General features: G+C 65.3%; 60 protein-coding genes (1 of these 60 only partly in view). 26 read left to right on the top strand and 34 right to left on the bottom strand.

The features are described 5' to 3' along the window. The 8 genes from cpaB to BLS91_RS06470 all read right to left on the bottom strand — a co-directional run. A protein-coding gene (gene cpaB / locus BLS91_RS06505) for a Flp pilus assembly protein CpaB (RefSeq protein ID WP_092339940.1) crosses the window boundary here: on the bottom strand, positions 1–349 show its 5' portion. The gene continues 377 nt to the left of window position 1, outside the view; 349 of the gene's 726 nt are visible here — the first part of the coding sequence; it begins with the start codon at positions 347–349; its stop codon lies off the left edge, out of view. Between the two features lie 8 nt (positions 350–357). Then, positions 358–1,377, bottom strand: coding sequence for a pilus assembly protein TadG-related protein (locus BLS91_RS06500; protein ID WP_092339939.1), 1,020 nt, complete (start codon positions 1,375–1,377; stop codon positions 358–360). Beyond that, positions 1,365–1,817, bottom strand: a complete 453-nt coding sequence (locus tag BLS91_RS06495) for a TadE/TadG family type IV pilus assembly protein (RefSeq protein WP_244288008.1) — start codon at positions 1,815–1,817, stop codon at positions 1,365–1,367. The genes BLS91_RS06500 and BLS91_RS06495 overlap by 13 nt, the downstream gene beginning before the upstream one ends. Before the next feature lie 61 nt (positions 1,818–1,878). Continuing rightward, positions 1,879–2,070, bottom strand: coding sequence for a Flp family type IVb pilin (locus tag BLS91_RS06490; protein WP_092339937.1), 192 nt, complete (start codon positions 2,068–2,070; stop codon positions 1,879–1,881). A 153-nt stretch (positions 2,071–2,223) separates the two neighbouring features. After that, positions 2,224–3,816, bottom strand: coding sequence for a multicopper oxidase family protein (locus tag BLS91_RS06485; RefSeq protein ID WP_092339936.1), 1,593 nt, complete (start codon positions 3,814–3,816; stop codon positions 2,224–2,226). Positions 3,817–3,863: 47 nt separating this feature from the next. Further along, entirely contained in the window at positions 3,864–4,847 is a 984-nt protein-coding gene (locus tag BLS91_RS06480) for an Fpg/Nei family DNA glycosylase (RefSeq protein WP_092339935.1), read from the bottom strand. 6 nt (positions 4,848–4,853) lie between these two features. Further along, complete coding sequence (locus tag BLS91_RS06475) at positions 4,854–5,345, bottom strand: ribose-5-phosphate isomerase (protein WP_092339934.1); 492 nt, start codon at positions 5,343–5,345, stop codon at positions 4,854–4,856. A gap of 9 nt (positions 5,346–5,354) precedes the next feature. Next, positions 5,355–5,975, bottom strand: a complete 621-nt coding sequence (locus BLS91_RS06470) for a mycothiol-dependent nitroreductase Rv2466c family protein (protein WP_092339933.1) — start codon at positions 5,973–5,975, stop codon at positions 5,355–5,357. 161 nt (positions 5,976–6,136) lie between these two features. Here BLS91_RS06470 and BLS91_RS06465 point away from each other — a divergent pair, with 161 nt between their 5' ends. Next, a complete protein-coding gene (locus BLS91_RS06465) occupies positions 6,137–7,711 on the top strand; it encodes an MFS transporter (RefSeq protein ID WP_092339932.1) in 1,575 nt (524 codons plus the stop codon). A gap of 81 nt (positions 7,712–7,792) precedes the next feature. Next, on the top strand, positions 7,793–9,340 hold the full coding sequence (locus BLS91_RS06460) for an SDR family NAD(P)-dependent oxidoreductase (protein ID WP_092339931.1): 1,548 nt from the start codon (positions 7,793–7,795) through the stop codon (positions 9,338–9,340). Positions 9,341–9,343: 3 nt separating this feature from the next. Here BLS91_RS06460 and BLS91_RS06455 read toward each other — a convergent pair whose 3' ends face one another. Continuing rightward, on the bottom strand, positions 9,344–9,643 hold the full coding sequence (locus tag BLS91_RS06455) for a type II toxin-antitoxin system PemK/MazF family toxin (protein WP_092339930.1): 300 nt from the start codon (positions 9,641–9,643) through the stop codon (positions 9,344–9,346). A 2-nt stretch (positions 9,644–9,645) separates the two neighbouring features. Then, complete coding sequence (locus BLS91_RS06450) at positions 9,646–9,882, bottom strand: YlcI/YnfO family protein (protein ID WP_092339929.1); 237 nt, start codon at positions 9,880–9,882, stop codon at positions 9,646–9,648. A gap of 131 nt (positions 9,883–10,013) precedes the next feature. Here BLS91_RS06450 and BLS91_RS06445 point away from each other — a divergent pair, with 131 nt between their 5' ends. Beyond that, positions 10,014–11,126 (top strand): hypothetical protein, encoded by a 1,113-nt coding sequence (locus tag BLS91_RS06445; RefSeq protein ID WP_092339928.1) that lies wholly within the window; start codon positions 10,014–10,016, stop codon positions 11,124–11,126. 33 nt (positions 11,127–11,159) lie between these two features. After that, positions 11,160–12,719 (top strand): AAA family ATPase, encoded by a 1,560-nt coding sequence (locus BLS91_RS06440; protein WP_092339927.1) that lies wholly within the window; start codon positions 11,160–11,162, stop codon positions 12,717–12,719. Between the two features lie 89 nt (positions 12,720–12,808). On the opposite strand, the gene BLS91_RS21145 is transcribed toward BLS91_RS06440, so the two are convergent. From BLS91_RS21145 to BLS91_RS06420, 4 genes are all read right to left on the bottom strand, one after another. Further along, complete coding sequence (locus BLS91_RS21145; protein ID WP_369831297.1) at positions 12,809–14,152, bottom strand: multicopper oxidase domain-containing protein; 1,344 nt, start codon at positions 14,150–14,152, stop codon at positions 12,809–12,811. Positions 14,153–15,436: 1,284 nt separating this feature from the next. Then, complete coding sequence (locus tag BLS91_RS06430; RefSeq protein ID WP_092339925.1) at positions 15,437–15,784, bottom strand: DUF2249 domain-containing protein; 348 nt, start codon at positions 15,782–15,784, stop codon at positions 15,437–15,439. Positions 15,785–15,855: 71 nt separating this feature from the next. Next, positions 15,856–16,533, bottom strand: coding sequence for a helix-turn-helix transcriptional regulator (locus BLS91_RS06425; protein ID WP_092339924.1), 678 nt, complete (start codon positions 16,531–16,533; stop codon positions 15,856–15,858). A 4-nt stretch (positions 16,534–16,537) separates the two neighbouring features. Further along, positions 16,538–17,596 (bottom strand): DUF2332 domain-containing protein, encoded by a 1,059-nt coding sequence (locus BLS91_RS06420; protein ID WP_092339923.1) that lies wholly within the window; start codon positions 17,594–17,596, stop codon positions 16,538–16,540. A gap of 90 nt (positions 17,597–17,686) precedes the next feature. Between BLS91_RS06420 and pepN the strand changes: the two genes are divergently transcribed. From pepN to BLS91_RS06395, 5 genes are all read left to right on the top strand, one after another. Then, on the top strand, positions 17,687–20,230 hold the full coding sequence (gene pepN, locus BLS91_RS06415) for an aminopeptidase N (protein WP_092339922.1): 2,544 nt from the start codon (positions 17,687–17,689) through the stop codon (positions 20,228–20,230). Between the two features lie 223 nt (positions 20,231–20,453). Beyond that, complete coding sequence (locus tag BLS91_RS06410) at positions 20,454–21,590, top strand: mechanosensitive ion channel family protein (RefSeq protein WP_092339921.1); 1,137 nt, start codon at positions 20,454–20,456, stop codon at positions 21,588–21,590. Positions 21,591–21,683: 93 nt separating this feature from the next. After that, the gene (locus BLS91_RS06405) at positions 21,684–22,091 is read left to right on the top strand and encodes a globin (protein ID WP_369827350.1); all 408 of its coding nucleotides are present in this window, start codon (positions 21,684–21,686) and stop codon (positions 22,089–22,091) included. Positions 22,092–22,267: 176 nt separating this feature from the next. Continuing rightward, positions 22,268–22,690 (top strand): GNAT family acetyltransferase, encoded by a 423-nt coding sequence (locus tag BLS91_RS06400; protein WP_092339920.1) that lies wholly within the window; start codon positions 22,268–22,270, stop codon positions 22,688–22,690. A 50-nt stretch (positions 22,691–22,740) separates the two neighbouring features. Beyond that, positions 22,741–23,718 carry an epimerase gene (locus BLS91_RS06395; protein WP_092339919.1) on the top strand — a complete coding sequence of 326 codons (978 nt, stop codon included), beginning with the start codon at positions 22,741–22,743 and terminating at the stop codon, positions 23,716–23,718. Here BLS91_RS06395 and BLS91_RS06390 read toward each other — a convergent pair. Then, positions 23,696–24,226, bottom strand: a complete 531-nt coding sequence (locus BLS91_RS06390; protein ID WP_092339918.1) for a MarR family winged helix-turn-helix transcriptional regulator — start codon at positions 24,224–24,226, stop codon at positions 23,696–23,698. The two genes, BLS91_RS06395 and BLS91_RS06390, sit on opposite strands and share 23 nt — an antisense overlap. 109 nt (positions 24,227–24,335) lie before the next feature. Between BLS91_RS06390 and BLS91_RS06385 the strand changes: the two genes are divergently transcribed. The 5 genes from BLS91_RS06385 (at position 24,336) to BLS91_RS06365 (ending at position 27,503) form a co-directional block, all read left to right on the top strand. Then, on the top strand, positions 24,336–24,998 hold the full coding sequence (locus tag BLS91_RS06385; RefSeq protein ID WP_241983124.1) for an NADPH-dependent F420 reductase: 663 nt from the start codon (positions 24,336–24,338) through the stop codon (positions 24,996–24,998). 17 nt (positions 24,999–25,015) lie between these two features. Next, positions 25,016–26,059, top strand: coding sequence for an LLM class flavin-dependent oxidoreductase (locus BLS91_RS06380; protein ID WP_092340193.1), 1,044 nt, complete (start codon positions 25,016–25,018; stop codon positions 26,057–26,059). Positions 26,060–26,132: 73 nt separating this feature from the next. Beyond that, entirely contained in the window at positions 26,133–26,324 is a 192-nt protein-coding gene (locus tag BLS91_RS06375; protein ID WP_092339916.1) for a hypothetical protein, read from the top strand. 81 nt (positions 26,325–26,405) lie between these two features. Next, positions 26,406–26,876 (top strand): anthrone oxygenase family protein, encoded by a 471-nt coding sequence (locus BLS91_RS06370; RefSeq protein ID WP_092339915.1) that lies wholly within the window; start codon positions 26,406–26,408, stop codon positions 26,874–26,876. Between the two features lie 48 nt (positions 26,877–26,924). After that, entirely contained in the window at positions 26,925–27,503 is a 579-nt protein-coding gene (locus tag BLS91_RS06365) for a DUF488 domain-containing protein (RefSeq protein WP_338061548.1), read from the top strand. Between the two features lie 12 nt (positions 27,504–27,515). Here the strand turns inward: BLS91_RS06365 and BLS91_RS06360 are convergent, their stop codons facing one another. After that, the gene (locus tag BLS91_RS06360; RefSeq protein WP_092339914.1) at positions 27,516–28,157 is read right to left on the bottom strand and encodes a DNA-3-methyladenine glycosylase; all 642 of its coding nucleotides are present in this window, start codon (positions 28,155–28,157) and stop codon (positions 27,516–27,518) included. A 195-nt stretch (positions 28,158–28,352) separates the two neighbouring features. Between BLS91_RS06360 and BLS91_RS06355 the strand changes: the two genes are divergently transcribed. The 5 genes from BLS91_RS06355 to BLS91_RS19905 all read left to right on the top strand — a co-directional run bounded on the left by BLS91_RS06355 (position 28,353) and on the right by BLS91_RS19905 (position 32,209). Next, the gene (locus BLS91_RS06355) at positions 28,353–29,033 is read left to right on the top strand and encodes a hypothetical protein (RefSeq protein WP_092339913.1); all 681 of its coding nucleotides are present in this window, start codon (positions 28,353–28,355) and stop codon (positions 29,031–29,033) included. 229 nt (positions 29,034–29,262) lie between these two features. Beyond that, positions 29,263–29,664: a PIN domain-containing protein gene (locus BLS91_RS06350; protein WP_092339912.1), complete on the top strand. Its 402-nt coding sequence runs from the start codon at positions 29,263–29,265 to the stop codon at positions 29,662–29,664. Positions 29,665–29,758: 94 nt separating this feature from the next. After that, positions 29,759–30,127 (top strand): VOC family protein, encoded by a 369-nt coding sequence (locus BLS91_RS06345; RefSeq protein WP_092339911.1) that lies wholly within the window; start codon positions 29,759–29,761, stop codon positions 30,125–30,127. Between the two features lie 662 nt (positions 30,128–30,789). Further along, positions 30,790–31,047 (top strand): ribbon-helix-helix domain-containing protein, encoded by a 258-nt coding sequence (locus BLS91_RS21140; protein ID WP_134505316.1) that lies wholly within the window; start codon positions 30,790–30,792, stop codon positions 31,045–31,047. A gap of 541 nt (positions 31,048–31,588) precedes the next feature. Next, positions 31,589–32,209: an META domain-containing protein gene (locus BLS91_RS19905; protein WP_158252795.1), complete on the top strand. Its 621-nt coding sequence runs from the start codon at positions 31,589–31,591 to the stop codon at positions 32,207–32,209. A 361-nt stretch (positions 32,210–32,570) separates the two neighbouring features. On the opposite strand, the gene BLS91_RS06330 is transcribed toward BLS91_RS19905, so the two are convergent. Together BLS91_RS06330 and BLS91_RS06325 are read right to left on the bottom strand one after the other, a co-directional pair. Continuing rightward, positions 32,571–33,560 carry an NAD-dependent epimerase/dehydratase family protein gene (locus BLS91_RS06330; RefSeq protein WP_092339909.1) on the bottom strand — a complete coding sequence of 330 codons (990 nt, stop codon included), beginning with the start codon at positions 33,558–33,560 and terminating at the stop codon, positions 32,571–32,573. A gap of 136 nt (positions 33,561–33,696) precedes the next feature. After that, the gene (locus BLS91_RS06325) at positions 33,697–34,227 is read right to left on the bottom strand and encodes a hypothetical protein (protein WP_092339908.1); all 531 of its coding nucleotides are present in this window, start codon (positions 34,225–34,227) and stop codon (positions 33,697–33,699) included. Between the two features lie 3 nt (positions 34,228–34,230). On the opposite strand from BLS91_RS06325, the gene BLS91_RS19900 reads away from it, so the two are divergent. Beyond that, on the top strand, positions 34,231–34,380 hold the full coding sequence (locus BLS91_RS19900; protein WP_159433831.1) for a hypothetical protein: 150 nt from the start codon (positions 34,231–34,233) through the stop codon (positions 34,378–34,380). Between the two features lie 175 nt (positions 34,381–34,555). On the opposite strand, the gene BLS91_RS06315 is transcribed toward BLS91_RS19900, so the two are convergent. The 7 genes from BLS91_RS06315 to gabT form a co-directional block, all read right to left on the bottom strand. Continuing rightward, positions 34,556–35,341, bottom strand: coding sequence for a hypothetical protein (locus BLS91_RS06315; protein ID WP_134505304.1), 786 nt, complete (start codon positions 35,339–35,341; stop codon positions 34,556–34,558). A gap of 384 nt (positions 35,342–35,725) precedes the next feature. Beyond that, positions 35,726–36,373: an FMN-dependent NADH-azoreductase gene (locus tag BLS91_RS06310; RefSeq protein ID WP_092339905.1), complete on the bottom strand. Its 648-nt coding sequence runs from the start codon at positions 36,371–36,373 to the stop codon at positions 35,726–35,728. Between the two features lie 163 nt (positions 36,374–36,536). Next, positions 36,537–38,087, bottom strand: coding sequence for an APC family permease (locus tag BLS91_RS06305; protein WP_092339904.1), 1,551 nt, complete (start codon positions 38,085–38,087; stop codon positions 36,537–36,539). A 7-nt stretch (positions 38,088–38,094) separates the two neighbouring features. Then, positions 38,095–38,967 carry a universal stress protein gene (locus tag BLS91_RS06300; RefSeq protein ID WP_092339903.1) on the bottom strand — a complete coding sequence of 291 codons (873 nt, stop codon included), beginning with the start codon at positions 38,965–38,967 and terminating at the stop codon, positions 38,095–38,097. Then, positions 38,964–40,331, bottom strand: a complete 1,368-nt coding sequence (locus BLS91_RS06295) for a flavin monoamine oxidase family protein (protein WP_092339902.1) — start codon at positions 40,329–40,331, stop codon at positions 38,964–38,966. Before BLS91_RS06295 ends, BLS91_RS06300 begins: the two co-directional genes overlap by 4 nt. A gap of 23 nt (positions 40,332–40,354) precedes the next feature. Further along, positions 40,355–41,842: an NAD-dependent succinate-semialdehyde dehydrogenase gene (locus BLS91_RS06290; protein WP_092339901.1), complete on the bottom strand. Its 1,488-nt coding sequence runs from the start codon at positions 41,840–41,842 to the stop codon at positions 40,355–40,357. Further along, positions 41,839–43,218: a 4-aminobutyrate--2-oxoglutarate transaminase gene (gabT, locus tag BLS91_RS06285; RefSeq protein WP_092339900.1), complete on the bottom strand. Its 1,380-nt coding sequence runs from the start codon at positions 43,216–43,218 to the stop codon at positions 41,839–41,841. Before gabT ends, BLS91_RS06290 begins: the two co-directional genes overlap by 4 nt. 138 nt (positions 43,219–43,356) lie before the next feature. Between gabT and BLS91_RS06280 the strand changes: the two genes are divergently transcribed. Beyond that, on the top strand, positions 43,357–44,940 hold the full coding sequence (locus tag BLS91_RS06280) for a PucR family transcriptional regulator (RefSeq protein ID WP_092339899.1): 1,584 nt from the start codon (positions 43,357–43,359) through the stop codon (positions 44,938–44,940). Here the strand turns inward: BLS91_RS06280 and BLS91_RS06275 are convergent. Then, a complete protein-coding gene (locus BLS91_RS06275) occupies positions 44,930–45,607 on the bottom strand; it encodes a DUF8185 domain-containing protein (protein WP_092340190.1) in 678 nt (225 codons plus the stop codon). The genes BLS91_RS06280 and BLS91_RS06275 overlap by 11 nt on opposite strands. Before the next feature lie 68 nt (positions 45,608–45,675). On the opposite strand from BLS91_RS06275, the gene BLS91_RS06270 reads away from it, so the two are divergent. Continuing rightward, positions 45,676–46,551 (top strand): acyl-CoA thioesterase, encoded by an 876-nt coding sequence (locus tag BLS91_RS06270; RefSeq protein WP_174774980.1) that lies wholly within the window; start codon positions 45,676–45,678, stop codon positions 46,549–46,551. Between the two features lie 5 nt (positions 46,552–46,556). Here the strand turns inward: BLS91_RS06270 and BLS91_RS06265 are convergent, their stop codons facing one another. From BLS91_RS06265 to msrA, 7 genes are all read right to left on the bottom strand, one after another. After that, positions 46,557–47,261: a zf-HC2 domain-containing protein gene (locus tag BLS91_RS06265; protein ID WP_092339897.1), complete on the bottom strand. Its 705-nt coding sequence runs from the start codon at positions 47,259–47,261 to the stop codon at positions 46,557–46,559. Beyond that, entirely contained in the window at positions 47,258–47,767 is a 510-nt protein-coding gene (locus BLS91_RS06260) for a sigma-70 family RNA polymerase sigma factor (RefSeq protein WP_092339896.1), read from the bottom strand. Before BLS91_RS06260 ends, BLS91_RS06265 begins: the two co-directional genes overlap by 4 nt. Before the next feature lie 92 nt (positions 47,768–47,859). Next, positions 47,860–48,330: an acyl-CoA thioesterase gene (locus BLS91_RS06255; protein ID WP_092339895.1), complete on the bottom strand. Its 471-nt coding sequence runs from the start codon at positions 48,328–48,330 to the stop codon at positions 47,860–47,862. A 20-nt stretch (positions 48,331–48,350) separates the two neighbouring features. Further along, entirely contained in the window at positions 48,351–50,033 is a 1,683-nt protein-coding gene (ettA, locus tag BLS91_RS06250; protein ID WP_092339894.1) for an energy-dependent translational throttle protein EttA, read from the bottom strand. Between the two features lie 5 nt (positions 50,034–50,038). Continuing rightward, positions 50,039–50,551 (bottom strand): DUF6993 domain-containing protein, encoded by a 513-nt coding sequence (locus tag BLS91_RS06245; RefSeq protein ID WP_241983123.1) that lies wholly within the window; start codon positions 50,549–50,551, stop codon positions 50,039–50,041. Between the two features lie 71 nt (positions 50,552–50,622). Beyond that, entirely contained in the window at positions 50,623–51,153 is a 531-nt protein-coding gene (locus tag BLS91_RS06240; RefSeq protein WP_134505303.1) for a single-stranded DNA-binding protein, read from the bottom strand. Positions 51,154–51,360: 207 nt separating this feature from the next. Then, complete coding sequence (gene msrA / locus BLS91_RS06235) at positions 51,361–51,885, bottom strand: peptide-methionine (S)-S-oxide reductase MsrA (RefSeq protein ID WP_092339891.1); 525 nt, start codon at positions 51,883–51,885, stop codon at positions 51,361–51,363. Positions 51,886–52,041: 156 nt separating this feature from the next. Between msrA and BLS91_RS06230 the strand changes: the two genes are divergently transcribed. Continuing rightward, positions 52,042–52,317 carry a hypothetical protein gene (locus BLS91_RS06230; protein WP_092339890.1) on the top strand — a complete coding sequence of 92 codons (276 nt, stop codon included), beginning with the start codon at positions 52,042–52,044 and terminating at the stop codon, positions 52,315–52,317. Positions 52,318–52,403: 86 nt separating this feature from the next. Beyond that, positions 52,404–53,153 (top strand): hypothetical protein, encoded by a 750-nt coding sequence (locus tag BLS91_RS06225; protein ID WP_092339889.1) that lies wholly within the window; start codon positions 52,404–52,406, stop codon positions 53,151–53,153. Positions 53,154–53,219: 66 nt separating this feature from the next. Here the strand turns inward: BLS91_RS06225 and nadE are convergent, their stop codons facing one another. Then, the gene (gene nadE, locus BLS91_RS06220) at positions 53,220–54,041 is read right to left on the bottom strand and encodes an ammonia-dependent NAD(+) synthetase (RefSeq protein WP_092339888.1); all 822 of its coding nucleotides are present in this window, start codon (positions 54,039–54,041) and stop codon (positions 53,220–53,222) included. Positions 54,042–54,195: 154 nt separating this feature from the next. Here nadE and BLS91_RS06215 point away from each other — a divergent pair, with 154 nt between their 5' ends. Further along, positions 54,196–55,047 (top strand): hypothetical protein, encoded by an 852-nt coding sequence (locus BLS91_RS06215; RefSeq protein WP_092339887.1) that lies wholly within the window; start codon positions 54,196–54,198, stop codon positions 55,045–55,047. Positions 55,048–55,433: 386 nt separating this feature from the next. Beyond that, positions 55,434–55,716: hypothetical protein (locus BLS91_RS06210; protein WP_139165812.1), on the top strand; the 283-nt coding region annotated here is incomplete at its 3' end.

The following is a 55,716-nucleotide window of genomic DNA, read 5'->3' as shown; positions in this document are numbered from 1 at the left end:
CCTTGACGTCACCGCGGGCGGCGAGGTCGGCCGCTTCGACCCAACGAGAACTGATCAGCTGCTCGCCGGGTACGAGCGCAGCATCCGCTACCGTGCCAGCAAGCGCGCTCAGTTTGGTCACCCGACCCGGAACGGCGGCTACCGCAGGAATCTGCTTCTGTTCAATGAACGTGGTGATGTCTTCAGCCTTGGTGCCCTGCGGAATCTGAGTCGTCACGACGAACACGGAGACCAAGGCTGCGCCGTCTGCCGCTCGGGCATCGGCACCGCGCACGTAGCCGGTGAGCGCGAAGGTGCCCACGAGGGCCAAGATAATCGCGACGATCGCACCGATAAGTCGGGTTTTCATGGGATCTCCTATTTGATGAGTCTGACAAACTCTGCGCCGAGATTCGGTCCGCCGAGCTCTTGTACTTCTGCCGAGTCAACCGACACCCAGTGGTCGAAATATCCCTGAATGCCCCTGCAATTTCCGGTGCATTTCGTCGCCGGCGAGGCTTGCGCAACTGGATCGAGGCTGGTCATCGGAAGATTATTGTTTCCGCTGAACTTCCACCCGGTGATGCGAAAGGCGGCAAAGGCATAGATGTGGTAGCTGCCCACGGCTCCCGTCACGGCGTCGTTGCCGTTGCTGGCGTAGGCGCGATCGAAGATGGGCACCAAGATCGTGGTGTTCAGCATGGCGTTGAAGTACGTGTCGCAGTCACTCGTCGGCGGGTCGTTTCCCGGGTCGCTGGGTACGGTCTCGCTGGTAAGGTTGACGGCAGCTTCGCAGGTGTCGGCGATCGGGTCAATCCAGCCGAAACCTCCCGGAATAGGGTGCCCGTCGCGGCCAGCGCACTCCAGATTCCGATCGTAGCGAATGAGCTGTAGTTTGCCGTCGAGAGCCGGCCGAAATTCGCAGTAAGAAATAGCGAGTGGCAACACGTTGGCGGCTTCGGGCGAACCCCACTCCGCCTGCGCTACCACGCTCATTGTCGTTGGAGCAGCTCCGATGGCGAAGAACGGCCTAATCGCGGACGCTCCAGATGCCTCCAAAGTCGTCGCTACAACCTGAACGCTGTTGGGAGGCGCGGGTGACGGCGCGGGCACGACCGCTGAGGCATTGGATTTCGCGTCGTTTGAATTGACATTCGCAAAGTCTTGAGCCTGGTTCGCGACCGTGGTCGGGGAGTTGCACAGGCCGTCGACGGCGCAGTTGCGGGCGATGGCAATGGCTGCTGCATCCGCCCCGTTCTGCAGTTGCGCTTTTTCGGCGTAGAGGGCGCCGACGTCGATCGCGATCGCCAGGAATCCCAGCAGGGGAATCATGAGGATGCCGACCATGACGGCGCTGGCGCCGCGCTCGGCGCGGAGCAGATGATTTAGCCACCGCACAGCATGACTCCCTTTCCGGTGAGCACCATTGATGTGTATGGAAGGTAGCCCGAGATGAGATCGACCGTGTGTTTGACCGTAACCGTAATGGTCGAATCGGTCGCACAGGTGGTCGGGCTGACTGTGACTTCCCCAGCTGTCAGTGGAACTGACGGGGCGGCATTAAGGGTGGCCGTCTTCGCGTCGTCCACGACGTTGTGAATCGCCATCGACCGGGCACCCTCGCGGGCGGCTCCGGTGATGGAGATCTGGATGTTGTACAGCCGACCGAACTCGATGATGAAGAAGATAAGAATGATGAGAATTGGCAGTACCAGCGCGAACTCCACCGCTGCCGCGCCACGTTCACCAGAGTGCAGGCGCATCAGTCGTCGACGTAACCCCAACATCGGAGGTCCCTTCAGCTTGAGCGGCAGCGGCTTCCCTGCGGAAGCCGCCACCTTTTACCGCTGTCACTGTGCCGTTCGGTCGACCGACCGGCCGACCGAGTTCTATCGCTGGCTACTTAATGACGGGCAGTTTGCCGGCGACGCTGGTGAAGAGCGTGCCAAGGTTGGTCCCGAGCAGGGTGACGCTGACGATGATGGCGACGGCGATCAGCGCGACCATGAGGCCGTACTCCACCGCGGTAGCACCCTTTTCTTCTGAACGCAGGCTGTTGACGAATGCGGAAATCTGGGTGAAGAACTTCATGTCGGGTAGTCCATTCTGTGAGAAATCAGCCTGAGTGCCGATCGGTAGCTGAAATATATTCGACACGAGTTTTGCTCACAAATACCAAAACTGGGGCTGGTCAGGCGCTGGGCCGTAGACCATACTCATGGGTCCGAAAGAGAGTGCGTTACGTCAATGCCCGTGGTCTGGCGTCAGTACGCGCGGGCCATTTCCGACGGCCAGGTTCTCCCGCGAAATGATCGCGTCGTGAGCGGTCGGTGGCGTTCCGGCCTGCTCGCCCGGCCCGACGACCACGAACTGGCCCATCATTCCGGCATCTTCGTGCGCGAGCATGTGGCAGTGGAACATATACGGAAAGTTCGGATCGGTATATTCCGCAAACTGCATGATCAATTCGTAGCGAACGCCGGGTTCGAGATAGATCGTGTCCTTCCACCCGGAGAGTTCGGCTGGCGGCGACTCGGTCCCCACCCGCAACACCTGAAACTGCACGGCGTGCACGTGAAAGTTGTGCGGAAGCGGCATGGCGTTGTCGACGGTCCACACCTCGGTGGCGCCGGCCTCGACGGTCTCGTCGATGCGGGTCATGTCCATCAGCCGGTTGTTGATCGTGTAGCCGTTGAGGGTGAAGGAACGGTCGGTGGTGGCATCCGCTTTGTCCAGCGGCACGATGTTGGCCAGGGTGGTCGGCGTGGCGCCGATGCTGCTGAGCGCGTCGGCCGCGCGCAGTTCCATGACGTCGAGGGTGTCGTCGCCGGCGTTGCGCGTCGCTGCGCTGGCCGACGTGCCGAGATCGGGCGGGGTGGATTGCAGTTTCACGGTCTCACCCGGGGTCATTTTCACGAGAATTTCAGCACGTTCCCCCGGTGACAAGCGGATGCCGTCCATCGGTGCCGCCTCGCGGAGCAGTCCCCCGTCGGTTGCGATCAGGTCGAACGAGCGCCCATCGCTGAACCCGAAGTCGTACAGGCGCGCGGTGGACCCGTTGACCAGTCGCAGCCGCACGACATCGCTGGTCACGTCGAGATAGGGCGCGAGGGTGCCGTTGACCAGCAGCTGGTCGCCGATCGGCCCGATGTAGCCACGCACGTCAGTGACAAACTGGCCGTTGTCGTCGAAGCGGCGGTCCTGCACGACGACGGGAATGTCATCGACCCCGTAGCTGCGCGGCAGGTTGAGCGCCGACTCCTCGTCGTCCTGCAGCAGGAACAGGCCGGCCAACCCCATCTCAACCTGGTGTTCGGTCTTTTCGGTGGGGTGCGGGTGATACCAGAGGGTCGCTGCGGGCTGGTCGATCGTGAAGTTCGGGCTCCAGCTGGCGCCGGGTTCGACCGTCTGGTGCGGGCCGCCATCCATTTCGGCGGGCAGGTTCATGCCGTGCCAGTGCACGGTCGTGGCCTCATCGAGGTCATTGCCGACATTGATGCGCACGTCGTCGCCGCGCTTCGCGACGAGGGTCGGGCCGAGATAGCTGCCGTTGTAACCCCAGGTGTCAGTGGCGACGCCGGGAGTGAACTCGGTCGTGCCCTCCTCGGCCGTAAGGTCGAAGACTCGCTCCCCGGCAGCATTCACGGTCGCTTCCGCCAATGGCGGGATGGCGAGCGGGTTCACGAAATCGATGGTACCGACGGTATCGATCACGCCGGCACCGGTGTCGCTGGTGCAGGCGGTCAGGCCCACGGCGAGTGTCACGGCGGCGACCACCGTGCCGCTGATGATGGTTGCCACACGACGGCGCGGCCGGGCAAGTCGACTCTGGATCATTACCCTATTTTCGCAGTGTGCCGGGCGCCCTCACACCACGGCGGTGCTCAGGCCTGACAGCGCGGGCACCAGTACAGTTTGCGAGCCGCCATCTCTTCGAGCACGATGTGGGTGCCGCAGACCCGGCAGGGCAGGCCTTCGCGCTTGTAGACCCAGTGCCGGTCGGCGCGCCTCTTCATGGCGAGGCGATACTCGTCGCCCTCGAGCTTGTCCATGGTCATCATCTGACCGGTCGCGACGCCGATGTGCAACAGGTGCGCCCAGTCCTGCCAGAGCGCGCGCACGGTGTCATCGCTGAGCGACTTGCCGGGGGCGTGCGGGTTGAGGCCGGCACGAAAGAGCATCTCGGCGCGGTAGACGTTGCCGATGCCGCTGACCACGCTCTGGTCCATTAGCAGCCGGCCGATCGGCGTGGGCTTCTTGCGCACGACGCTCACGAAACGTTCCTCGGCCTCGGGCGTGTTGCCCTGTTCCGGATCGGGGCCGAGCTTACCGATCACGGCGTCGACCTGGGCCGGGTCGAGAACCTCACAAGCGGTCGGGCCGCGCAGGTCGGCGCACACCGTGTCGCTCAAGAGGCGCACCCGCACCTGTCCGACCGGCTCAGGCGGAAAGGCATCGGCCAGGTCGATCTCCTTCTCCTGCTCGGACATCCGCACCCGGGTACTGCGGGGCGCTCCGATGCTGAAGATCGAGTTTTCCCCGGCCGAGTCATACGTAGCGAGGTCGGTGCCGTGCTGGTTGGTCTGACCCATCCTCCCGTTGGCCGAGGCCATCGTGGCATCCATCAGAATCTCGCCGCTGAAGTCCCAGGCGCCGTACATTCCTAAGTGGATGCGCAACCACAGTCCGTGGTCGAACTCCAGAAACATCTGCTTACCGACGGCGCGGGCATCCGTTATGGTGTGGCCACTGAGCTGGGCGGCGCCGACCACAAAACGGCCCTGCGGCGACGAGACGGTGACGCGGTGCCCGACGAAGTTGCGCTGGAATTGTCGGGTAATGCGATGAACGGAATGACCTTCGGGCACCTCAGCTCACTTGCCGTCGACGTTCTTGCCGGCAATGGTTCCGGTGATCTCGTATTCACCCAGCTGACGGATGCGACGCACGTGGCGCTCCTCGTCGCTGAACGGTTCGGCGATGAACGCGTCGATAAAGCCGGTGGCCTCCTCGATCGTGTGCTCGCGGGCACCGATCGAGATGACGTTGGCGTCGTTGTGTTCTCGGGCGAGCCTGGCTGTAGAGAGGTTCCAGACCAGGGCGGCGCGGGCGCCGGTCACCTTGTTGGCGGCCATCTGCTCGCCGTTGCCGGAGCCGCCGAACACGACACCGAGCGCTTCAATGCCTCCTTCAAGGTCGTCGACGGTGGCCTGCGCGGCATTGATGCAGAACGCGGGGTAGTCGTCGAGGGCGTCGTAGGTCTGGGGCCCGTGGTCGATGACCTCGTGGCCCGCCGCACGCAGGTGCGTGATCAGGTGGTGGCTGAGGTCGAGACCGGCATGGTCCGTGGCGATGTGGATGCGCATGTCACCATCCTATTTAGTGCCGACGACCTCGGCGAAAATTGGGTCGCGGGTACGGCTGCGCTTGAGCTCGAAGAACCCGTCGTAGCTCGCGAGCGCGACCACGCCGTCCCAGAGCGTGAGAGCGTCGTCGCCCATGGGTGCCGGGGAGATGACGGGTCCGAAGAAGGCCACGCCGTTGACCGCGATGACCGGGGTGCCGACATCCTGGCCGACCCGGTTGATGCCGTCGAAGTGGCTGGCACGCATCTGAGCGTCGTACTCGTCGCTGTCCGCAAAGGCGGCGAAGCTCGCGGGAAGGCCCACCTCGGCGAGCGCGGCGGGGATGACCTCGTCGGGATTGCGGTTGCCGCCAAGGTGAATCTGGGTGCCGAGCGCGTCGTAGAGCGCCTTGACTATCTTCTGGCCGTGCAATTCGTTGGCCGCGGCCACGAGTCGGGTGTACTTGAGTGCCCGCGGGAAGAAGGCGGCGTATTCCTCGCTGACGTCCTGGTCTTCGTTGAGAACGGCGAGGCTCATCACGTGCCAGGTCACGTCAAATTCGCGCAGGTGTGCCACTTCGTCAACCCAGCGCGACGTCATCCAGGCCCAGGGGCACGAGGGGTCAAACCAGAAATCTACAGAATCAGTCATGCCCCCAGCCTAAGCAGCACTCCTGAGTCATCCCCGAAAGTTAGACCCAACATTTGGGCGATGCCCCCCGTGAGGGGGTATTGTGGGTGGGTTGAAAAAAATCTGCACCACGCAGTACAGCTGTGTCTTCGCAGCACAATATCTCCACGGGAGAAATTCTTATGCTCACTGACCGAAGCACATCCAACCCGACGTCCAGCGCCCGGAGCGCCTCGGCAGCCCGGGCAAAGCCCCTGAAGTCTCTTCGCCGCCGCCGTATCGCCGTGTCCGACGTCAACGTCGTCGACAAGCCCATCATGAAGCGCGCCCTCGGCGGCACGATCGTGGGAAACACCATGGAGTGGTACGACGTGGGAATCTTCGGCTACCTCATCACCACCATGGGTCCGGTCTTTTTGCCGGAGGCGGACGCATCCGTTCAAACCCTGTTTTTGCTCGGCACCTTCGCGGCCACCTTCTTCGCCCGCCCGCTCGGCGGCGTGTTCTTTGGCTGGCTCGGTGACCGCATCGGTCGGCAGAAGGTGCTCGCGACCACGCTGATTCTGATGGCCGCGTCGACCTTCGCCGTCGGGCTGCTGCCCGGCTACGCGCAGATCGGGGTCTGGGCGGCGGTGCTGCTGGTGTTCGTCAAGCTCGTGCAGGGTTTCTCGACCGGTGGCGAGTACGCCGGGGCGACGACCTTCGTCAGCGAGCACGCGCCCGACAAGCAGCGCGGCTACTTCGCGAGCTTTCTCGACATGGGCAGCTACCTCGGTTTCGCCATCGGCGCGTCACTCGTCTCTGTGTTGCAGCTCACCCTCGGCCAGGACGTGATGGAGGCGTGGGGCTGGCGTGTGCCGTTCCTCATCGCCGGGCCGCTCGGCCTGATCGCCATCTACTTCCGCATGAAGATCGACGAGTCCCCCGCCTTCCAGGCCACGCTCGACGCGCAGGAGGAAGCCCAGAAGAACCCCATCGGTGCCACGGCCGACACTCCCAAGGGCCCGATCGCCATCTTCAAGGCGTACTGGCGCAACATCATCATCGCGATGATTCTGGTCGCCGCCGCGAACACCGTCGGCTACGCGCTGACCTCGTATATGCCCACCTACCTCACGGAGAATAAGGGGTACGACGAATTGCACGGTACGGCGCTGACCATTCCGATTCTTGTAGTCATGGCGTTGTGCATCCCGCTGGCCGGCCGGCTCTCCGACCGCATCGGGCGTCGCCCGGTGCTCTGGATCGGAGCCGTCAGCACGGTCGTGCTGTCGTCCCCGGCGTTCCTGCTGATCGGTATCGGCGACATCTGGTCGACCCTGCTCGGCCTGGCGCTCATCGCATTCCCGGTCACGTTCTACGTCTCGAACCTCGCCTCGGCCCTGCCGGCCCTGTTCCCGACGGCGAGCCGGTATGGCGCCATGGGCATCTCGTACAACTTCGCGGTGGCCATCTTCGGCGGTACCACGCCGTTCATCATCGCGGCCCTCATCGTGGGCACCGGCAACGACATGATGCCGGCGTTCTACCTCATGGGTACCTCGTTCATCGGGGCGATCGCCATCTTCTTCCTGCGCGAATCGGCCAACCGTCCGCTGCCCGGCTCCATGCCGAGTGTGAACACCCACGAAGAGGCGCACGAACTGGTCAAGACCCAGGACGACAACCCGCTGCTCGACACCGACGAAATGCCGTTCGACCATACCTTCGAGCCGCCGACCTACGCCATCCCCATTCAGGAGCCGGCGAAGATCTAACGTCTCGCGTGAGTGCGTGGCCGGCTTTCGGTCACGCACCCACAAACGGATGCTCACAGTCACCCCGCGTAGAATCCTCGAATGACCACCGCGCCCTCCACCACTGCGCCCACCGGCTCGGCACCAGAAGAATCGGGCGTGTCGACCGCTGACTTCGAATCATCCGATCCGGAATTCATCGACATCGACCCGCACGACCTCGCGGTGACCCTGCGGGTTCTCGCTTCCCTCAGCGACGTCGACCCGGACAGCGCCGACTTTGTCACCGTGCGCCAGGCCACCGCCAAGATGTTCAAGTCGGTCAAAATGGCGCGCCGCCTGGAGAAGCGTGCGGTCATCGCCGACGCCGATCGCAGCGTCATCGCCGCCACCGCCACCGGCGCGCCCACCCGCATCGACGACGAGACCCGCGGCGCGCAGCTGTCACTCGGCACCAGCGCGGCCACCGCCGGAGAACTACTCGTCCCCCGCGCCTGCTACATCTGCAAACAGAAGTACACCGTGGTCGACGCGTTCTACCACCAGCTTTGCCCGAGCTGCGCACTGTCGAGCCACGCCAAGCGCGACGCCCGCACCGACCTGACCGGCAAGCGTGCCCTGCTCACCGGCGGCCGGGCCAAGATCGGCATGTATATCGCGTTGCGTCTGCTGCGCGACGGAGCCCACACCACCGTCACCACCCGCTTTCCGCGCGATGCCGTACGCCGCTTCGCCGCCATGCCCGACTCCACGGACTGGCTGCACCGCCTGCGCATCGTCGGCATCGACCTGCGTGACCCGGCCCAGGTGATCGCCCTGGCCGATTCCGTCGCCGCCCAGGGCCCGCTCGACATTCTCATCAACAACGCCGCGCAGACCGTGCGTCGATCACGCGGCTCGTACTCCCCCCTGGTCGAGGCCGAGGATTCGCCGCTGCCCGATGGCCCGCTGCCGGAGATCGTGTCGTTCGGGCACACCAACGACGCGCATCCGCTGGCCCTGGCGGCGTCGGTGTCGGGGCATCCGCTACTCGCGGCCGCCTCCGGCGCGGGTGCGCTCACAGCGGATGACCTCACCCGGCTGGCCCTCGCCGCCGGGTCCTCTTCGCTCGAAAAGCTCGCCGCCGGCACCGCGATCGACGCCGGCGGCCTCGTTCCCGACCTGCACGACGTGAATAGCTGGACGGCCAATGTCGAGGACGTCGATCCGCTCGAGATGCTCGAAGTACAGCTGTGCAATACGACCGCACCATTCTTATTGGTGAGCCGTCTGCGGGCGTCGCTCACGGCATCCGCTGCCCGGCGCACCTACATCGTGAACGTGTCGGCGATGGAGGGGGTGTTCGGTCGCGGCTACAAGGGGCCAGGCCACCCGCACACCAACATGGCCAAGGCCGCGCTGAACATGCTCACCCGCACGAGCGCGAAGGAGATGCTCGAAGACGGAATTCTCATGACGAGCGTTGACACCGGCTGGATCACCGACGAACGCCCGCACCCCACGAAGGTTCGCCTGGCCGAGGAAGGCTTTCACGCTCCGCTCGACCTGGTCGACGGCGCGGCCCGGGTCTACGACCCGATCGTGCGCGGCGAGGCCGGCGAAGACCTCTACGGCGTCTTCCTCAAGGACTACCAGCCCGGCGCCTGGTAGTCGTCAGTCGAGCTCGAACGCCGTCTGGATGGCGGCGCTGAGTTGTGACTCCTGGCTGGGCAGCAGAAAACCAATATGGCGGCCGAGGCTCGCTACCGGGATGGTCACGATGTTGTCGCAACTCACGACGCAGTCCTGGTCGAGGCCGTTCGACGGGCCGACCGGCACTTCGGTGGACAGCCCCCGCACCGAACTGGTGATCGGTGCGACCGTGACCCGCGTGAGATACGGGCGCACGAGCTCGCGGGTGAGCACAAGAACCGGCCGTGCCTTGTCGAGGTGCGCAATATGAATCGCGCGCATCGTCACGGGACGTCAGTCGGGAGGGTCGCGCCGTAGCGTGCGAGTTCGTCCAGGTCATCGACGTCTGTCGACTTCTCGGAGAGAATACGAACGTCACGCAGTGCAACCTCGCGACGACGTTCTCGTTCGAGGGCCCGCGTGATCACTGCGGCGCGGCTGCTGTCGCGGCCCTCCGTTACGGCGAGGTCAAGATAATCAACGATGTCGTCGGGGAGGCGCACCGCAATTTGTCGACTCATACCTGCAGCATACCGTTCTAGAACCCGATTTGGTATGCGATTCTCGGGCTGTGCGACGTCGAGCAGCAGCAGCGCGATAGCAAGGAAAGCACAGGTCACGGGCCAAAACTCTCCCCTGCTAGGCTGACCGGATGCTGCGCCGCACCCTGATCCTGCCGATCGTTTCTCTCGCTCTCGTCGCCCTCAGCGGATGCGCAGCCGAACCCGTGCCGGAACCGTCGGCCACGTCAACGACTTCGCCAACCGCAACGCCTGCCGCAGCCACCAGCCCGCTCAGCTGCGACGATATCGCGGCCCCGGGCGACATTGCCAACGTCTTCGCGGATCCCGCCGGCACCGTGCCAACCCCGGTTGCCGCGATGCAGCCGTCGACATTCCTGGTCGAGTACTCCGTTCCAGCCCTCGGCGGGCTGTCCTGCTCCTGGCGAGTCGGCGCGGCAGCGGGCAATCCGATGGATCACCAATCCGACTCCGACTGGGCCTACCTGAGCGTCAAGGTACTGCCCGGCGCGGCCGACACCTGGGCGCCAAACGATTCCGGCGCCGGTCCGGCCGACCCGCTCACCAGCATCGGCGGCATCGAAGCGGCCACCGGATGCGGCGACCCCGGGTGTTTCATCTCAGCACCCGTCGGTGACGCCTGGGTCGAAATCACGCTGAGCACGAACTCATTCGGTACCCGCGATGTGCGCTTTGACGGCATGACGAGCGACGCGATCGTAGCGCAGATGACGCCGCTCGCGGCATCCGTTTATACCACTCTGACGGATGCCGAACCCAGCCAGGTAGCCTGGCCGGCGGTCGCCCTGACCCCGCGTGAACCGGCCTGCACCGGCGCGCTCAAGCCGCAGGGCATCGCCATGGCCCTCGGCGTCGACTCGCTCGAGTACGAAATCTTCGACTCGTCAAACATGAACCCGGTCTACTTCGACGGCTTCGTGTCGCAGGCCGCCGGGTTGTTTCGGTGCGACGTGCGTGCCGACGGCGTTTTGGGCACCTCGATCCATGTCGGCTATGGTCTCGCCGGGATCGTTGACACGATGATCACGGAGCCGGACAGTCAGGCCGCATTGTCGCCGATCGTGCTCGAGGGAGCCGTCGAAGGTGAGCACGCCGTGCAGGTCTGCGCCGACCCCTCCGGTTACTGCACCGTGATTTTCTCGCTCGGCGAATCGGCCTACTCGGTCGAATCTGTCTCCCAGGCTGTGGCTGTCGCCGAGGCGATCATCGCCCAGGCCCGCTAACCTCCTACTGCGCTACAACGACAGGAGCACGAGATGACCGAGGATACTTTCGACCGCGACGTCATGCGCTCGTTCAAGAAATTCATGGAACGCGTCGTGGCAACGGCGGATGCCCAAAACCCGTCGGGCCAGTCGCCGCTCGGCGACGCGATCACCGAGTTTCTCGGCGCGAACGCATCGACCCTGCCGGTCGTATCCGAGACTCTCGCCGATCATCGCCTGGTCGACGCGGACATTGCCCTGACTGCCCTGGCCGGAACCGATCCGGCCGCGCTTCTCGGCGTCTCTGGCGGGCAGCAGCGTTTTCACTCAAGCCTGTCCGAACTGGTGGCCAGCCCGTTCCAGGGTTTCGCTCCCGGGCCGGTGGACTACTCGGCCCGGGCGACCGGACCGACATCGACCCGTCAGGTGGTCTCATTCGGCCTGCGGCTCATCCGCTTTGAGGGTGAGCCGATTGCGGTGCTGCAACGCGCCGCGAACCCGCAATTCGGGCGCAACACGGCCGAACTCGAGATCATGGCCACATCACCGCAGGCGGTCACCGGCTTTCTCGAGCACCTGCGCGCGCTCATGATCGAGCACAGCGTGCTGCGCGGGCAGGTGCTCTCGTTCGTGCAGACCGAATACGGGGCCGGTGCCGGAATCAGTTTTCTGGAACGACCCGTCGTTCCGGCGGCCGCCATCGTGCTACCGGACGGCATCCTCAGCACGATCACCGACCACGTCATCGGAATCGGCGAGCAGCGCCAGGCACTGCTCGCCGCCGGTCAACACTTGAAGCGCGGCGTATTGCTTTACGGTCCTCCCGGTACCGGCAAAACCCTCACCGTACGCCACCTGCTGAGCGTTACCCCGGGCATCACCGCCGTGCTCCTGACCGGCACCAGCATCGTGCACATCGCTGCCGCCGCCGAAATCGCGCGCACATTCGCGCCGTCCATCGTCGTGCTCGAAGACATCGACCTGGTCGCGATGCAACGCAACACGACTCCGCAGCCACTCTTATTCGAGGTGCTCGACGCCCTCGATGGGCTCGACGGCGACGCCGATGTGGCCTTCGTCATGACCACCAACCGGGTCGAGGTACTCGAAAGTGCCCTCGCCGAACGGCCAGGCCGGGTCGATCTCGCCGTGGAAGTGCCCCTGCCCGCGCTGGCTGAACGCGAGCGGTTGTTCCGGCGTTATGCGGGCGGGCTGCCGTTCAGCCCGGCCGCCCTCGATGCCGCCGCCGGCCGAGCGGAGGGCGTGACCGGATCCTTCGCCAAGGAGCTCATTCGTCGGGGCGTGCTCCGCGCTGCCCTCCGTGCCGGCACCGTCAACGACACCGACCTGCAGGCGTCCCTCGACGATCTGCTGTCGGCGGGCGCATCCCTCACCCGACGGCTCCTCGGCACGAGCAGTGGTGAAATCCCGCGCTGGCAACCCGATGAGGAGCCGGGCCATGGGCCGAATGGCGGCAGCTACGTTCCGATGCAGGAGACGGCGCCCGTGGTGACGCGCCAATTCTCCTTCGGGTGGGGCGGCCCGACAGGGCCGGTCACAGCAGTGGACGCCGCTGAAGGCGACCCCGAGCAAACCGACGAGCCCCAATGACCGGTCAGCGCTCGTAGACGTCACGACGATGGCCGCCCGGGCAGCGCCCTACCGTCCAGCGCCGGATTAAAGCGGATTCCCGGTGGCGATTACGGCAGCACCTCGAAGATACCGCGGGCACCCTTCTCGGCATCCGACATGATGTGGCTGACGAAGGGATAGTCGCCCGGCTGGGTGAAGCTGAGCTCGACGAACCCGCCCTGCGCAACGGCGAGATCGAGCACCTGGGAGCCGCCGCTACCGGTGCTGCCGCCGTGCTTCAACAGGTAGTCGCCCTCCTTATACACGGTGGAGAACTGACCGCCCACGACATGGAAGGCACTGCCCACATTGGGCCCGGCCGCCAGCACCCAGACGCGCACGGTCTCGCCCGCCGTCGCCTCTAGCGGCCGGGCAGCGTATTGGTTCGCGTAGCCGTTGAAGACCACGATGTCGGGGATCTGCGTCGCCACCTTCACGGCGTCCACTTCACCGCCCTGAGCGCCGAGGTACAGCTCGGACTGTACGAGGAGGTACTCGCGGTCCACCTCCGCCCGGCCCGGCGGGTCGATGATCACCGCGCCGAACATGCCGTTGGCGATGTGCACGGACATGGGCATGGTGGAGCAGTGATAGAGCCAGATGCCCGACCGTGTGGCGGTGAAGGTGTAGAACAAGGATTCTCCGGGTGCGATGGTGCGCATCACGGCGTCTGGCGCGATATCGCCGGCGTGGAAGTCGATCGAGTGCCCGACCGTGCCCTCGTTCACCAGCGTGATCTCGAATACGTCGCCCACGGTGCCGCGCAGGGTGGGCCCTGGCGCGGTGCCGTTGAACGTCCAGAGCATCTGGGTGACGCCGGGTGTCACCTCGGTCTCGATGTTCTGCACGGTCAAGGTCTGCCGGTGGACTTTGGCGGACGAGGCGGGCGGCAGCACGGCGTCCCTCGCCTCGAAACCGGCGTCGGGTTCAGCCATCGGGTCGAGATCCTCAGCAGCGGATGCCCCGGCTGCGGCCGCACCGTGGTCAGAGTGGGTTCCGCTCGCGGCGCCCCCGGCGACGATGCTGATCTCCATACCTTGCAGCCGGTGTCCGGCAATGGAGCACCAGCCCGCCACGCTCGCGCCGATCACGCCAACGTTCACGGTCTCGGAGGCGCCCGGCTCGAGGGAGCCCGACACCAGACCGGATTGCAGGACCAAGTTGTGCACCATCTCGTCGCTATTCGTGAGGGTGATGACCAGTTCATCACCGACCGGCACCTCGATGCGGTCGGGCACGAAGCGGGTGTCGACCATGTCGACCGCCACCGTGGTGGTGTGTCCGGTCGCGGCGGCGCCGGCCGCGGAGGAGCCGGCCGCCTGGGTCGACACCGTCCAGAGGCCAGCCGAGGCCGGATCGAGCACGATGCCGACGGTAACCGTGAGCAGCAGCACACTCGCCGCCGCGAGCATCCGCCCGGCGGCACGCGGTCGATCGACGGCCGTTCGTTCTCCCGGCACCACGCGCACGAGCGGCAGGACGCGCACCCGCCGGTTGACCCGCAGGGCCCTGGTGAACAGCACCAGAAAACCGGCCAGGGTGGCCACGATCAGCACCGACAATGCCACCGTGAGAGTGCTGGAGATGGGCAGCAACGACAGGGCGAGGGCGCCATTGACGACCACGACCCGAAAGAGGCCGCCACGGTCGAGCTCGGCCGCGGTTGCCTTGAGGGCGGCCGGGCCTCCACCGAGCACGACGGGCACCAGATAGCTGAGGGCCCCGAGTAGAATCTGGGCCGCAAAGCCGATCGCGAAGTACGGCACGAGGGTTTCGACGCCGGCGGCCGCGGCCGCCCAGCTGGGGGCGAGAGCCACCAGCAACCCGAAACCGGCGGTACAGAGGGCAAACCAGATCTGGGCGGCACCGAGGCTCCAGGCGGCGAAGGTCACGGCGGGCGCCCGGCGCAGGTGCCCGATACCCTCCCAGAGCACTCGACCCAGGGCAACGAGGTAGATCAGAACGCCGAGCGCCACGAGCATCCGCTGGTCGGCCAGGCAACCGACGAGGAGCAGCCCGAGGCCGCCCGCCAATACCGGAAGGGTGCTTCCGGCCGCCACTGTGGCGCCCTCGACACGGGTATGCAGCACCGTGGGCCAGAGCAACGCAACGGTACCGATGACGGTGAGGCCCACCCACCCGAGCAGGTTGAGGCCGAGATGGCCGATGAACAGGCGTTCGTAGGCCTCGCCTCCGCCGTCGAGCCTGGCCATCAGAATGCCGAGGGTAACGCCGCCGGAGAGCATCACTGCGCTGACAATGTAGTAGCGCACCAGCGGGGCGAACCGACCCGGCATCGCTCCACGGGTCTGGCTCACGATCACCACGGCGTGGACCAGCGCGTTCAGTCCGACCAGGCTGCCTCCGACCAGCACGAGCGGGTACCACTCGGCGACCATGCCGGTCATAACCGCCATCGCGCCCCCGGTGTGCACGCTCAGACGCAGGCCGAGTGAGCGGCGGTCCCCGAGGGCCTTGTGGCGAAGCAGGGTGTCGGCGAAGTGCTGACTCCAGATCAGAATTGCCGTGCTCACCGCGCCGAGCAGCAGCAGGTGCACGAGCAGCCAGCCCGACGACGGCACCTGGCGGTGCAGCAGAGTGAGAATCACCGCGGCGGCCAGCCAGGCAGGCACCAAACTGCCGGAGACGATGTGCCAGAGCTTGTCTTTCATAGGGTGGTCATCAGCGGCGTTGGGTCAGATCAACCCGGCTGTCGGACGAGTGAGTGCGGGTGAGGCGCACGGTCCAGTTTCGGGTCCGCTCTCGAGGTAGGAAACGGCAAAGTCGCCGAGGCGGCTGGCTTCGAGCTGTCCGAGCAGCGGCAGCGGGTTGTGCGAGGCCACCAGGTCGAGGGCGAAGCCGGGCTGAATAACACCGAGTGCGCCAAAGATCGTGGCGTGGCGAATGGCGTGTGGGATGGGGCGAGTGTCGAGAACGATGGTCTCGGTGTCGTCGTGACCGCAGGCGCACGCGTGCGCGGCGGGAGCGTCGACATCTGCGGCACCGGGCCGGCTGGCAGACAGGTTGATCGGTTCGGCAGTCATAAAAAATCCCCTTTCACCGGGTCGAATGACCCTCGTGACCAGTTTAGAGGACTTTATTCCTTTCAATCAGCTCACGAGTGCTGTGGGGACAGGTGCACGAGGCAGAGCGTCGGCTGCACGAAGGGCTCCAGGCTGATGTCCTCGGCGTCGTGGCCAAGTGAGCGGGCGAGGCCTTTCATCAGGCCCAGGTGCACCGAGCAGACCACATCGGGATTCGATCGCGCCTCGGCCCGGAACGGGCAGGCCTTCAGCGCGATTACGGCTTCATCAGCTCGAAGTTCGGGCTCGAAACCGATCTCGGTGAGCACACTCAACAGCGGAGGCACCACGTCGGCAGCGGGCCCATCGGTCGCCACCCCAGCGGCCGCGGCCGCGTACTGCGCCGACCAGCGATCGCCGGCCCGTATCGCACGGGCGCGGCCGCCGTCGGCATCCTCGCCAATGACCCCGGCGAGAGTCTCGATCAGCTGCTGCTGGGCGTTCTCTGCCGCCAGCGGCGCCGCGACCGCGCTGAACAACACGTGTGGGCGGCCGCGCTGCCCGGCCCGGGCGACCTGGCGCTCGATGAGCCCGGCCGCCTCGAGGTGCTCAAGGTGAAACCGTGCCGTCGTGATGTGAAGTCCGAGGGCGTCGGCCACGGCGGCAACGCCCAGCGGCACAGCGGATTCGGTGAGCAGCGCCAGGGCACGACGGCGCGGCTCACTGGCCAGGGCAGCGTGCCTGGCTTCATTCTGCGTGGGCGGAACCATGATTTTAGAGTAGCAGCGTGCGGTTAAACCTGCGGTTGTGGCACTCGTCCTCCGGCGCGAGCCAGTGCAGTGACCGGCCGTGCGGCTGGGTCAGGGCGATCGGCTCGCCGTCCAGCGCAAGAATGAAGGCGGATGCCGGCATGTGATCTAACAGTGCCGGCACCTCCGCAAGTCGCTCCAGCACCCCGGGCACCACGCTCTGTCCCTCGTTCGACAGCCAGCGCACCGGCAGCCGGGTCATCTGCTCGGCGAACCGGTTACGATCAGCCTCGTTGAGGTAGGCGAGCACCGCGGTGTGGAACACCACGACGGTCGCCCCGGCTGGAGCCCGGGCAACGAGTGCTTCGATCTGTTCGCCCAGGTCACCCGACACGATCGGGGCCGGCTCCCGGCGGGCCACGGCAACCGCGGCGCCCAGTCGGGCCCGCCGGTCATCGTGCTCCGGCCAGATGAGCGCGTCGAGCCAGGCCACATCCGTCTCGCTCGACACGTCAAGCGGGTGCAGGTCGATGCCGGCGCGCCAGACGATCTCGGGCATCCGCTCGGGCAACGGAACCGGGCCGGTGACGTCACAGTCCAGAACGACCGGGCTCGGACCGTCGAATGGGTGCAGCATCCGCTCACTGCCATCAGCCAACCGATACCGGTAGCTGTACCGGTCTGGGTGCAGGCACAGACCAGCGGATGCCCCCACCTCGATCAGCGCGAGCGGCCCGGCGAGCGCCGCCAGGGCCGGCAACAGCACGGCGCAACGACCGGGCTCGTTGGTCTGGGTGGCGTGGGTCAGGCAGGTCGCGGCCACGTCGGTCCAGTGCTCACGCAGCCAGGCCGCGAACTCGGGGTACTTCCCCACCGACGCACCGTGCAGCCGTGCCGCGCTGAACACCAGGTTCGGTTGGCGCTTGACCGCGGGCAGTTGGTCGATCAGGGCAACGGTAGCGGGATCGGCCGCGACACCGGCCGCCCAGGCCTCGTAGCAGGCGCTCATTCCGCGAGCTTCCACTTCGGCGAAGGCTCGGTAGCGTTCGGCGGTGGGGACCAGTGGGTCGGTGCTTGCTCTCATGCCCACATCGTAATCATGGTTAGGCTTGCGGGGTGCGATGGCGCCACGAGTGCCAAAGCTTCACAATCGTGAATCGAATTGGAGAATCTGTTGCCTGGAGAAAATCTCACCCGCATTGAAGCGACCGAGCGCGCTGCGCTGGTCACCGTAGCGAGCTACAACGTTGTGCTCGACCTCGCCAGCGGTCCCACCACGTTCGGCAGCACCACCACCGTGCACTTCACCGCCACCCCCGGAGCCTCGACCTTCATCGACGCCATCACGGCGCGGGTGTACTCGGTCACCCTCAACGGCGCCCTGCTCGACCCGGCCGTCGTGAGTGACGGCATCCGCATTGCGCTTGACGGCCTGCAGGCCGACAATGAGCTCGTCGTCGTCGCCGACGCGCTGTACACCAACACCGGTGAGGGACTACACCGTTTCGTCGACCCGGTCGACAACGAGGTCTACCTGTACAGCCAGTTCGAGGTACCCGACTCCCGCCGCGTGTTCGCCGTGTTCGAGCAGCCCGACCTGAAGGCAAAATTCTCCTTCACCGTCACTGCCCCCAGCCAGTGGCAGGTCGTCTCCAACTCCACCACGCCCACCCCGATCGATGCCGGCAATGGTGCCAGCACCTGGGCGTTCGAACCGACCCACACCATCTCGAGCTATATCACTGCGCTCATCGCCGGCCCGTACGCCGTCGTGCGCAGCGAGCTCACGTCGAGCGACGGACGCACCATTCCACTCGGGGTATTCAGCCGCAAGAGCCTCAGCGAGTACCTCGACGCCGACTACATCCTGGAGAAGACCCGCCAGGGCTTCGCCTACTACGAGGAGAAGTTCGGTTACGCCTACCCCTTCGACAAGTACGACCAGCTGTTCGTGCCGGAGTTCAACGCCGGCGCCATGGAGAACGCCGGCGCGGTCACCTTCACCGAAACGTACATCTTTCGCTCCAAGGTGACCGACGCCATCAAGGAACGCCGCGTAGTGACGATTCTGCACGAGCTGGCCCACATGTGGTTCGGCGACCTGGTCACCATGACCTGGTGGAACGACCTCTGGCTCAACGAGAGCTTCGCCGAGTGGGCGTCGACCATTGCCACGGCCGAGGCCACCGAGTGGCACGAAGCGTGGACTACCTTCGCCGTGATGGAGAAGAGCTGGGCCTACAAGCAGGACCAGCTGCCCTCGACCCACCCGGTCGTCGCGACTATCCGCGACCTCGACGACGTTCTCGTGAACTTCGACGGCATCACCTACGCCAAGGGCGGTTCGGTGCTCAAGCAGCTCGCCGCCTGGGTCGGCATCGACGCCTTCTTCACCGGCGTCGGCTCCTACTTTCAGAAGCACCAATGGGGTAACACCGAGTTGCGCGACCTGCTGGTCGAACTCGAACTCGCCAGCGGCCGCGACCTCGGCGAATGGGCAGCGCTCTGGCTCGAAACGGCCGGCGTCAACACCCTCCGCCCCGAGATCACCGTTGATGACCACGGCGTCATCACCGCCTTCACCGTGCTGCAGAGCGCGGCGCCCTCCTGGCCCACCATTCGCCCGCACCGCCTCGCGATCGGCTTCTACACCATCAACGACGCCCGCAAGCTGGTGCGCACCCACCGGGTCGAGCTCGACGTTGACGGCCCCAGAACGAATGTCCCCGCTCTCGTCGGCCGCGAACGCGCTGACCTGATTCTGCTCAACGATGACGATCTGAGCTACGCCAAGGTGCGCCTCGACCCGGCCTCGGAGGCCGTCGCGCTCCAGCACCTCGCCGCGATCGAGAGCCCGCTCGCCCGCGCCCTGGTCTGGGGTTCGGTCTGGGACGCCACCCGGGACGCCGAAACCACGGCACGCGACTTCGTGCGCCTGGTCTTGAACAATGTCGCCACGGAAACCGAGTCGACCACGCTGCGCACGGTGCTCGGCCAGGTCGTGCTCACCGCCAGCTACTACGTGGCCGAGCCGCACCGCGAGGGGGTCGCGACCGAGGTCGCCGACGCACTCTGGACGCTCGCACAGGGCGCGGCGGGCGGCAGCGATGCCCAGTTCCAATTCGTAAAGTTCTTCGCCTCCATCGCAGCCACCGCCGCGCAGCTCGATAACGTGGCTGCTTTGCGTTCCGGCGCGACGGTACTCCAGGGCCTCGAGGTCGACACCGACCTGGCCTGGGAGCTGCTCACCGCCCTCGTGGCCGGGGGCCGTGCCACCGCGACCGAGATCGATGCGGCGCTCGAAGCCGACAACACCGCCACCGGCGCCCAGTCCGCCGCCCTCGCCCGGGCTGCCCTGCCCACGGCCGCGGGCAAGCTCGCCGCCTGGTCATCACTGATCGACGTGGACACGGCCGCGACGACAATCGTGCGCACGACCGCCGCCGGGTTCCTGCGCGTGAACGACTCGAAACTCCTCGAGCCGTTCGTCGCGAACTACTTCGACATGCTGCAGTCGGTGTGGGCGGCACGCAGCTTCTCGATCGGCGAAAAGCTCGTCATCGGCCTCTACCCGGCGCCGCTGAACAACCAGGCCCTCGCCGACGCGACGCAGGCCTGGCTCGATGCCAACCCCGAGCCGGCCGCCCTGCGCCGCCTGGTGGTCGAGAACTTGGCCGGGGTTGAGCGTTCCCTGAAGGTGCAGGCGCGCGACGCTTAAGTAGTCAGCGACAGCAAACCCCGCGCCCAGCCCTGGGCGCGGGGTTTTCGCGTCTGCCCGCCCGAGCACCCCGCACGTTCACAGCAAACTCCACACAAACCGCCGGTATGCCACTGCCTGCCTGCCCGGGCCCGGCTGAGTGCCCCGGCAGCCTGGGCGCAATGCCAGCGACCGTGGCCGGTTTCCGGGTGCCGCCGAGACCCCTCGGTAGACTGGCTTGGATATGAATTGGGATACTTTCTGGGCCGACCTCGGCGCCTACTTCGCTCAAATTACGTGGACCATTTACTTGGAGAAAATCTTCGCCGTGGCGATGATTATCGCCGTCGCCTTCGCCGTGCGCTGGGCCCTGCAATACGTGATTCGACGGGTCGTGCAGCAGATCGTCTCCGGCGTGAAGAAAACCCAGAAGGTCGATGACACGCAGGCGCTGAACGTGTCGCCGATGGCCGCCGTTCGCGTCGTGCAGCGCTCCCGTACCCTCGGGGCCGTGTTGGCGAACATCGTCAACGTCTTCATTCTGATCACGGCCCTGCTGCTCATCGTCACTACCCTGAACAAAGACATCCTTGGTTCCTTCGCCCTGCTCACGGCGGCGATCGGTGCCGGCCTCGGTTTCGGCGCGCAGAACATCGTCAAGGACATTCTCAACGGCCTGTTCATGGTGGTGGAAGACCAGATCGGTGTGGGCGATATCGTCGACGTGGGATTCGCATCCGGTGTCGTAGAAACGGTCGGAATTCGCATCACGCAGGTGCGCGACGTCGACGGCACCCTCTGGTTCGTGCGCAACGGTGAGATTTTGCGCGTTGGCAACATGTCGCAGGGCTGGGCGCGCGTCATCATCGACCTCGCCATTCCGTACAGTTCAGACGTGGAAGCCGTGCAAGACGAGCTGCTGCGCGTGGCCAGCGCCCTCGCCTCGAGCCGCAAGTGGCGCGCATTCATTCTGGAGAAGCCCGAAATCTGGGGCCTGGAGTCGATTAGCGCTGAAGCCCTCGTCACCCGTCTCGTGGTCAAGACCCGGGTCTCGGCCAAGTGGGACTTCGCCCGTGACCTGCGCCTGCACATGAAGAAGGCCCTCGACGGCATGGGCGTGCCGCTCACCCCACTCAACAGCGTCGTCATGACCACCGGCGACGGCACCATCGACGGCTCGACCGTTGAACCAATCGAGGGAGCCGTTGACGCAGCCGAAGAGGCCGCGGCCGCCGTGCCCGACGTCGTTGCCGGTGTGCGCACCGGTCCAGTCTCGGTGCGCAAGCCCCGCGGACCGCGCAAGGCCAAGCCCAAGCCCAAGGACGTTCCTGTTCCGATGAAGACGCCAGACCCTGAAACCCGCAGCGACGGCATTGACTAGCCTGAAATAACTCCAGCACACAGTAGAAAGCCGCACCACGTGACCTCTGAACGACACCCGACCGACCAGCCGACCGTCCCCGCCGGCGTCCACCTGCGCGAGGCCGAAAACGGCCCAGCCGTGGTGCCGACGTTCTTCGACGAGGTCGGCGGAACCCCGTTCTTCGAGAAGCTCGTGCACGACTTCTATGTCGGCGTGGCCACCGACCCGGTGCTGAAGCCGATGTATCCCGAAGACGACCTGGGCCCGGCCGAACACCGACTGGTCATGTTCCTCGAGCAGTTCTGGGGTGGTCCAGGCACCTACAGCGAACAGCGTGGTCACCCGCGTCTGCGCCAGCGGCACGTGCCGTTCAAGGTCAATCCGGATGCCCGCGACCGGTGGCTCGGACACATGAAAGTCGCCGTGGACGCAGCCAACCTGCCGCCGCTGCAGCGGGGCATCCTCTGGGATTATCTGGAACGCGCCGCCTTCGCCATGGTGAACAGCTTCGACGAGTAGCTCTACTGCAGCCCTTGAAATCGTCTGGTGGCTGGTCGCACAGACCCATCGGGCTGAAGATGTCGTGTCGCCGATGACACCCACACCCACACCCACACCGCGAGATGCCATCTTCGGCCCCATCGCCGCGGAACCGCAATCTCACGGCGTGTGTCAGAACCGCCGATACTAAAGACATGACAATCCGCGACCTGACCCCGGGCAACATCGACGCGGCGGCTGCGCTCTGGCACCGGGCCGGGCTGACCCGGTCGTGGAATTCACCCGGGCTTGACGCGCAGCGCGCCCTCGACGGCGACACCTCCACGGTTCTGGGCGCATTCGACGACGAGCGGCTGGTCGGCACGGTCATGGTCGGCCACGATGGCCATCGCGGGTGGGTACACTACCTTGCAGTTGACGAGGGCCAGCGCGGAACCGGGTTGGGCAAGCGCATGATGGCTGCCGCAGAAAACTGGCTGCGCACGCACGGTGTTGTGAAGGTTCAGCTCATGGTGCGTGCGGGCAACGACTCCGTTCTGGGATTTTACGAGCACCTCGGCTACGAGGACGCCAGCGTGCAGGTGCGCTCCAAATGGCTCGTCCAGCCAACGTCATAGAAAACGCCGGCCGCGAGCATCCCGTGACCGTTGCCTCGTATGCTTGACCAGTGGGGAACATTCGAGGACGCGCAGTAATAGCCGGGGCAACGGGATTCATCGGGCAGCGACTTGTTCGCGAGCTTCGCGACCAGGGTTACGACATTGCCCGCATCGGTCGGAACGGGCCGGATGCCCGGTGGGACGATGCATCCGCTGTAAGGACGTTGATTGATGGTTCCAAGCTCGTGGTGAACTTGGCGGGGAAAAGCGTCAACTGTCGCTACACCGACCGGAACCGCGACGAAATCCTGCGCTCACGCATCGACACCACCCGTGCGTTCCGCCAGGCCATCGCAACGAGCGCGAATCCCCCACGGGTCTGGCTCAACGCGAGTACCGCGACCATTTACCGCTATTCCCTAGACCGGCCGATGACCGAAACCAACGGCGACCTGGGCACAGGATTCTCCGCGGACATCGCGCAGGCGTGGGAAGTGGAGTTCTTCGCTGGAGAGCTGCCCGCTACCCGCCGGGTGGCGCTGCGGATGGCGATCGTGCTGGGAGACGGTCCCGCAACGGCTGCCTTGGTGCGGCTGGCACGGTTTGGGCTCGGAGGTCCTCAGCTCGACGGCTGGTGGTTCCCGCATCGGCGGTATCGCGGGATCGGCACGAAACCGACCAGCACTGGGGCTCAAACCCACCACTCCCACGGACGCCAGAAATTCAGCTGGATTCACATCGACGATGTTGTCAACGCCGTGAAGTTCATCGTCGACAACGCTGCTCTTGACGGGCCGGTCAACCTGTCGGCACCGCAGATCAGTGACAACCGCACGCTCATGTCGACGTTACGACGACGCGTTGGGGCTGTCGTGGGATTGCCGGCATTCAGGTGGATGCTCGAACCAGCCATGTGGATACTGCGCACCGAACCCGAATTGGTTCTAAAAAGCCGCTGGGTGACACCGGAGCGACTGCTTCAAGCTGGATATACATTTGCCTGGCCCGATCTCGAGCCGGCGATCAACGATGTTGTGAAGCGCTAAGCGGGCGCGCGTCAGGGCGCCCGAGCAACTCGACGGCCTCGCAGGGGCTGGCCGTGGGGTGGGCTCGGTGCACACTCGTGGCCAGCGTGCCGAGGAGCCCCGCGAGCTGGTAGGCGGCATCCGCTGGTATGCCCGAGAGGATGCTGGCTTCCACGGCAGCAACGCGCGCCTCGTATCGAGTGAGAACGCTGGTTCCCTCCGCCGTGGCCCGAATCTTTCGGGCCCGGCGATCGGTCGGGTCGGGAATGCGTTCGACCAGCTTGGCGTCGACCATGCCGTCGAGCAGGTAGGTCAACACCGTGCGATCGATGGCTAGGTGCGCCCCGATGGCCTGCTGGGATGGCAGGTCGCGGTGAATGACGGTGGAGAGCACCTGATAGCAGCGCACTCCCCCGGGCAGCCCCTCGACGGCGGTCTCCAGCTGGCGCTGATAACCGCGCAGAACCATCGCGAGGTTCCACCCGAGGTCACCGGGCACCGGTGAGGTCGGGCGTAATTCGGCAGTCATGCAGGTCAGCTTACCTGAGAGCGTGATGTGGCAGAGATATTCTTTTCAACATATGATCTGCAGAGCATCATATTTCGACGGGAGCAGCGCTTTGAGCGGTCAACATGTCTTGAGCAGTCACCACGACACCACCATCGGCATTCTGGGAGCCGGGCGGGTCGGAACGGCCCTGGCCCGGCAGGCGGTTAAAGCCGGATACCGGGTGCTGATCGCGACTGCTAAACCCGCGGCGGAGAACGCCCTGCTGGTCGATATTGTGACCCCAGGGGCGGTAGCGGTGGAATCAAGCCAGGCCGCCGCATCCGATCTGGTGGTTTTGGCGATTCCGCTGCACAAGTTCCGCACGCTCCACCCGAGCGAACTCGCCGGCCGAATAGTCATCGACGCGATGAACTATTGGGCGCCGGTCGACGGCGTATTCGACGACTTCGAGAGCGATCCGCGCACCTCCAGCGAGGTCGTCGAAGAGTTTCTGCGGCACGCCCGGGTCGTGAAGTCGCTCAACCACATCGGTTATCACGAGCTCGAAGAAGATGACGAGGCCGCCGGCGTGCCGACGCGGCGCGCGCTCGCGCTGGCCGGTGACGACGCCGACGCCAAGGCATTCGTCTCGAGCTTCATCGACCGCCTCGGCTACGACGCGGTCGATGCCGGACCGCTCTCCGCCGGCCGCGCCTTCCAGCCCGCCACCGAGATTTTCACCGGCAGCCACACTGCGAACCAGCTTCGCGCCCTCATCCAGAAGAACCGTCCGCTCGCGGACGCGGCCTAAACACAATGGAGAACTCCATGCAAATTGGCGCCTACAGCTTTGGCGACACGCAACTCAACCCCGACGGCACGACGCGTGCCACCGCGGAGGCGATCAAGAACCTGTTCGACGCCATCGTGCACGCCGACCGAGTGGGCCTCGACTATTTCGGCGTCGGTGAACACCACACCGTGTCGATGCCGGCATCCTCGCCCGGCACCCTGATCGCGGCCGCAGCCGCCGCCACGTCGCAGATCATCCTCGGCAGCGCGGCCAGCATCATCTCAACGGATGACCCGGTGCGAGTGTTCCAGCAGTTCGCCACCGCCGACGCCATCTCCGGCGGCGGTCGCATCGAGATCACGGCCGGCCGCGGCTCCTCGGTCGAGACGTTTCCGCTGTTCGGGCACGACCTGAACGACTACGACGAGCTCTACGCCCAGAAGCTCGACCTGCTGCTGACGCTGAACAACAGCACGACCGAGAACGTCACCTGGTCGGGCCGCACGCGCCCGGCGATCGGCGACCTGGCCGTGGTGCCACGTCCGGTCACCGGGTCACTGCCGATCTGGATCGCCACCGGCGGCAGCGCGCCGTCGTCGGCCCGCGCTGGCCGCCTCGGCCTGCCCCTCTCCTACGGCATCATCGGCGGTCAGCCGCACCGGTTCGCGCCACTCGCCAACCTCTACCGGCAGTCTGCAGCGCAGGCCGGGCACACCGGCGACAACATCAAGGTCTCGGTGGCGACCCTGGGGCTGGTCGCGCCCACGAAACAGGAAGCGATCGACCGGATGTACCCGGGGTGGGTCAGGCTCAACGTGGAAATGGGCCGGCTGCGCGGCTGGCCCGCGCCACAGCGACGCGACTTTCTGGCCCAGGTCGACGCGCCCAGCGCCTATTTCGTCGGCGCCCCCGACGAAATCGCACAACGCATCGTCGACCTGCACGGGCACCTTGGCCACATGCGTCATTTTCTGCAGGGCGACTTCGGCGGCCTCCCCCAGGAACACCTGCTCGAATCCCTCACGCTGCTGGCCACCGCGGTCAAGCCGCGCGTCGCGCGCCTGCTCGCCGCCAAGTAGGAACCGGAAGCACCGACACCCCTTTCCGGGGAGGGGCTGTCGGCACGTGGTCTCGGCCGGATAGCCTGAAGTCATGTCGACGGCGCAGATCAACCCATCACAACGCTGGATCTGGTTTTTCGGAATCGTGTACAGCGTCGTGATTCTCGGAATAGGTCTGTGGGTGAGCCTGGTGACCAGCGAGTGGATCGCCATCCTCTGTGCTGTGGGACTGGTTCTCGTGCCCATCGGGGGCGTGGCCATGCGGTCGCGCAGATCCCATTAGGAATGGGTACTACGTGACGCTTCCCCGCCCGGTGAAGGACACTCGGTGCCATAAGGCTAGCGACCACCGAGCGATCATCCGATGAGCGCGGTCGAAATCGCCCTGACTATCACGGCAGCACTCGGGGCCGGCCTGACGGCGGGCGTCTATCTGGCCTTCTCCTTTTTGGTCCTGCCCGCCTTTCTTACCCTTCCCGATGCCGCCGCAGTGGCCGCCATGCAGCGCATCAATGTGAGCGCGGTTCGGGCGCCGTTCATGACGGTCTTTTTTGGCGGCGCCGCAGCATCCGTTGTTGTGATCGTGCTGCAACTTACGTCAGAGGCGCCTGCCGGACCCACCCGTATTCTTGGAGCAGTTCTCGCCCTGGCCGCGGTCGTGATCACCGTGGTGCGCAACGTGCCATTGAACAATGCCCTCGTGCGCGCCGACGCCAGTTCATCCGGCCTGACGGTTGCCTGGCAGTCCTTCGACCGGAGCTGGTCTCGGGCCAACTATGCGCGTGCGGCCGTGTCCGTCGGTGCCGCTGTCGCTCTGATCTTTTCGCTCACCTGACCCGCCGTGGTCGCCACCCGTCGACACCGCTTCGACACGACCTTGGTCATGGAACAGATTCGACATGAATTCGTGATGCCGTTTAATGGAATCATGGCAGGAACCTGTGTGTACACGATCGGGCATTCGACTCATCCGCTTGATGAGTTCGTCGGAATGTTGAGAGCAAATGGTATCGAACGGCTCATTGACGTGCGCACCGTGCCGGGGTCTCGTCACAACCCGCAATTCGGGGAAAGCGAGCTGCTCACCAGCATGCCTGCCGCCGGTATCGACTATCAGCGGCTGAGTGCGCTCGGCGGGCTACGGCACACCCCGGTGGCAGACGCAACGATCAACGGAGCGTGGCGCAACAAGAGCTTTCGTGACTACGCCGATTACATGCAAACCCCCGAATTCGTTCACGGCGTCGACGAGTTGATTGCGCTGGCGAGCACGCAGACGGTGGCGATCATGTGCGCAGAGGCCGTGCCCTGGCGTTGTCACCGATCGCTGATCGGAGACGCGCTGCTCGCTCGGGGACTGCAGGTTGCCAATGTGATGAGCCGAATCTCCACCACGCCGCACACCCTGACCAGTTTCGCGAAGGTCGACGGCATCCGCGTCTGGTACCCGCCCGAAGAATGATGCTGGGCCAGGTTACGGGCGGCCCGGTTTGTAGGCCGAGACCGACGAGGCATCCGCTAGCCAGTATCGCCAGGGGAAGTTCGTCGCACTGCCGCCGGGTCCGCTGACGCCGACGCGTGGTCCGGTCAGATACGGTAGCGCCAATCCACCGTCCGGCACGAAGAACGTCCACTGTCCGCCGAAAAGATCATCACCATCGTTGGTCAGGGTTGCCCCAAAGCTTTGAGCGACGCAGCCAGGGCCTCGCGCCAAACTCCGATCGAGAAGGGGAAATTTTCGTGGTTTGCTTTCTCGACGGCTGCGGGCGATGTCGGCTCCCTCCAGCACGTCTCCCGCTCTGATAAGGCAACCGTAGGGCTCGGCTGGTTGTCCGGCGACGAGGTTGAGCGCGTGGTGCATTCCGTAGGTGAAGTAGCAGTAGAGGTGCCCGGCGGGGCCGAACATGGTCTTATTCCGATTTGTCTGGCCCCGATAAGAGTGCGCGCCGGGGTCGCGTTCACCCGCATACGCCTCGACCTCGGTTATTCGAAGGGCCACAGTGCCATCGTCATCCGTGCGTTGCAGGATGCAGCCGAGAACTTCGGGTGCGAGTTCGAGCACCTCACGGGCAAAAAATGCCCGGTCGGCGAGATGAAACCCCTCCAGCACGTTCACGCACGCAGTCTATCGACTCCCCGCGAGCCGAGCTCGATCGCGACGTTCGGAGCATTCGCGACGTACATCGACCTCGTGATTCACCGTTTGTCGCAGCTGGCCAGGGCTGTTCTGGGCACCATAGCGTGGAGTCTGGTGAAGCGGGCTTGGTCACCTCGACTGTTTTTGGGGGCTCATATCCGTAAACCACGTGCTGTGATCGCCATGATCATTCTGGCCGGCGCCTTGTCGGCCTGCACCGCCGCATCACCCCAAGCACCACCGACCGTCGAACCGGTAGCGTCCGAAACAGCGGCCCCAGCACCAGAGCCAGCCCGCATCCTCATCGGAGCTGAGACCGCCGACATCGTGGACGACGGCGGAAACGTGCTGCTCTCACTCCGCTATTCCGAGAACGGCGATGAAGCCGTCGCTTCCGCCATCGACATTCTCGGCGAGCCACAGGCCACGCATCATCAGGACGGCTCGAAACATTACCCCGAGATGGATGGGACATCCTGGGGCGGGTTCGACATCGTGGTGAACCGTTACCGGAGCGAGCGAACGTCCACCGACGAGGCCAGCCCATACCTGCCCGCATTCAGTGTTCAGGCCACGGCGGCCACAACAGCCGGTGGAATCGCCATCGCCTCGGTCGACGGCACAGGCGTCGGAGCTGCCTTTGACGCTGTCTCCGCCGGTCAGGACGCGAACCGAGTGCACCTGGACGACGCATTCGGCCAGCGCTCGGTGGCGCTCGACCTCACGACGTCGTTCCCGGGCATCGTCGTCGATCCCGGGATCGAAATGCCCTACGGCGTCATTGGCCAATCCGATCAGGGATCAAGCGCTATCACCAAAATTGTCGCGCCGAGTTTTCTTTTCTCGCAGGCCTAGTTCATTCACACGCATAACGGAGTCGTGAGGATTACGAGTTCCAGCGCGGTGCGGCGGTGACTCTTCACGTCGCGGTCGAGGGCCGCCTGGCCGGTGCCACCGTCTTCCAATCGTGGGCTTCATCGGGCCAAGCTCCTTCGGTGCATGTACGTGCGCCAAATGAACGTCAGCAACGTCTCACGCAGTTCTCTTCCGTGGGATCGAGATCGACCGGTCTAGGGTGTGCAGCATGACTCGTTTCGTGATCGACGCATCGACCCTGCTGCACATCGTAGCCACCGGCATCCGTGTCGACCCGAGCCCTCAGATCGTCGCGCCGGGCACCATCCGCTCGCAGGCTTTGGCCCTGCTGCTTGCGGCCGTGCGTGCCGGGGACCTCACCGACGGCGAGGCCCTCGAGCAGCACGAGCGCCTTACCGCGCTGAAGATGAGGCTGCTCGGCGACCGGGTCTCGCGCCGCACGGCGTGGAACCTCGCCCGCGACCACGCCTGGGAGACAACCTACGAGGCTGAATACATCGCGGTCACGGCGCTTCAGGCCGACGCACTGATCACCATCGACCCGGCGCTGGCGGCCACGGCCGAAGGTCTCGTACCGCTCGCCGACCTCGACTCGCTGATCGACTTCTAGGCGCTCCAAACGGATGCCTGAGCGTTGCGGTGTGGTGTGGTGGCATGCTTAACTCTCGTGCAGGCACCCAACCTGCGGCACGAAGGAGTGCACCATGGACATGCGACTTGAACTTGTTCCGCTGCCCTCGACGGACGTCGACCGCAGCAAGGCCTTTTACGTCGATCAGTTGGGCTTTCGCCTGGATCACGACGTGGAACCCGGCAACGGCATGCGGGTCGTGCAACTGACACCGCCGGGATCGGCCTGCTCCATCGCCATGGGAGTGGGATTCAGCGCCCCCCACGCCGCGCCGGTGCAGAACCTTCATCTCGTGGTCGACGACGTCGACGCTGCCCGTGCAACCCTCATCGAAAACGGTGTTGCAGTGTCCGACGTCAACGACATGGGTGGCGGCGTGCGGTACGCCTTCTTCAGCGACCCCGACGGTAACTCCTGGGCGCTGCAGCAAATCTCGCGCTAGGGAGCCCTCCAGTGCGATATCGGGCTTCCGCCCCGGTCGACGGTGACGCCGTTGGGCGCTGTGCTCGATCCGCGAGAACTATCGCGAGAACAACGAGTAACACGGTGCCACCGACGCACACGAGACCGTTCAGGCTCAACAGGAGCGCTGGGAAGATGCCGTAGTCCGCAGCGGCACCGACGACCAAAGCCTACAGAAACAGCCATGAAGCGGATGCCGCCACCACGACCCACGCTGGCCCAATTCCACGGCGCCAGCACGACCCCAGCGCGGGCAATCTGCATGGCGGCGATGAGAGCCAGCGCGAACGCACGAACGAGTCACGTAGCCGAAAACCAGCAGCGCACGCCGCGCAGGATCATTCGAGAAGCTCTCAGCGATGAACTCCTCCAGCACCGAGCCCAGGAGTACCCAGGCGGCCTGTCCCGTCAGCGCGGCCGTTCCCAGCGGACGGCGAGCCGTGACGCTGCCGGCACCTCGAATACCCCAGGCGAACAGCAGGGCCGCGCTGAACAGTATCGTGCGAATTCTGCCGCCAAAGGGGATCTGTGAAATCGTCGATTGGGCCCCGCCATGATCACCGTGGCTAGCAGGAGCGCTCCCCCAGACGAACCAAGCGAGAGGGCCCGCCGGCGCTCGGACGGTCGGGCGAGGAACCCCCGATTCTCCGATTCCGCGTTCCCGAGGAGGATCGCTCCGCGCTGCGAAAGCTGACTGAGTCAACACATCGCAAGCAGAGCGATCTGCTGCGCGAGGGTCTTGCGCTCCTTCTCGAGCACTACAGCGGCGCACCCGCATCAATTGAGCTTGAGCCTCCGTCGGCGACGGCAGGGCAATTCGTGGTGGAACTCAGCTCCCAGGAGCTCGCCCTACTGCGCGGTCTGACGCGGCGCATCGACACCCAGGCACACGTCCTGTAGGAGCGGGCAAACGGGAGCAGCGGCAGGTCCGCGCGTTGGCCGCGGCCTAGAGGCGACTGACCGGGATGGGTTGCGGGCCGAATTCCGGAGCCAACAGCCCACCGCCAAAATCGCGATCGTGTCACCACGCCGGCTGTCCGACGCGAGCATCCGCTGCACTGGACAATCCCGCCGACACTCGGCCATGATCAAAGGCATGGGGATCAGGTCAGGAACTACGAAGGCAACCGCCTCGAAGCGGGCTGGGTCGGGGCAGAAGCGGGTCTGGCCAACGGATTACGCGATGGGACGACGGCGCGGGCATTGGCTATCGAGCGGGGCGGCCATGTTCGTGCTCGTGCTAACGGCGTGTGCCCAAGTCCCGGGAGGACAGGTCGATCCCAGCTCGGATTCTCCTCCCCCGGCCAGCCCTCATGCCGGCGCGGAATCTGCCGCGATTGGATTGGTCAACATTTGGCGCGTCTCGGGCGCCGAAGGTGAGACAACCGATACCTGGTTGCGGTTGGACGTACCGGAGTTCCAGCTGTGGCGAGACTGCGGCATGATCCAAGGCTCGTGGGGGGCGAGCGAAAGCCTGTTTCTTGCCTCGACCGACGCCGCGAGCGGTGAGTGCGTCACGGGAGCGACCCTGCCGCGCGTCGCCTGGCTCGAATCCGTCACGGGGTATCGGGCTCAGGGTGCTGGCTGGGAACTCAACGATGCGAACGGCGCGGTGGTCGCCACGCTCACCATAGATGGCAAGCCGGATGCGATTCCGACGGCGGCCGAGTTCTACACCGAGCCACCCGTCATCACGGATGCGATGCGCGAGGAGTTGCGTCAACCAGCTGCCCTGCCGGAAGGGTCCTCGCCGGCCACGCCCGAGAATCTGGTTGGACGGTGGCTACCCGTTGCAATCAGCGGCGCAACCGATCCGCACGTGCTTTTCGCGGCGGACGGCACGTGGACGGGCTCCGACGGCTGCAACGGAGGCCAGGGCCGCTGGGGAGCCGACGGTGCGGGAGGGCTGCTGACGACGTCCGGGGCATCGACCTTAATGGCGTGCGACGGCGCCCCTGTGCCGTTTTGGGTGGCCGAGGCCCGATTGGCCAGCGTCGACGGCGGAGTGCTACGGCTACTGGACGCGGGCGGATCGGAGCTAGGCGAACTCAAGCACGACTAGCCGGTAACGCACGTTTCGATCACGATGGGTCGAAACCGCGACCAGTCGCATTGTGTGCGGCCTAGTCTTTCGGCATGTCCACAAAGTCGCGCACGACCGAACCACGGATTCGATGGGTGGTCGCGGGCCTCCTGATCATTGCCGTCAACGTCGTGCTTCTTGGACCTCGCACGGGCCAGTGCACGGACTACACGGCCGAGTCGGGGGCGGTGAGCGCCTGTAGGAGCGAACCATTCCTGGGAATCCCCGGGGCGTGGGCAATCGGGATCATCAGTCTCGCCGCTCTGTCATACCTCGTCTATCGACTGGTGCGGCGCCCAGTTTCGCGTTGACGGCGTGACGGCCGATCACCAGCGCAGCCCTAGACACTCGCCAGCTGCCGGGCGATTTCATCCAGAAGAAGGTTCTCTTCCTCTCGAGTGAGGCCTGATCTGCGCTCCCGGTCGAGTCCGCGTTTTCGTTCGTCAGCTAGAACGTCCTCGAGGACTTCGTGCAGGTTTCGCTCGGTTCCTCCAGCGGCAACGAATCGGTCCCGGCTGCGTTGTGCAAATGCGGAGTCACTTCGGGGAAGCCACAACGGCAGCGAACGACGTCCGGCCCAATAGTTGACGCTGTGTTCGATCAGCCATTCATCATCGACCGAAATGAGATTGCCCGTATGGCCAGCCACTTGGGCGGCCGCCAGCAGAACCGTGGAGAGATCGCGTTCGCTGCCAACAGCGTTGTAAATTCCGGTGAGGCCTCGATGTCCAGCACCGATCAGCCACGCGGCCAGGTCACGAACATCGATGAATTGCACGGAACGATCTCGAACCTCCGGCAGGAGAACGGCTTCGTGCGACGCCAGGGCCAGTCGCGCGACCCAGTAACTGAACCGGTCGCTCGTGTCGCCCGGCCCAACGATAAGTCCCGGCCTCGCGATGAGTAGGTGGTCGCCAACTGCTTCAGTGGTGACGCGCTCAGCGGCGACTTTGGCCTGCGCGTAGTCATCAAAGTCGACTGCCTCGACGACAACGGCTTCTTCATCGGCTCCCGCTTCAGCGTTACTGGCGTACACGGAGACGGAGGAGACCAGCGTCCAGTGCTGCGCGCAATCGGCCAGAGCCTCGAGAGCTCCGGTGACTAGGTCAGCCTCGTAGGCGAGCTCGATAATTTCGTCCCAGGCGATGCCTGCGACCAGGACGTAAGCATCCGGTGTTCGCCGGTCGGATCGAATAAACGTCACGCCACTGGGGACAGCTCCTGACTCACCTCGAGCAAGGCACGTCACGTCGTCGCCGTTCGCCACCAACTGTTCGGCGATCTCGCGACCGAGCCAGCCCGTCCCGCCAAGAATAAGTGTGCGAGTCATGGCACCCAGTCAAGCGCAACAGCCACTCAAAAGGCGGTGGTTTCGCCCTGAGCGCAGAGGGTATCCACGACTGCCCGGGCACGTGCTGACGAATTGATCTGTCCGCTTCTATCTGGCGAGGATCGCGACGGAGGCGCTACTTTTCCCAGTTGGGTTTCTCGGCGGGACTGGCAGCGCGGTTTTGGCCGCCGGGCCGCCAGGTTTGAGTCGGGTCGAACAGGAGGGGTCCGCGTAGCCAGCGGCGGCCGTCTCTCATGTCGATGTCCCAGCCGGATGTTTCGATGCTCGCGTGCGCCGGGTTGCAGAGGAGAACGGCGTTGTCGATGTCGTCGATCCAGCCGGTACCCCGGCCGGCGAGGAGGTCGTTGATGTTGATGTGAACGAGCACCGTCGGTGCCGCCCCGCCCATGGTTGGGGTGCTCGGCTGCCGGGCGGCGGCTTCGAACACCGCGCGGAGGATTCCGGCCTGCTTCTCACTGATGGAGCGGGCGTCGGCCGGTTCCTGCGGGCACGGGCTGAGCGTGGCGGGCCGGTCGGAGCCGTGAAGGTCGCCGTTCTCGCCCCGCGCCGACTCGTCATAGTCGTCGCTCCGGCCGTTCTGCTCGGTCTGTGCGTCGTCGTCGTGGCAGTGGCTCGGCTCGGCCTGTTCGCCCGCGGCGCCCTGCACGGCTTGGCTGTACTGCACGGTCGCGCTGCCCTGCTCAGCCTGCTCGCCCTGCTCAGCCTGCTCGCCCTGCTCGCCGAAGGCTCCACTTTCGGTGAGGCCTGCGCCGCTGTCAAGGTCGATGGTGTTGATGTCATTTGTGTCGCTGTCGCTTGACGCGCTGCCACTAGTGGCGACGTCACTCGCGGTGCCGTCGGCGCAGGGGTCCGTCTCACGGAACGCGACTTTCGCACGGGGCGCAGCCCCGGAACCGGGTTCGCCGCCGCGCTGGAGAGGTAGGCGTCGAAAACTGTGCTGATAATGGCGCGGTCGAGGGTGGTCAGCCAGCCACTCAGGCTGTAGCCGTCGTTCGCCAGCCCACCAAAGGCCAACCAGCTGCGCCATTCCGTCGCGGCCTCGCCCGGCGCCGACCCGTCGGGCGCCAGGCGCGCCTGCCACGCAATACCCTGCAGTCGCAGCGACTCCGGCGCAAACGCGATGCCGGCGCCCTGCAGGCCCTCGGTCTCGGGGGTGATCGCACCGGACCCGCTCGCCACCAGGGAACGCTCCACTCGGTCAAGGTCATCCACCAACACGGAGGGCGCAGTTCGTCGAGAACCTTCACGATCACCCGGGCCTGCTCCACACCGAGTTTCCCACCCTGCAATGCCTCCCCGACCACGGGGTAGGTCGGCGCGAGAGGGCGACCGAGCAGCATCCGCTCACCGGCATTCTTACCCAGCGACGCACGCTGCCGCACCTCACCGCGCGACAACCGGGCCAAGGTAGAGACCAGCACGAGGCCGCTTCGGCAGCCGAGATGACGAGCCAGCGACACCGCCCCCACGGCCGCCAGCTCGGTCTGATCGGCCGTCACCTCCGCCGCAGTCGCGGCAACGGACTTATCAAGATATTCGGAGCGGCGCAGCACATCCGTCGTCGAGAGCACCCGGGCACCATCAACAATCCGGCCCACACTCTCCAGGGCGAGCAACATGCTCAGCGATTCTTCATCGCCCAGCGACCCGAACGACACCCCGCCCAACGCCGCCAACAACGCATCCCGCGCCTGCTCGACCGCCACAACGACGGTGTTCGAACTGGCCTCGCTGGGGTTTTCCATGAACATGGGCGCCATTGCCTCCTTCACACCGATTCTACCTCGAATCGAACGCAAAAGCGAGAGATGCTCAGCATTATTTTCGGGAAAGAAATTGACCGACTCATCCAATTTCGTCTATGTCACCGCCACTTCCACAAGACAGGGACTATCACTCTCACTACCGCAGCGTTTCGGCGCGAAACCTGCGACCTCGAAGCAATGAGCGATTCTTCATCACGAATACGAGCGAGCCTGCCAGCTAGCCAGCCAGCCAGCCAGCCAGCGAAAAAGCGGATGCCGTGGCTCTCCTATTCAGAGTTCGACGGGATCATCCCACTCAAGCGGCGTAAGCGAAGACATGGCTGGAACCTACTCCGACTCAGAACCGCATTTGTGATCGCCCACTCAAGGCGGCGCGCGTCAGCCGAGGCGGCGGGCAGCTTGGGCTGCAGACTCGTGGGCGGCGGCCAGTTCCCCGTGCTGCTTGGCGACCTCGTCGGCGGGGGCACCGAATCGTTCGCTGAGTGTGCGCGTGGCGACAATCGTCTCGACCGTCATGCCCAGGGCCTTGGCCAGAATGAGCGTCAGCGCAGGAAGCGCGTGGTCGTCGAACTCCGTGGACGTTCCGGCGTCGTAGACGCCACCGCGGGTCGACACGAGCACGGCAGGGCGACCGGCCAGCGGTTGCTGACGGGCGGGATCGTCGAACGGGGCCGTCACCGCTGGCAGGTGGATGTAGTCGATCCAGGCCTTCAACGTCGACGGCATCGAGTAGTTGTAGAGCGGAACACCGATCAGCAGCACGTCGGCCGCGAGAAGTTCCGCGATGAGCAGCTGCTGCAGCGCTTCCTGCTCAGCGCTGGGGTTCGCACCCTCGGGGCGGAGGTGGGGCGGAAAGTGCAGCGCGGCGTCCGTCAGGTGCGGCAGCGGCTCACGGTGCAGGTCGCGGTGAACGACGGTGTGGTCGCCGCCGAGACTGCGCCAGGTGTCCGCGAAAGTCGCGGTGATCGCGCGCGAACGCGAGGTCACGAGGTCTGCGGACGAGTCGAGGTGCAACAGTGTGGGCATTCCCACAGCCTAGGTGCAGCGAGCACAACCACTCGTGTCGTGCCTTTAGGTTCTCACGCGTTCGCCGAGGTGTGAGTTTCAGCGCGATTGAAACGTTACAAGGACCCGAAACTCACACCTCGGCGACGGTGGCGGGCGGGTGCGGGCGGATGCCTCAGTTCGCCTACTCCTCGTGCTCGCCGAACCGCGGCGCGGCCAGGCTGAGCGTCTCGCCGCGGAAGAAAGCCGGCCGCACCCGCGACTGCGCGATCATAATCACCACGCCGATCAACAGGATGGCCATACCGAGCACGAAGACGAGACCGAGCCCAAAGATCTCGGAGCCGCTGCCGTAGTTCGGGTCCATGCTGTCGACCAGGGTCGTGCAGAACAGCACCGCCAGAATAATGCCGCCGATCAGGGGAAACACGAGGGTAAAGAAGGCGTTGCGCACGGTGGCGAACCACTGGCGGCGAAAGTACCAGACGCAGGCGAACGCGGTCAGGCCATAGTAGAAGCAGATCATCATGCCGAGGGTCGTGATGGTGTCCCAGAGTACGTCTTCGCTGACGAAACGCATGATCGTGTAGAACCCGGCAGCGACGATCGCTGACGCGATGGTGGCATACCCGGGGGTGAAGAAGCGCGGGCTGACCTTGGCGTAGGCCGGAGGCAACGCGCCGTAGTGACCCATCGCGAGCAGGGTGCGGGCCGGCGAAACGAACGTGGACTGCAGCGAGGCAGCAGAGCTCGAGAGCACAGCGATCGACATGAGAATAGCGAACGGGCCGAGCGCTGGGCCGGCCAGGGCGAAGAACACGTTGCCCTGGATCGCCGGGTTGCCGAGGCCAACGCCCACCCCGCCAACACCGGCGAAAGAGATGGCTGCGATGGCGACGAACAGGTAGAGCACCATGACGATGATCACGGTGAGGGTCGCGGCCCGGCCGGGTGTCGAGCGGGAGCCCTTGGTCTCTTCCGACATGGTCAGGGTGACATCCCAGCCCCAGAAGATGAAGATCGACAGGCTCAGTCCGGCCGCGAAGGCGGAGAACGAGGTGACGGCGAAGGGGTTGAACCACGACAGCGACACCGGTGTGGGGTCGAAGGCCGTTCCGCTGGCAATGTGCACGAAGGCCATGATGCCGAAGCCGACCAGCACGATCAGCTGGAACCCGACCAGCCAGTACTGCACCTTCTGGGTGGTCTGCATGTCCCGATAGCTGATCCAGGTGGCGGCGAAAATGAAAACCAGACAGGTGCCCACGTTGATCCACGGATTGCCGGCGAGGCCAGCGATCTCGGCGCTGTTGCCGAAGATCTGCGAGAGCATCAGGTAGAAGAAGTCGACCGCGATGCCGGCGAGGTTACTCAGCACCACGACCGTGGCGGCGATGAGCCCCCAGCCGGACATCCAGCCGATCCACGGGCCGAAGGCGCGGGTAGCCCAGGTGAAGCTCGTGCCGCTGTCGGGCATCGCCTTGTTCAGCTCGCGGTAGCCGAGGGCGACCAGGAGCATGGGGATGAACCCGGCCACGAAGATCGCCGGCAGCTGTAATCCCACCTCCGCGACAGTGGGGCCGAGGGCTCCCGTGAGCGTGTAGGCCGGGGCGATGCAGGAGATGCCGATGACGACAGCCCCGACCAGCCCGACCGAGCCGGCGCTCAGCCCCTTCTTGGAGATTCCCCCGGTCGTTTTCTCAACGGCTTCGCTGGCGTTGATTTCTAGTGTCATGTTTCGGTTACTTCCCCACCGTCTCGGTGAAATCTCGCGGCACCACGATGAGCGGCACCGGCAATTCGCGCAGCATTTTGGCCGCGATCGAACCCAAAAAGAGTCGATGCGGTTGCGCCAGCCGGCTGGAGCCGACGATGCAGACCTCGGCCGGGTCCCAGTGCAGGCCGCGCACGGCATGCTCGATGCTGCCGCCGGAAGCGACGCTGGCGGTGACCTCGAGCCCGTCCATCAGGTGTTCGGTGGCGTAGTCGAGCACGGCCTGGGCGTGGTCGGCGGCGAGCTGGATGGTCTGGGCGTCGGCGCCGGGGCGGTCGATCGCGACGAGGGAGACCAGCCTTAGCGGAGCATCCACTGTACGGGCCAAACGGATGCCGGCCGTCAGCAGTCCGTCGGCGCCGGGTTTGGTCCCGACCGCGCAGGTGACTCGGCCGATCGGTTCGTCGGTGCCCATCACGCGGCTGCCTTCCGGAGCCAGCGCAACGGGAACGTGGGAGGAGTGCAGCAGACCGCCCGCGACACTGCCGATGGCGAAGCGCCCCAGCAGGCCGTGGGTGGCCGCGCCGACCACGATCAGGTTGGCCTGCAGCCGTTCGGCCGCTTTGAGCAGCCCCCGCGTGAAGGAGTCGGCGTGTTCGAGGTGGGTGTGCACGGAAATACCCTCGGGCACCAGAGTCAGCGCTTCGGCCAGCCAGACCTCGGCCGTTTCGAGCAGCAGCCGGTCGTAGCCGGGATCGGTGGGGGTGAGCGTCGCACGCTCCCCCGCATTGAGCACGAGCACGATGTCGAGTTCGGCGCCCGGCGCGCGGGCGAGGCGCACGCCGAGGGCGAGGGCATCCGCTCCCGCCGAGGTGGCGGTATAGCCGACCAGAAACCTCACACGGTGGCCAAGACACGCTGGGCGATAATCGCCGCAGCGGATTCCTGGCCAACCCGAATGGCACCGTCAACGTGCTGGTAGCCCTTGCCGGCCATATCGCTGCAGGAGAACGAGATCGGGCCGACGGGGCTGCGCAGTTCGGCGCCATACCGGGCCAGTCCACCCATGTCGAAGCTCGCAGCGTAGGCGCCACGGGTCCATTCCTCGGAACCCCAGTCGCTCTCGTAATAGACGACCGGGTGCAGGGCCTGCTCACCGTAGTAGTGCGACAGGGATTCCAGGATGCGCGTCTTGCGCTCGTCTGCGGTCAGCGCGAAGACGGCATCCGCTTCTTCATCGGAGACAAAGCCCACCAGGGTACCGCGCGGGTCCTCGAAGTTGGTGTTGTCATAGGCCTCGTGCACGAGCTCGTACGGGCTGAACGCGGTGCCGGAGAGGTCATCGGCGCGCCAGAACGGAGTCTCGTAGACGGCGTGCACCTTGATCACGAAGCCCATGGAGAGGTGCTGGTGCAGCTGCTGCTGGCGGCGCGGCAGGGGTGGTTCGAAGCTGATGCGGCTGATCAGGGGCGGCGGAACGGCCACGATGGCATGCCGAGCGGTCACCGTCATGCCGTCGGCTATGACGGCGACGCCGCTGTCGTTCCAGGCCAGGCTGCGCACCGGTGAATCAAGAAACACGTCAGCGCCGAGCTTCTCGGCGAGAAGTAGCGGCACCTGCTGCAGCCCACCGATGACGCGCTCGTCGAGAATGAAATCGGCGTCGACGAGGTTGCTGAAGGAACCAGCGCTGGCCGCCATGAGCAGGGCCTGCAATGCCGAGAAGGCGTGCGCGGGCTTGGTGAGCATGGCTCCGGCAATGAACATGCCGATGTTGTCGCGGGCTTCCTGGTCGTCGGTCTGGGTCTCGAGCCAGCGACTGAAGGACACCTCGTCGAGTTCTTTGGCGAGCGGATGACCCCACGGGCTATCTGGGTTGATCTCGGCCACGAGGGCGTCGAGCTTCTCAATCAAACCGACGATCTGGGCTTCGGTGCCGGCCGGGACCGGAAAGATATCGCCGTCGAACCGGCTCACCACGCCGGCAGCATTGATGTAGACGTTGCGACCGGCCCGGTAACGCGGGTAGGTCGCGAGACCCAGCTCGGCCAGGGTCTCTTTGAGGGCATGCTGGTCGGGCGAGACCCACTGGCCGCCGATCTCGAGCATGGCGCCCTCGATCTGGTCGGTCCACAGGCGCCCGCCGACGCGGTCGCGGGCTTCCAGCACGGCCACGCTGAGGCCGGCTTTCTGCAGTGCGGTGGCGGCGGTGAGACCGGATGCCCCGGCGCCGATAATAACGACGTCACGATCAATCGTGGTCATGGTTGCTCCTGTGTTGAGTGGGGTTAAGACGCGGGAATGAGGGTGTACTTGGTCGAGAGGTATTCGTTGATGCCTTCCAGGCCACCCTCACGACCGAGCCCGGACTGCTTGACGCCGCCGAACGGTGCCGCGGCGTTGGAAACCAGGCCGGTATTCAGGCCCATCATTCCGGTGTCGATACTGTCGATCATACGGTGTGAACGTGCGATATCGGTGGTGAAAACGTATCCGATCAGACCATATTCGGTGTCATTTGCCATTTTAATAGCCTCTTCGTCTGTTTCGAAAGTTGTAATGCCGACCACCGGGCCGAAGATCTCTTCCCGCACCATGCGGCTGTCAGCGGGAACACCGGTCAACACTGTGGGGGCATAGAACGAGCCGGGTCCGTCGGGGCGGGTGCCTCCGGTGAGCAGCGTGGCGCCGCGCGCGAGGGCATCCTGCACGAGGGCGTCAACGTTGTCGACGGCCGTCTCCGTCACGAGCGGCCCAAAGTTCACCGCGGGGTCGATGCCGGGGCCCTGCACGAGGGCGTTCACCCGCTCGGTGAGTCGGCGGCCGAATTCCTCGGCGATCGACGCGTGCACGATGAACCGGTTGGCCGCCGTGCAGGCCTGGCCGGTGTTGCGAAACTTCGCGAGCATCGCGCCGCTGACGGCCTTCTCGAGGTCGGCGTCGGCGAACACGATAAAGGGGGCGTTGCCGCCGAGCTCCATCGAGGTACGCAGCACGTTCTGGGCCGCCTGAGCGATCAAGGCCCGACCCACTGCGGTCGACCCGGTGAAGCTCAGCTTGCGCAGCCGGGGGTCGGCGATGATCGGGGCCGAGACGGCCTGCGACTCGGTGGTCGTGATGACGTTCACGACACCGGCAGGCACTCCGGCATCCGTCAGCAGCTGCACGAACAGCAGGGTGGTCAGGGGGGTCAGTTCGGCCGGCTTGACCACAACGGTGCAGCCAGCGGCGAGCGCCGGGGCAATCTTGCGGGTGGCCATGGCGAGCGGAAAGTTCCACGGTGTGATCAGGTAGCACGGGCCCACCGGCCGGTGAGTGACGACCATCGTGCCGGTGCCCTCCGGGTTGGCACTGTACCGACCGTTGATGCGCACGGCCTCTTCGCTGAACCAGCGCAGAAATTCGCCGCCGTAGCTCACTTCGCCGTTGGCTTCGGCGATGGGTTTGCCCATCTCGAGTGTCATGAGCGTGGCGAAATCGCCCCGACGCTCCTGGAGCAGATCGAAGGCGCGGCGCAGAATCTCGGCGCGTACTCGGGCCGGAGTTTCTGCCCAGGAGTCCGCGGCCGCGACGGCCGCGTCGAGGGCGCGGGCGCCATCAGCGACGGATGCGTTCTGGATGGTTTTCAGCACCAGACCGGTGGCCGGGTCGGTCACCACGATCGGCTCCCCGGTGCCGTTCGCCCACTGACCGTTGATGTAGAGCTGGTCGGGTACGCGGGCCAGGAGTGCGACCTGACCGTCGGAGCGCACGGCGCCCTCGATCACGGTGCTCATACTGCGGCCGAATCGGCAGCGAGGGCCTCGGCCAAAACCTGCAGGCCCTCGAGTAGCAGGGAGTCGGGAATGCTGAGCGGCGGCAGAAAGCGGATGACGTTGCCGTACGTTCCGCAGCCGAGCAGAATGACGCCCTGCTCGTGGGAGGCGGCGATGACGCGGCCGGTCAGGGCTGCATCCGGCTCCCCGGTGGCGGGATCGACCAGCTCGATGGCCATCATGGCGCCGCGTCCGCGCACCTCGGCGATGCGCGGATCGGCTGCGGCGAGCGCGCCGAGGCGGTCACCCATGATCGCGCCGATGGCGGCGGCGCGTTCGACCAGGTGCTCGGCCTCGTAGGTGTCGATGGTGGCGAGCGCGGCAGCACAGGCGAGCGGGTTACCCCCATAGGTGCCGCCGAGGCCGCCGGCCTGGGGTGAATCCATGATGTCGGCGCGCCCGGTGACGGCCGACAGCGGCAGGCCGCCGGCGATGCCCTTGGCGGTGCAGATCATGTCGGGCACAATGCCCTCGTACTCGCAGGCGAACATAGCGCCAGTGCGGGCGAATCCGGTCTGGATCTCGTCGGCGATGAAGACGACCTCGTTGGCGCGGCACCAGGCCAGCAGGGTGGCCAAAAAGCCGGGTGCGGGAACGATGAAGCCGCCCTCGCCCTGAATGGGTTCGATGATGATCGCGGCGAGGTTGCTCGCGCCGACCTGCTTCTCGATCTGCGATATGGCACGGTTCGCCGCCACGACGCCATCGAGACCGCCGTCACGCAGCGGGTACGACATGGGTGCCCGGTACACCTCAGGCGCGAAGGGACCGAAGCCGTTCTTGTAGGGCTGGTTCTTGGCGGTCAGTCCCATGGTGAGGTTGGTGCGGCCGTGGTAAGCGTGGTCGAAGGCCACAATGGCCTGCTTGCCGGTGAAGTGGCGGGCGATCTTCACGGCGTTCTCCACCGATTCGGCGCCGGAGTTGAACAGCACGCTGCGCTTGACGTGGTCACCGGGGGTGAGACGGTTCAGGGCCTCGGCCACCTCGATGTAGGAGTCATAGGGAGCAACGGTGAAACAGGTGTGGGTGAACTGGGCCAGCTGGGCGGCGACGGCCTCGACCACCCGCGGGGCGCTGTTGCCGACACCGGTGACGGCGATGCCCGACCCCAGGTCGATCAGAGAGTTGCCATCCACGTCGACCAGAACGCCTCCGCCAGCGGCCACAACATACACGGGGAGGGAGATACCCACTCCGGCAGAGACCGCCTGGGCCTTGCGTTCGCTCAAGCGGCGCGATTTCGGCCCGGGGATGCTCGTGACCAGTCTGCGTTCCTGAGCCAGCGTGGGGCCACCGAGCGGCGTGCTGGTGAGGCGAGGAGTGTCTACGAGTGTCATGAGTGTTTCCGATCGATGCGACGGGCGGTACCGCGGCCACGGTGCCAATGCGGCAATGCTAGGCACAACCCGGCGACAGCACTATCTCTTAGCTGTATAGTCGGGGCGTAATTTCCCGCCACGCTGTATAGTCAGCCCATGCTCCCCACCCTGCGCCTGCTCCTCGCTGATTCGAACCTGGGACTCACCCTGCTCGAGCACGCTGATGCGGGCAAGGCCAACCCGATCACGCGGGCGGCACGGCTCGACCGCACGGTTGAATGGGTACACAGCTCCGATCTGATCGACCCGACCCCGTTCCTCTCCGCCGACCACGTGCTGCTCACGACCGGCACCCAGTTCGGCAGTGATCCGGCAGCGGATACCGACTACCGCCCCTACGTGCAGCGCCTGCACGAGCGGGGTATCACGGCGCTCGGATTCGGCACCGACGTCGTTCGGGACGGCACGCCCGACGGACTGATCGCCGCGTGCCGAACGCTCGGGCTGCCGTTGTTCGAGGTTCCCTATCGCACCCCGTTCATCGCCGTTGCGCGGGCGGCCGGCGACCTCGTGGCCGAGGATCGGTATGCCCGCGCCACCTGGGCGCTCAAGGCCCAGCGCGCGATCGCGCTCGCCGCCCTGCGTCCGGACGGCCTGAGTGCGACGCTCGCTGAGCTGTCCGCCCAGCTCGGCCATTGGGTGGCCCTGTTCGATGCGAGCGGAACCCTGGATCGGGTGTTTCCCCGCGCCACGTTCGCCGCGGCCCCCACAGCCCTCGCCACCGTGCAGCAGGAAGCCCGGCGACTGCTCGCCCGCGGTCAGCGGTCCAGCAGCACCGTTGACGCTGGCGGTGAAACCCTTACCCTGCAGACCCTCGGCGGCCACGACCACCTGCGCGGTGTACTCGCCCTCGGCGGCGCACTCGCCCTGGACCAGGCCAGCACTGAGGTGGTGACGAGCGTGATTGCCCTGGCCGGTCTCGCCCTCGAGCAGAACAATGCCCTGGATCGTGCCCAGGGGCTGCTGCGCTCCGGCCTGCTGAACACCCTGCTCGCCGGGGACCAGACCCTGGTCGACCAGATCTCCAGACAAATGTGGGGCGCGCTCCCTGACCCACCGGTGCTCGTCGCCGTCGTGGATGTGCCGGCCGTTCGCCGGGATGCGATCACCGAGTACCTGGAACTACGCGTCGACGATTCCCCCGGGCAGCTCTTCTTCGCCCGCCAAGACGACACCGTGGTTCTGTGTCTCGACCGCGCGGCCAACGGCATCCTCTTAAATCTGTGCGCACTGTTCGAACTGCACGCAGGACTGTCGGAGCCGACGGGTTACCGCCAGCTACCTCGCGCCCTCGATCAGGCCCATCAGGCGCTGGCCCGGGCACGGGAGAGCGCACCGGGCGTGACCGATTTCAGTATCGTCGCCCGGCAGGGCGTGCTGGCCCTGCTGGCCAGAACGGATGCCCGCGAGGTCGGCCTCGCCACCCTCGCGCCGGTGATGGCGCACGATCGGGCACACGGCAGCGAGCTGCTGGCTACCGTGCGGGCGTGGCTCGTGTGCAACGGACACTTCGGCGAGGCCGCCGCGCAGCTCGGGGTACACCGCCACACGGTGCGCACCCGCATTCAACAGGCTGAGCAGCTGCTCGCCCGCGACCTGGGGTCGTTTCCGGCTCGAGCGGATGTCTGGGCGGCCCTGCTCGCCACCGACGCTGCCGTTGTGGAGCCGGTCAGGCCGTGAGCGTCCACGGCCTGCGCCGCACCAGAACATGGCCACGACTCGTGCTGAGGCGGGTCCACAGGCCCGACTCGAACAGCTGCACGGGTTCGTCATCGGAGAGAAATCCCAGGCTGAACGCCGCGAAACCGGCCCCGGTCGGTACGAATTCGAGCCCGTCAACCTGACGGCCCCACACTTCGGAGCGCACGCGTTCCACGATCAGCTCGCCGGTGCCCTCCGGCACGGCGGCGGCAACCTCGTCGATGCCCTCCCGAGCGGCGGTTTCAAGGTGCGACGCCGGAGTCTGGCCGTGTGGTTCCCAGCCGCCCTTCGGCGGGGAGATGCCGGCCCAGGTCACGGTGTTCACCTCGAGCGGAACAGTCACGATGACCGGCAGGCTCAGGTCGCGCGCGGTGGACTCCAGGCGTTTGAGGCGTTCCAGCAGCGACCGCACCGGCACGACCTTGTCGAGGTCGACCGGCTCGGTCAGGGCGAAGGTGCGCAGGCCGAGCACGGTCGGGCTCGCGTCGAGCAGACCGCGCGGATAGAAAATGGCGGTGTACACCGCCAGAACGCCGTCGGACGCCATGAGGCGCACGGAACCGTCGAGAACGCGGCCGGATCGTGACAGAAACATGATCAGATCGCTGAGGGACTGGGAATCGGTAAGAGTGAATGACTGGCTCATCATCTTCTAAACTACCAAGATGCGCCACGACCGCATGCCGCGAACGCGAACTTGCCCGAGGAGACAGCATGCACAAGCCCATGGAAAGCCTTCTGGCCGTCCTCGATCTGACCGACACCGGTGCACGCACCAGCGAGGACATCTTCACCGGGCCGTCCCAGTGGATGCCGCTCGGCCGCGTGTTCGGCGGGCAGGTGCTGGCCCAGTCCCTCGTCGCTGCGATGCGCACCGTGCCCGACGAACGCCACGTGCACTCGATGCACGGCTACTTTCTGCGCCCGGGTGATGTCAACCAGCCGATTACTTTTTCGGTCGAACGCATTCACGACGGCCGCTCCTTCTCCACCCGCCGCACGCAGTGCTATCAAGACGGCGTGCCGATCCTGTCGATGATCGCCTCCTTCCAGGACGCCGATGAGGGCTTGGAGCATCATCTGGAGATGCCGAAAGATATCCCCGATCCGGAAAGCCTGCCGACGGCATCCGAAGCGCTGGCCCACATCGACCACTCGGTAGCGCGTTATTGGGCCAACGAGCGGCCCTTCGACATGCGGCACGTTCCCTCGCCGATCTTTCTCAAGGTCAACGGTGAGCACACCTCGCGCCAGGCCGTGTGGATGAAGACGTTCTTACCGCTGCCCGACGACCCCGACCTGCACCGCGCAGCCCTGGCCTACGCGAGCGACTATTCGATCATGGAACCGATCATGCGCCGGCACGGAGTGGCCTGGGCGACTCCCGGTCTCAAAGTTGCCAGCCTGGATCACGCCATGTGGTGGCACCGGTTCGGTCGGGTCGACGAGTGGCTGCTCTACGTGCAGGATTCACCGAGCGCGCAGGGTGGCCGCGGCCTGGCCACGGGCAGCATCTTCAGCCGCGACGGCGTGCTCCTGGCTACCGTGGCGCAGGAGGGCATGCTGCGCGTGCCCATCGTTCTCGAGTAGCAGCGCTACCAGCTGGGTTTGGATTCGAGCAGCACCTTCTCGTCGGGCATCCACCGAATATCCACGCTGGCGATGTCGTTTTCGGACACACTCGTGGTACCGGCCGCGCTGATGGTGCTGCCGGGTCCGGAGATCCAGCTGGCCACGAGGGTCTCCTGGCCGTCCCGGTCGGTCACGAACAGGGCGTAGGGCTGGGCGCCGAAATCGTCGCCGCCGCGCGCGTAGCTGCAGTTCGCGTCGATGCGCGTGCCCCACTCTTCGCCGGTCAGGCGAAACGAGGCCGTGAGCGGGCTGGGAACCACGGCGGTCATGGCGACGGCGGGTTCGGTGATGCTCTGACCGGGCTGATCGAGCCAGCCGGGCAGGACGAGGGCAGCGGATGCCGCGATCGCGGCGGCCGCCACGACCGCGCCAGCGGCGAGCAGGCGGGCGCGCCGGGTGTGCGCCCTGGCCGCCTGCACCAGGCGGGGCAGCAGGGTGGCGGAGGGGGCGGCATCCGCTCGGGAATCAACGGGCTGGTCCAGTTGCAGGGCCTGATCGAGCGGCACCTGGGCCAGCAGCCCCGGAAGACCCACGAGATGAGCGACCGCCTGGCTGCAGGCGACACAGTCGTTGAGGTGACGTTCGTAGTCCCGGCGGTCGGCCGGTGACAGGGCGCCGAGCACGTAGGCGCCGTCCCAGTCGGCGTACAGATCTGCTGGAGTGTTCATCGCTCCGTCACTCCTCGCTCTTGCAGTGCGAGCCGCAGGGCTCGCAGGCCGTAGTGCAGCCTGGACTTCACGGTGCCTTCGGGAATGACCAGGTCCCGCGCGGTCTCAGCCACGGACTGGCCTCGATAGTACGCGCAGACAATGACCGCCCGGTGGTCGGGTGAGAGATCGTGCAGGGCATCCGCGACCAGCCAGGCGTCGAGCAGGGCATCGGTCTGGTCGTCTGTGGGTACCTCGGGCAGCTGATCGGTGGGGATCTCGTGGCGGGCCCTGGCCGAGCGGCGATCGTCGATCACCAGGTTGCGGGCCACCGTGAACAGCCAGGCCCGAGCTGACACCTCGGTCTGGTCGAGCAGGCGGGGGCGTCGCCAGGCGCGCAGGAGCGTCTCCTGCACGACGTCGTCGGCAAAGGCCGGATCGTGCGTCAACCGCACAACATAGCGCCACAGGAGCGGCGCGTGTTCGTCGTGCAGGGCTTGCAGAAGTTCGGCACGCTCATCAGCCATGACTACCTCCCCGGCTTAACACGCGACGGACGCGTGTTCGGTTCAGTACTACCCGGTTTCGCGGCAACTCGGGCCGCTCAGTCGGGGAATTGTCAGCGTCGGGCGAACTCGATCGGCGCGTCGAGGTACGGAGTCCACGCGGCGCGTTCGGTGTCGTTAATGCGGCGGGGGCGTTCGCTCGCCGCATCAACGAGCACAATCGTGGTGTTCGCCCGCGCGTACAGAACCTCGGGTGTCACGCCGTCGGGGCTGCACACCTCGTAGCAGACGTCGAGGCTGGCGCCGCCGAGTTTGCCCAGCCAGAGTCGCACGTCCAGCGGCTGACGCAGGTACGGTACCGGCGCCAGATACTCGATCTCCTGCCGCGCGATCAACGTGAGCGTTGCCGCACCCGGGCGTCCATCGAGCACAGCCGTGCTCGCGCCGATCGCACCGTCGTCTTCGGTCACCCAGAAAGCCAGAATGCGCGCCTCCTCGAGCAGGCGCAGCATCTCAGAATTGTTGACGTGACCGTACGCGTCGAGGTCGGACCAACGCAGGCGAATCGGTACGTGCAGCTTCACACGGTCTCCCTATTTTTTTGTTAGTCGCGGGTGAGCTTGCGGTAGGCGGAACGATGCGGCTTGGCCGCATCCGGTCCGAGCCGCTCGATCTTGTTCTGTTCATACGACTCGAAGTTGCCCTCGAACCAGTACCAGTTGGCCGGGTTGTCGTCGGTGCCCTCGTACGAGAGGATGTGCGTGGCCACCCGGTCGAGGAACCACCGGTCGTGAGTGATCACCACGGCGCAACCGGGAAATTCGAGCAGCGCGTTCTCGAGCGAACCGAGCGTTTCGACGTCGAGGTCGTTAGTGGGCTCGTCGAGGAGCAGCAGGTTGCCGCCCTGCTTGAGGGTGAGCGCCAGGTTCAGGCGGTTGCGCTCACCACCGGAGAGCACACCGGCCTTCTTCTGCTGGTCGGGGCCCTTGAAACCGAAGGTCGATACGTAGGCGCGCGAGGGTATCTCGGTCTTGCCGACCTGGATGTAGTCCTGGCCGTCAGAGACGACCTCCCACAGGGTTTTGTTCGGGTCGATGCCGCCGCGGTCCTGGTCGACGTAGGAGATATCCACCGTCTCACCGATTCGCAGTTCGCCGCCGTCGAGCGGTTCCTTGCCGACGATGGTCTTGAACAGTGTGGTCTTTCCTACGCCGTTCGGGCCGATGATGCCGACGATACCGTTGCGCGGCAGCGTGAAGCTGAGGTTCTCGATGAGCATGCGCCCGTCGAAGCCCTTCTCCAACTTGCTCGCATCGATGACCTGCGCGCCGAGGCGCGGGCCGACCGGAATCACGATTTCTTCGAAGTCGAGCTTGCGGGTGCTTTCGGCGGCGGTGACCATCTCTTCGTAGCGGGCCAGGCGGGCCTTCGACTTCACCTGACGGCCCTTGGCGTTGGAGCGCACCCACTCAAGCTCGTCGGCGAGACGACGTGACAGCTTCGCGTCTTTCTTGCCCTGCACGAGCAGACGCTCCTGCTTCTTCTCGAGGTAGGTCGAGTAGTTGCCCTCGTACGGGTACAGGTGTCCGCGGTCGATCTCGGCGATCCACTCAGCAACGTGGTCGAGGAAGTACCGGTCGTGAGTGACGGCGAGCACGGCGCCCGGGTACTTGGCGAGGTGCTGCTCGAGCCAAAGCACGCTCTCGGCGTCGAGGTGGTTAGTGGGCTCGTCGAGAAGGAGCAGGTCTGGCTTCTGCAGCAGCAGCTTGGTCAACGCCACCCGGCGCTTCTCACCACCGGAGAGGTTGGAGACCTCGGAGTCGCCCGGCGGGGTGCGCAGGGCATCCATGGCCTGTTCGAGCTGGGAGTCGAGGTCCCAGGCATCGGCTGCATCGATAGCTTCCTGCAGCACGCCCATTTCGGCGAGGAGGGTATCGAAGTCGGCGTCGGGTTCGCCGAGGGCGAGGCTGATCTCATTGAAGCGATCGACCTTGGCCTTGATCGGGCCGACGCCTTCCTGCACGTTCTCCAGCACGGTCTTGCTCTCGTCGAGCTGCGGCTCCTGCATGAGGATGCCGACGGTGTAGCCCGGCGAGAGTCTCGCCTCACCGTTGCTGGGGGTGTCCAGGCCCGCCATGATCTTGAGGATCGTGGACTTTCCGGCACCGTTCGGGCCGACCACACCGATCTTGGCACCGGGAAAAAAGGACATGGTGACGTCGTCAAGAATCAGCTTTTCGCCGATCGCCTTGCGAGCGCGGACCATTGAGTAAATAAATTCGGCCATAATATTTACCAGTCTATTTGCCGGGTGGACCCGACGAGACACAAACCAGTAGACAGAATCGGTGCGACCACGCTGTGGAAACCGTCACTGGCCGGCCCGATCTGCCCAATCAGGCATTCGCCATTGAATCGCACCGAGAACTGGATCGAGTCAGCGGCCAGGTCGGCCTGGGTTCGATCGAAGGACACTTCCATGGCCGCTCGGTCGAACCCGCCGGCCACGAGCGCGTCGATGTAGGCGCGCCCGTCAGCGCTGGGGTTGACCTTGGTGACAGCGGCAGCGAGAAAGTTGAAGTAGACGAGGTTCTCGGACGCGGTGCCGTCGGGCAGCAGTACCGGGTCGGACACCGGAGTTGCTGACGGCTCCGGCGCTGAGGAGCTGGCCGGCGCCGTGCCGCTGGTCGGGGGTTCGGCCGGGGCACCGGTGCACGCGGTCAGGCCGACTCCGACCAGCAGCACGGCCCCAACCACTGCCAGTGTGTACCACGGGCGGCGTGCAGACCACCGTGCTGTTCTCACGGTCATATTCTGCCGTGTTGATTGTGCCACGCTCACGCACTGCCTCCCCCGGTCCACGCGCGTGGACGATGCTACGAGTCTAAACGCGCATACGCGTCCTGATCGGCATCGGTGTCGACGGGGACAAACCCGTCTCCGGACCGGTCGATGGGGCCAAGATCGGTCTCATATGCCGTGGCCGATTCGACCGATGTGAAGGATTCGACCGGTTCCGGCTCGGTCTGGTCCGCGGCGTCACGGGCCGGTACCCCGCTACGCACCGGCGTCGTGGTGTACCAGGCGAGGTCGTGGCCGACAGAATCAGCAATGATCTCAACGGACGTCCCAGATTTTTCGGCGTTGTTCCATTGGCGAATGACCAGCCGTCCGGTGACGACAACGTGCTCGCCCTTGCTGAGCGATTTTCCCGCATTCGTGGCCAGCTGTCGAAAGGTCGTGACGGAATACCAGCAGCTTTCGTCGACGATCCATTCGTCTTTGGCCTTGTCACGGTGGCTCTGGCGGGAGGCCAGCCGAAAGGAGGTGATCGGGGTCCCGTTCTTGCCGAAGGTCAGGTGGGGAACGGTGCCAATAACGCCGGATATTGTGATGCTGTCGCTCATGGTTTCTCCCGGCACGGTGATCGCGTGAACACGCACACTCGCGGCGCCATGCGAACCGCCGGCGCACACGACCCGGGAACAACAACTCGTGCCAGTCTTCGTTGAACCCGGGTCGCACACAGTGAGTGTGCCGCCCGAAACGACGACCCGACTGAAACCGCGGAAATCCGTGGAGAATTCAGCTATTCACCGATTGGGGAGGAGAGGCTAGCTGACCAGGTATTGGGAGTACGACTTGCGGATCTTGTTGACCTTCGGCACGGCGACGGCCATGCAGTAGCCCTGCCCGGGGTTCTTGTTGAAGAAGTCCTGGTGGTAGTCCTCGGCCTCGTGGTAGTCGCCGAGCGGCTCGATCGTGGTCGTGATGCCGGAGCCCCACCATTCGGTCGCCCGGTCGCGGGCCGTTTCAAAAAGCTGCTTCTGAGCGTCGTCGGTGTAGAACATGGCCGACCGGTACTGGGTTCCGACGTCGTTACCCTGACGGTTGAGCTGGGTGGGGTCATGCAGCGTGAAGAACACGTCAAGAATGACGCTGGCCGGAATGACGTCAGGGTCGAAGGTCACGGCAACGGCTTCGGCATGCCCGGTGCGCCCGGTGCAGACCGCTTCGTAGCTCGGGTTGGCGGTCGAGCCGCCGGTATACCCCGACACCACGTCGCTCACTCCACGTAGCACCCGATACACAGCATCGAGACACCAGAAACATCCACCTGCGACCACATAAGTTTGCACCCGTCCACTCTATCTCCTCCCCCCGCCGCAGCCACAGGCTGATCCGGCACCCTGGCCGTCTGTTCGCCGAAAGCGCATGTCGGTGGTCGTCCATACGGTAAGAGAAATACCCGCGGCCGGCCGGGTTACCGCTGAACCAGTACGTAAGGAGCACTCATGACCACTCTCATCGCACCCGTTACTCACTCAGCATTTCCAGCAGTACGTGGCCGCCGGTTCGTCCTCGTGCGCGACGGGCTGTGGCGCATCGTCGACCCGGTCGGCGCTGTCGTCGGCTATATCGAACGCGAGGTTAGTGCCGATAAAGGCGGTGCTGGTACCGGCGGCGCTGACGGCGACCGGTTCAGCGCCAGGCGCGTCGTCTTCGCGACCCGCACGCGCGAACTCGGTGTGTTCTGTCGCATCGACGATGCTGTGGACTGCTTCCGGTGACGAGGCTACGTGTTCCAGAGAGTGGGTTGGGGGCACGCCGTGTCTGATCCCCGAAAACAGGGGTCGGCGCGGATAAAATCCAGCACATGGAATGGTGGAATAACTTCGTAGCCTGGTTTACCGACGTGAGCACCCAACCGATGGTTTTTACCGCGGTCGTGTTCATCGGCGCAATCGTCATTGCCAGCGTGCTGGCCGCGTTGATCTCGCGCGGGGCCGTCAAACGGCTCATCACCCAGCGAGATCGCGAGATCAAAGTGGCGGCGATCGCGACCCTCGTCGATGCCGCGACCGAGGCATCCGTCTGGAATTCGCTGACACCGCAGGAGCAGGTCATGAGCGACCGGGCGGTCGGCCAGGCCGACATTCAGGTGCGGTTGCTGCCGATTCGCGGATCGGGAATTGCCGCCAACTGGGCTGCTCACGAGCTCTACGAGCTCAAGCGCACCTCAGCTACCTTCGGCTACCAGTTGGAACCGGCCTTGGTCGAGTTTCGTGACCGCCTGGTCGAGTGGCAGAACAAGCCGGCTCGCGCCCGCAAAATCTTCCAGGGGGATCTCGATCGCTGGAAGTCGCAGAATTCCTCCACCGAGAAGAGCCTGCTCGCCGAGCAGGAAGCGTGGGTGGCGCAGCAGCACCACGACCAGTACAACGCCGCCGATTCGGCACCGGCGCCCGTGCGGGTCGCGCCGCTCACCCCGGCAGCCGTCAATCGCACGCCGCCATCCGCGTCGGACGCCGGGGCGGAAACCCAGCGTCTGCTCGACGACGTCAACAAGCTCGAGGTTCGCGGCACCGACCCGCTCACGCGTTCCTCGGCGGCCCCGACCCTGTAGTCGCGACACAAGAAACGAGCCGGTCGGCGCTTCCCAGCGCTGACCGGCTCGTTCTTTATGTTGGGCCTACTGCCACCACTCATCAAACAGTGAGGCCGGCACCCGTCGCTTGTGCTCGGTGCTGAGGTAGCGCGCCTCGATGGCCTCGGCCACCTCGTCGTCGACGGGCCGACCCTCCAGGAAATCGTCGATGTGCTCGTACTGCAGACCGAGATTGGCCTCGTCGGTCTGGCCGGGAGTGTGGTCGAGCAGGTCAGCGGTGGGGTCCTTCAGGTAGAGCTGTCCGGGCGCACCCAGCTCCATCAGCAGGGCGCGGCCCTGGCGCTTGGTGAGTCCGGTGAGCGGCAGAATGTCGGTTCCGCCGTCGCCGTACTTGGTGAAGAAGCCGGTGACGGCCTCTGCCGCATGGTCGGTTCCGACCACGAGCAGGCCGAGCTGGCCGGCCACCGCATACTGCGCGATCATGCGGGAGCGGGCCTTGACGTTGCCCTTGGTGAAGTCGGTCATGGCCACGTCGAGGCTCGCCAGGAATTCGCTCTCGAATCCATCGACGGCGAGCTCAATGTTGAAGGTGGCCTGCGAGGGCGGGCGGATGAATTCCAACGCGAGTTGGGCATCCGCTTCGTCGCGCTGCACCGCGTAGGGCAGGCGCACGGCGACAAAAGTGGCCGGATACCCCTCTGCGGTGAGTTCGTCGACGGCCAGTGCGCACAGCCGACCGGCCAAGGTAGAGTCCTGGCCGCCGCTGATGCCGAGCACGAGCCCCTGGGCACCCGTGTGCTTGAGGTATTCCTTGAGGAATTTCACCCGGCGGCGTACTTCGGCGGCCGGGTCGATGGTGGGTGAGACGTTGAGTTCCGCGATGATTCGCGCCTGGAGTTCTCGCATACTTGAATCTAGCAATCCTCGAGAATTTGCGCTGCGGCCTGCCTCGAGAATTTGCGCTGCGGCCTGCCTCGAGATCAGCACCAGGGTACCGGCGAATCGTGGCGAAATCTTCCCGTACGGTAGGACAAAGACAGCTCGGGGGGGGGACGCAATAATGATTGTTGAAAATAAGTACAGCATGCACGAGGAGTTCAGCGAAGCACGATCCGGCAGAACGGTTCGCGGAATCAGCCGGTCTGCACTGGCAATCGCTGTGTCCGGTATTCTCTTGGCCGGACTCGGCGGGTGCGCCGCCGTCACGAACGACGAAACGGATGGCACACCTGCTGAGCAGACCGCGCAGCCGACTGCCGCCGCACGCGCAGGCTGCAGTTCCGAACTCGCACTGGACTACGGCGACGTGGTCGGCCTGGAAGACGTGACCGACGAGTTCGGCACCTACTGCCACACCACGATCAGCCCCACGGCTGAGGCAGCCGTCTACGACTCCACCAAGACCGACTTCGAGACCCTGGCCGAATTCGGCTTCACCGAGGACGATGCCAGGGAAGCCTTGCCGGCCGCCCTGCGCATTCTCACCGAAGAGGTTCTGGACAGCAGTCGGCTCGACAACTACAGCGTCGCCCCGGCCGAGTGGTTTGCGGCGAACTCCGATTACATCACCACCGATTGGCAACCCAAGTTTCAGAATGCGATCGATAACGACGGTGCCGTGCTCGGAAGGGCAGCCTTCGTCGTCACCGACATTCTGCCGGCCCCGCTTGCGCGCGACGGAGGCGCCCGCGCGTCGAGCACCGTCGTACGTCTGGATCGGGTGTACGCCGAAGAGCCAGACGGAGGCGAGCTGAATCTGATCTTCAGATTCAGCTCAACGAGCACGTTCGTTGCGACGGATGCCCAGATTGTCGCGCTGGTGCTCGCGGCCGACCCCGTCAAGAGCGCAGATGCTCTGCGAGCCTCCAACCCCGAACTCTTTGACGGGCGGACAACTCGTTCTTCATCATGACCGGGAACACCGTTCTGGGTTTCGGCCTGGACAGCAACGATCAGGTCATCGGTATGAATTCAAATATCCAGCTCTACACGAACCAGGGCCTCGACGTCATCGCCTAGCCCGTTCGATGCAGAGCGCCAAGGCCCCGCCGATGACGGGGCGGGTATCTCTGAGCGCCTCGATGGAGGCCATGCGGAGAGCGCGCGGCAGAACCGTCTGCGCCGTCCGGACTGGTCTCGAAAGCGGGTGAACGGTTGTTTCAGGACTGCTGAAGTATCCGTTCACTCACTCTCGCGGATAAGAAGAAACTTTTGAAGTCTCATCGATATTTTACTGAGATTCTCTCGCCTTTAGGGGCGATTTCGGCTATAATTGTGGGTGAAGGAGGCACCGACGCCATGACCCTCACCGCCCCGCCCGCCACAGCCGGCTCGATGCCGCAGGGTTCTCGCGTTGAAGCGGTGGCTCAGGCCGGTGCCATTCTGGCAGCAGCGTTTGACGAGGTGCGGTTCGGTCACCTCGACGATGCTGAAGCTGTTGCGGTTCTCGCGGCGTTGGAGGGGCTCGGCCGCAAGGTCGATGGGGCCCAGTACCAATTAACCGCGCACGCGCCACCACCGACATCGGTGTGCGCGCCGAGACCGACCTTGGCAACGGGTCGCTGGCGTACCGAAACGGATG

The organism is Cryobacterium flavum (genome assembly GCF_900103805.1).
Classification (GTDB): domain Bacteria; phylum Actinomycetota; class Actinomycetes; order Actinomycetales; family Microbacteriaceae; genus Cryobacterium; species Cryobacterium flavum.
This window is presented reverse-complemented; position numbering and strand designations above follow the sequence as displayed.

What these genes read in the sequence shown, in the direction of transcription:
- BLS91_RS06490 (WP_092339937.1), bottom strand. Translation starts at nt 2,070, where the DNA reads ATGAAGTTCTTCACCCAGATTTCCGCATTCGTCAACAGCCTGCGTTCA.
- BLS91_RS06485 (WP_092339936.1), bottom strand. Translation starts at nt 3,816, where the DNA reads ATGATCCAGAGTCGACTTGCCCGGCCGCGCCGTCGTGTGGCAACCATC.
- BLS91_RS06475 (WP_092339934.1), bottom strand. Translation starts at nt 5,345, where the DNA reads ATGCGCATCCACATCGCCACGGACCATGCCGGTCTCGACCTCAGCCAC.
- BLS91_RS06470 (WP_092339933.1), bottom strand. Translation starts at nt 5,975, where the DNA reads ATGACTGATTCTGTAGATTTCTGGTTTGACCCCTCGTGCCCCTGGGCC.
- BLS91_RS06465 (WP_092339932.1), top strand. Translation starts at nt 6,137, where the DNA reads ATGCTCACTGACCGAAGCACATCCAACCCGACGTCCAGCGCCCGGAGC.
- BLS91_RS06460 (WP_092339931.1), top strand. Translation starts at nt 7,793, where the DNA reads ATGACCACCGCGCCCTCCACCACTGCGCCCACCGGCTCGGCACCAGAA.
- BLS91_RS06455 (WP_092339930.1), bottom strand. Translation starts at nt 9,643, where the DNA reads ATGCGCGCGATTCATATTGCGCACCTCGACAAGGCACGGCCGGTTCTT.
- BLS91_RS06450 (WP_092339929.1), bottom strand. Translation starts at nt 9,882, where the DNA reads ATGAGTCGACAAATTGCGGTGCGCCTCCCCGACGACATCGTTGATTAT.
- BLS91_RS06445 (WP_092339928.1), top strand. Translation starts at nt 10,014, where the DNA reads ATGCTGCGCCGCACCCTGATCCTGCCGATCGTTTCTCTCGCTCTCGTC.
- BLS91_RS06440 (WP_092339927.1), top strand. Translation starts at nt 11,160, where the DNA reads ATGACCGAGGATACTTTCGACCGCGACGTCATGCGCTCGTTCAAGAAA.
- BLS91_RS21145 (WP_369831297.1), bottom strand. Translation starts at nt 14,152, where the DNA reads ATGCTCGCGGCGGCGAGTGTGCTGCTGCTCACGGTTACCGTCGGCATC.
- BLS91_RS06430 (WP_092339925.1), bottom strand. Translation starts at nt 15,784, where the DNA reads ATGACTGCCGAACCGATCAACCTGTCTGCCAGCCGGCCCGGTGCCGCA.
- BLS91_RS06425 (WP_092339924.1), bottom strand. Translation starts at nt 16,533, where the DNA reads ATGGTTCCGCCCACGCAGAATGAAGCCAGGCACGCTGCCCTGGCCAGT.
- BLS91_RS06420 (WP_092339923.1), bottom strand. Translation starts at nt 17,596, where the DNA reads ATGAGAGCAAGCACCGACCCACTGGTCCCCACCGCCGAACGCTACCGA.
- BLS91_RS06410 (WP_092339921.1), top strand. Translation starts at nt 20,454, where the DNA reads ATGAATTGGGATACTTTCTGGGCCGACCTCGGCGCCTACTTCGCTCAA.
- BLS91_RS06400 (WP_092339920.1), top strand. Translation starts at nt 22,268, where the DNA reads ATGACAATCCGCGACCTGACCCCGGGCAACATCGACGCGGCGGCTGCG.
- BLS91_RS06390 (WP_092339918.1), bottom strand. Translation starts at nt 24,226, where the DNA reads ATGACTGCCGAATTACGCCCGACCTCACCGGTGCCCGGTGACCTCGGG.
- BLS91_RS06380 (WP_092340193.1), top strand. Translation starts at nt 25,016, where the DNA reads ATGCAAATTGGCGCCTACAGCTTTGGCGACACGCAACTCAACCCCGAC.
- BLS91_RS06375 (WP_092339916.1), top strand. Translation starts at nt 26,133, where the DNA reads ATGTCGACGGCGCAGATCAACCCATCACAACGCTGGATCTGGTTTTTC.
- BLS91_RS06370 (WP_092339915.1), top strand. Translation starts at nt 26,406, where the DNA reads ATGAGCGCGGTCGAAATCGCCCTGACTATCACGGCAGCACTCGGGGCC.
- BLS91_RS06365 (WP_338061548.1), top strand. Translation starts at nt 26,925, where the DNA reads ATGGAACAGATTCGACATGAATTCGTGATGCCGTTTAATGGAATCATG.
- BLS91_RS06350 (WP_092339912.1), top strand. Translation starts at nt 29,263, where the DNA reads ATGACTCGTTTCGTGATCGACGCATCGACCCTGCTGCACATCGTAGCC.
- BLS91_RS06345 (WP_092339911.1), top strand. Translation starts at nt 29,759, where the DNA reads ATGGACATGCGACTTGAACTTGTTCCGCTGCCCTCGACGGACGTCGAC.
- BLS91_RS19905 (WP_158252795.1), top strand. Translation starts at nt 31,589, where the DNA reads ATGATCCAAGGCTCGTGGGGGGCGAGCGAAAGCCTGTTTCTTGCCTCG.
- BLS91_RS06330 (WP_092339909.1), bottom strand. Translation starts at nt 33,560, where the DNA reads ATGACTCGCACACTTATTCTTGGCGGGACGGGCTGGCTCGGTCGCGAG.
- BLS91_RS06315 (WP_134505304.1), bottom strand. Translation starts at nt 35,341, where the DNA reads ATGGCGCCCATGTTCATGGAAAACCCCAGCGAGGCCAGTTCGAACACC.
- BLS91_RS06310 (WP_092339905.1), bottom strand. Translation starts at nt 36,373, where the DNA reads ATGCCCACACTGTTGCACCTCGACTCGTCCGCAGACCTCGTGACCTCG.
- BLS91_RS06305 (WP_092339904.1), bottom strand. Translation starts at nt 38,087, where the DNA reads ATGACACTAGAAATCAACGCCAGCGAAGCCGTTGAGAAAACGACCGGG.
- BLS91_RS06295 (WP_092339902.1), bottom strand. Translation starts at nt 40,331, where the DNA reads ATGACCACGATTGATCGTGACGTCGTTATTATCGGCGCCGGGGCATCC.
- BLS91_RS06290 (WP_092339901.1), bottom strand. Translation starts at nt 41,842, where the DNA reads ATGAGCACCGTGATCGAGGGCGCCGTGCGCTCCGACGGTCAGGTCGCA.
- gabT (WP_092339900.1), bottom strand. Translation starts at nt 43,218, where the DNA reads ATGACACTCGTAGACACTCCTCGCCTCACCAGCACGCCGCTCGGTGGC.
- BLS91_RS06280 (WP_092339899.1), top strand. Translation starts at nt 43,357, where the DNA reads ATGCTCCCCACCCTGCGCCTGCTCCTCGCTGATTCGAACCTGGGACTC.
- BLS91_RS06275 (WP_092340190.1), bottom strand. Translation starts at nt 45,607, where the DNA reads ATGAGCCAGTCATTCACTCTTACCGATTCCCAGTCCCTCAGCGATCTG.
- BLS91_RS06270 (WP_174774980.1), top strand. Translation starts at nt 45,676, where the DNA reads ATGCACAAGCCCATGGAAAGCCTTCTGGCCGTCCTCGATCTGACCGAC.
- BLS91_RS06265 (WP_092339897.1), bottom strand. Translation starts at nt 47,261, where the DNA reads ATGAACACTCCAGCAGATCTGTACGCCGACTGGGACGGCGCCTACGTG.
- BLS91_RS06260 (WP_092339896.1), bottom strand. Translation starts at nt 47,767, where the DNA reads ATGGCTGATGAGCGTGCCGAACTTCTGCAAGCCCTGCACGACGAACAC.
- ettA (WP_092339894.1), bottom strand. Translation starts at nt 50,033, where the DNA reads ATGGCCGAATTTATTTACTCAATGGTCCGCGCTCGCAAGGCGATCGGC.
- BLS91_RS06240 (WP_134505303.1), bottom strand. Translation starts at nt 51,153, where the DNA reads ATGAGCGACAGCATCACAATATCCGGCGTTATTGGCACCGTTCCCCAC.
- BLS91_RS06230 (WP_092339890.1), top strand. Translation starts at nt 52,042, where the DNA reads ATGACCACTCTCATCGCACCCGTTACTCACTCAGCATTTCCAGCAGTA.
- BLS91_RS06225 (WP_092339889.1), top strand. Translation starts at nt 52,404, where the DNA reads ATGGAATGGTGGAATAACTTCGTAGCCTGGTTTACCGACGTGAGCACC.
- nadE (WP_092339888.1), bottom strand. Translation starts at nt 54,041, where the DNA reads ATGCGAGAACTCCAGGCGCGAATCATCGCGGAACTCAACGTCTCACCC.
- BLS91_RS06215 (WP_092339887.1), top strand. Translation starts at nt 54,196, where the DNA reads ATGATTGTTGAAAATAAGTACAGCATGCACGAGGAGTTCAGCGAAGCA.